This window comes from Enterococcus sp. AAFC-DPL-5182 (assembly GCF_058216605.1).
In genome coordinates this window covers 1441786-1499456 of the sequence record NZ_CM177101.1, presented here as the reverse complement: position 1 = coordinate 1499456, position 57671 = coordinate 1441786, and the positions used below count along the sequence as shown (strand labels likewise).

53 protein-coding genes and 1 tRNA gene (2 of these 54 only partly in view) are annotated in these 57671 nt (G+C 37.7%); 5 read left to right on the top strand and 49 right to left on the bottom strand.

Annotated features, from left to right (window positions below; translation table 11 throughout):
* The 10 genes from AC4BB7_RS06915 to AC4BB7_RS06870 all read right to left on the bottom strand — a co-directional run.
* Positions 1 to 23 carry the 5' end (the start) of a hypothetical protein gene (locus AC4BB7_RS06915; protein WP_490484850.1) on the bottom strand. Its footprint begins 697 nt before the window's first position, so the window shows 23 of its 720 coding nt (coding positions 1–23); it begins with the start codon at positions 21 to 23; the stop codon falls past the left edge of the window.
* Positions 23 to 2950, bottom strand: coding sequence for a hypothetical protein (locus AC4BB7_RS06910; protein WP_490484849.1), 2928 nt, complete (start codon positions 2948 to 2950; stop codon positions 23 to 25). Before AC4BB7_RS06910 ends, AC4BB7_RS06915 begins: the two co-directional genes overlap by 1 nt.
* Complete coding sequence (locus tag AC4BB7_RS06905) at positions 2950 to 3234, bottom strand: hypothetical protein (RefSeq protein WP_490484848.1); 285 nt, start codon at positions 3232 to 3234, stop codon at positions 2950 to 2952. The genes AC4BB7_RS06910 and AC4BB7_RS06905 overlap by 1 nt, the downstream gene beginning before the upstream one ends.
* Before the next feature lie 74 nt (positions 3235 to 3308).
* Positions 3309 to 3716: a tail assembly chaperone gene (locus AC4BB7_RS06900; protein WP_086312616.1), complete on the bottom strand. Its 408-nt coding sequence runs from the start codon at positions 3714 to 3716 to the stop codon at positions 3309 to 3311.
* A gap of 89 nt (positions 3717 to 3805) precedes the next feature.
* Entirely contained in the window at positions 3806 to 4363 is a 558-nt protein-coding gene (locus AC4BB7_RS06895; RefSeq protein WP_086312614.1) for a phage major tail protein, TP901-1 family, read from the bottom strand.
* Complete coding sequence (locus AC4BB7_RS06890; RefSeq protein ID WP_170922924.1) at positions 4341 to 4502, bottom strand: hypothetical protein; 162 nt, start codon at positions 4500 to 4502, stop codon at positions 4341 to 4343. Before AC4BB7_RS06890 ends, AC4BB7_RS06895 begins: the two co-directional genes overlap by 23 nt.
* Positions 4499 to 4822 (bottom strand): hypothetical protein, encoded by a 324-nt coding sequence (locus AC4BB7_RS06885; protein ID WP_086312612.1) that lies wholly within the window; start codon positions 4820 to 4822, stop codon positions 4499 to 4501. The genes AC4BB7_RS06890 and AC4BB7_RS06885 overlap by 4 nt, the downstream gene beginning before the upstream one ends.
* A gap of 202 nt (positions 4823 to 5024) precedes the next feature.
* Entirely contained in the window at positions 5025 to 5210 is a 186-nt protein-coding gene (locus tag AC4BB7_RS06880) for a hypothetical protein (protein ID WP_490484847.1), read from the bottom strand.
* Positions 5211 to 5385: 175 nt separating this feature from the next.
* The gene (locus tag AC4BB7_RS06875) at positions 5386 to 6846 is read right to left on the bottom strand and encodes a MucBP domain-containing protein (RefSeq protein WP_490484846.1); all 1461 of its coding nucleotides are present in this window, start codon (positions 6844 to 6846) and stop codon (positions 5386 to 5388) included.
* Positions 6847 to 7023: 177 nt separating this feature from the next.
* Positions 7024 to 7096 (bottom strand) — tRNA-Thr (locus AC4BB7_RS06870).
* A gap of 138 nt (positions 7097 to 7234) precedes the next feature.
* Here AC4BB7_RS06870 and AC4BB7_RS06865 point away from each other — a divergent pair.
* Positions 7235 to 7471, top strand: a complete 237-nt coding sequence (locus tag AC4BB7_RS06865; RefSeq protein ID WP_010763354.1) for a hypothetical protein — start codon at positions 7235 to 7237, stop codon at positions 7469 to 7471.
* A 94-nt stretch (positions 7472 to 7565) separates the two neighbouring features.
* Here AC4BB7_RS06865 and upp read toward each other — a convergent pair whose 3' ends face one another.
* The 7 genes from upp to AC4BB7_RS06830 form a co-directional block, all read right to left on the bottom strand.
* Positions 7566 to 8195 carry a uracil phosphoribosyltransferase gene (upp, locus tag AC4BB7_RS06860; protein ID WP_086312606.1) on the bottom strand — a complete coding sequence of 210 codons (630 nt, stop codon included), beginning with the start codon at positions 8193 to 8195 and terminating at the stop codon, positions 7566 to 7568.
* 79 nt (positions 8196 to 8274) lie between these two features.
* On the bottom strand, positions 8275 to 9513 hold the full coding sequence (glyA, locus tag AC4BB7_RS06855; RefSeq protein WP_086312604.1) for a serine hydroxymethyltransferase: 1239 nt from the start codon (positions 9511 to 9513) through the stop codon (positions 8275 to 8277).
* Between the two features lie 55 nt (positions 9514 to 9568).
* Entirely contained in the window at positions 9569 to 10606 is a 1038-nt protein-coding gene (locus AC4BB7_RS06850; protein WP_490484845.1) for an L-threonylcarbamoyladenylate synthase, read from the bottom strand.
* Between the two features lie 4 nt (positions 10607 to 10610).
* Positions 10611 to 11462, bottom strand: coding sequence for a peptide chain release factor N(5)-glutamine methyltransferase (gene prmC / locus AC4BB7_RS06845; RefSeq protein WP_490484844.1), 852 nt, complete (start codon positions 11460 to 11462; stop codon positions 10611 to 10613).
* Positions 11455 to 12528 (bottom strand): peptide chain release factor 1, encoded by a 1074-nt coding sequence (gene prfA, locus AC4BB7_RS06840; protein ID WP_086312598.1) that lies wholly within the window; start codon positions 12526 to 12528, stop codon positions 11455 to 11457. The genes prmC and prfA overlap by 8 nt, the downstream gene beginning before the upstream one ends.
* A gap of 58 nt (positions 12529 to 12586) precedes the next feature.
* Positions 12587 to 13180: a thymidine kinase gene (locus tag AC4BB7_RS06835; protein ID WP_086312596.1), complete on the bottom strand. Its 594-nt coding sequence runs from the start codon at positions 13178 to 13180 to the stop codon at positions 12587 to 12589.
* Positions 13181 to 13353: 173 nt separating this feature from the next.
* Positions 13354 to 14871 (bottom strand): flavocytochrome c, encoded by a 1518-nt coding sequence (locus tag AC4BB7_RS06830; RefSeq protein ID WP_490484843.1) that lies wholly within the window; start codon positions 14869 to 14871, stop codon positions 13354 to 13356.
* A 319-nt stretch (positions 14872 to 15190) separates the two neighbouring features.
* On the opposite strand from AC4BB7_RS06830, the gene AC4BB7_RS06825 reads away from it, so the two are divergent.
* Positions 15191 to 16591: a TrkH family potassium uptake protein gene (locus AC4BB7_RS06825; RefSeq protein ID WP_490484842.1), complete on the top strand. Its 1401-nt coding sequence runs from the start codon at positions 15191 to 15193 to the stop codon at positions 16589 to 16591.
* A gap of 47 nt (positions 16592 to 16638) precedes the next feature.
* Here the strand turns inward: AC4BB7_RS06825 and AC4BB7_RS06820 are convergent, their stop codons facing one another.
* From AC4BB7_RS06820 to ssnA, 29 genes are all read right to left on the bottom strand, one after another.
* The gene (locus tag AC4BB7_RS06820) at positions 16639 to 17913 is read right to left on the bottom strand and encodes an NCS2 family permease (protein ID WP_490484841.1); all 1275 of its coding nucleotides are present in this window, start codon (positions 17911 to 17913) and stop codon (positions 16639 to 16641) included.
* Positions 17914 to 18032: 119 nt separating this feature from the next.
* Complete coding sequence (locus AC4BB7_RS06815) at positions 18033 to 19226, bottom strand: NupC/NupG family nucleoside CNT transporter (RefSeq protein WP_490485127.1); 1194 nt, start codon at positions 19224 to 19226, stop codon at positions 18033 to 18035.
* A 21-nt stretch (positions 19227 to 19247) separates the two neighbouring features.
* Positions 19248 to 20297 (bottom strand): S-methyl-5-thioribose-1-phosphate isomerase, encoded by a 1050-nt coding sequence (gene mtnA, locus AC4BB7_RS06810; protein ID WP_086345114.1) that lies wholly within the window; start codon positions 20295 to 20297, stop codon positions 19248 to 19250.
* A 5-nt stretch (positions 20298 to 20302) separates the two neighbouring features.
* Entirely contained in the window at positions 20303 to 20932 is a 630-nt protein-coding gene (locus tag AC4BB7_RS06805) for a class II aldolase/adducin family protein (protein WP_086345115.1), read from the bottom strand.
* A gap of 18 nt (positions 20933 to 20950) precedes the next feature.
* A complete protein-coding gene (locus tag AC4BB7_RS06800; protein WP_490484840.1) occupies positions 20951 to 21685 on the bottom strand; it encodes a GntR family transcriptional regulator in 735 nt (244 codons plus the stop codon).
* A 67-nt stretch (positions 21686 to 21752) separates the two neighbouring features.
* Positions 21753 to 22478, bottom strand: a complete 726-nt coding sequence (locus tag AC4BB7_RS06795) for a nucleoside phosphorylase (protein WP_490484839.1) — start codon at positions 22476 to 22478, stop codon at positions 21753 to 21755.
* A gap of 226 nt (positions 22479 to 22704) precedes the next feature.
* Complete coding sequence (gene nifJ / locus AC4BB7_RS06790) at positions 22705 to 26244, bottom strand: pyruvate:ferredoxin (flavodoxin) oxidoreductase (RefSeq protein ID WP_490484838.1); 3540 nt, start codon at positions 26242 to 26244, stop codon at positions 22705 to 22707.
* 36 nt (positions 26245 to 26280) lie between these two features.
* Positions 26281 to 27693, bottom strand: a complete 1413-nt coding sequence (gltA, locus tag AC4BB7_RS06785; RefSeq protein WP_490484837.1) for an NADPH-dependent glutamate synthase — start codon at positions 27691 to 27693, stop codon at positions 26281 to 26283.
* Complete coding sequence (locus AC4BB7_RS06780; protein ID WP_086314279.1) at positions 27686 to 28525, bottom strand: sulfide/dihydroorotate dehydrogenase-like FAD/NAD-binding protein; 840 nt, start codon at positions 28523 to 28525, stop codon at positions 27686 to 27688. The genes gltA and AC4BB7_RS06780 overlap by 8 nt, the downstream gene beginning before the upstream one ends.
* 63 nt (positions 28526 to 28588) lie before the next feature.
* Positions 28589 to 29032 (bottom strand): flavodoxin, encoded by a 444-nt coding sequence (locus AC4BB7_RS06775; protein ID WP_086312584.1) that lies wholly within the window; start codon positions 29030 to 29032, stop codon positions 28589 to 28591.
* Between the two features lie 289 nt (positions 29033 to 29321).
* Complete coding sequence (yqeB, locus tag AC4BB7_RS06770) at positions 29322 to 30152, bottom strand: selenium-dependent molybdenum cofactor biosynthesis protein YqeB (protein WP_490484836.1); 831 nt, start codon at positions 30150 to 30152, stop codon at positions 29322 to 29324.
* The gene (yqeC, locus tag AC4BB7_RS06765) at positions 30140 to 30871 is read right to left on the bottom strand and encodes a selenium cofactor biosynthesis protein YqeC (RefSeq protein WP_490484835.1); all 732 of its coding nucleotides are present in this window, start codon (positions 30869 to 30871) and stop codon (positions 30140 to 30142) included. The genes yqeB and yqeC overlap by 13 nt, the downstream gene beginning before the upstream one ends.
* Positions 30859 to 31116, bottom strand: coding sequence for a putative Se/S carrier protein (locus AC4BB7_RS06760; RefSeq protein ID WP_490484834.1), 258 nt, complete (start codon positions 31114 to 31116; stop codon positions 30859 to 30861). The genes yqeC and AC4BB7_RS06760 overlap by 13 nt, the downstream gene beginning before the upstream one ends.
* Positions 31117 to 31131: 15 nt before the next feature.
* Positions 31132 to 31722, bottom strand: a complete 591-nt coding sequence (gene yedF / locus AC4BB7_RS06755) for a sulfurtransferase-like selenium metabolism protein YedF (RefSeq protein ID WP_490484833.1) — start codon at positions 31720 to 31722, stop codon at positions 31132 to 31134.
* Positions 31723 to 31738: 16 nt separating this feature from the next.
* A complete protein-coding gene (selD, locus tag AC4BB7_RS06750) occupies positions 31739 to 32761 on the bottom strand; it encodes a selenide, water dikinase SelD (protein ID WP_490484832.1) in 1023 nt (340 codons plus the stop codon).
* Positions 32762 to 32773: 12 nt separating this feature from the next.
* Positions 32774 to 33928, bottom strand: a complete 1155-nt coding sequence (sclA, locus tag AC4BB7_RS06745; protein WP_490484831.1) for a selenocysteine lyase SclA — start codon at positions 33926 to 33928, stop codon at positions 32774 to 32776.
* Entirely contained in the window at positions 33882 to 34529 is a 648-nt protein-coding gene (locus tag AC4BB7_RS06740; RefSeq protein WP_490484830.1) for an NTP transferase domain-containing protein, read from the bottom strand. The genes sclA and AC4BB7_RS06740 overlap by 47 nt, the downstream gene beginning before the upstream one ends.
* A gap of 123 nt (positions 34530 to 34652) precedes the next feature.
* Positions 34653 to 37229 carry a selenium-dependent xanthine dehydrogenase gene (xdh, locus tag AC4BB7_RS06735; RefSeq protein WP_490484829.1) on the bottom strand — a complete coding sequence of 859 codons (2577 nt, stop codon included), beginning with the start codon at positions 37227 to 37229 and terminating at the stop codon, positions 34653 to 34655.
* Positions 37230 to 37525: 296 nt separating this feature from the next.
* Positions 37526 to 38557 carry a xanthine dehydrogenase accessory protein XdhC gene (gene xdhC, locus AC4BB7_RS06730; protein WP_490484828.1) on the bottom strand — a complete coding sequence of 344 codons (1032 nt, stop codon included), beginning with the start codon at positions 38555 to 38557 and terminating at the stop codon, positions 37526 to 37528.
* On the bottom strand, positions 38554 to 38940 hold the full coding sequence (locus tag AC4BB7_RS06725) for a winged helix-turn-helix domain-containing protein (protein WP_086312566.1): 387 nt from the start codon (positions 38938 to 38940) through the stop codon (positions 38554 to 38556). The genes xdhC and AC4BB7_RS06725 overlap by 4 nt, the downstream gene beginning before the upstream one ends.
* 183 nt (positions 38941 to 39123) lie before the next feature.
* Positions 39124 to 40443, bottom strand: a complete 1320-nt coding sequence (locus tag AC4BB7_RS06720; RefSeq protein ID WP_086312564.1) for a nucleobase:cation symporter-2 family protein — start codon at positions 40441 to 40443, stop codon at positions 39124 to 39126.
* Between the two features lie 99 nt (positions 40444 to 40542).
* Positions 40543 to 40923 carry a Rid family detoxifying hydrolase gene (locus AC4BB7_RS06715; RefSeq protein WP_490484827.1) on the bottom strand — a complete coding sequence of 127 codons (381 nt, stop codon included), beginning with the start codon at positions 40921 to 40923 and terminating at the stop codon, positions 40543 to 40545.
* Positions 40924 to 40959: 36 nt separating this feature from the next.
* On the bottom strand, positions 40960 to 41898 hold the full coding sequence (arcC, locus tag AC4BB7_RS06710; RefSeq protein WP_490484826.1) for a carbamate kinase: 939 nt from the start codon (positions 41896 to 41898) through the stop codon (positions 40960 to 40962).
* A gap of 311 nt (positions 41899 to 42209) precedes the next feature.
* Positions 42210 to 43403, bottom strand: a complete 1194-nt coding sequence (ygeW, locus tag AC4BB7_RS06705) for a knotted carbamoyltransferase YgeW (RefSeq protein ID WP_490484825.1) — start codon at positions 43401 to 43403, stop codon at positions 42210 to 42212.
* Positions 43404 to 43518: 115 nt separating this feature from the next.
* Complete coding sequence (locus tag AC4BB7_RS06700; RefSeq protein WP_086312556.1) at positions 43519 to 44835, bottom strand: YgeY family selenium metabolism-linked hydrolase; 1317 nt, start codon at positions 44833 to 44835, stop codon at positions 43519 to 43521.
* A 5-nt stretch (positions 44836 to 44840) separates the two neighbouring features.
* Positions 44841 to 46034: a diaminopropionate ammonia-lyase gene (dpaL, locus tag AC4BB7_RS06695; protein WP_490484824.1), complete on the bottom strand. Its 1194-nt coding sequence runs from the start codon at positions 46032 to 46034 to the stop codon at positions 44841 to 44843.
* A 53-nt stretch (positions 46035 to 46087) separates the two neighbouring features.
* A complete protein-coding gene (hydA, locus tag AC4BB7_RS06690) occupies positions 46088 to 47470 on the bottom strand; it encodes a dihydropyrimidinase (RefSeq protein WP_490484823.1) in 1383 nt (460 codons plus the stop codon).
* A 49-nt stretch (positions 47471 to 47519) separates the two neighbouring features.
* Positions 47520 to 50531, bottom strand: a complete 3012-nt coding sequence (gene ygfK, locus AC4BB7_RS06685; protein WP_490484822.1) for a putative selenate reductase subunit YgfK — start codon at positions 50529 to 50531, stop codon at positions 47520 to 47522.
* A 37-nt stretch (positions 50532 to 50568) separates the two neighbouring features.
* Entirely contained in the window at positions 50569 to 51903 is a 1335-nt protein-coding gene (gene ssnA, locus AC4BB7_RS06680; RefSeq protein ID WP_490484821.1) for a putative aminohydrolase SsnA, read from the bottom strand.
* Between the two features lie 417 nt (positions 51904 to 52320).
* Here ssnA and AC4BB7_RS06675 point away from each other — a divergent pair, with 417 nt between their 5' ends.
* The 3 genes from AC4BB7_RS06675 (at position 52321) to AC4BB7_RS06665 (ending at position 55293) form a co-directional block, all read left to right on the top strand.
* Positions 52321 to 52959 (top strand): helix-turn-helix transcriptional regulator, encoded by a 639-nt coding sequence (locus AC4BB7_RS06675; protein ID WP_086312546.1) that lies wholly within the window; start codon positions 52321 to 52323, stop codon positions 52957 to 52959.
* Positions 52960 to 53177: 218 nt separating this feature from the next.
* Complete coding sequence (locus tag AC4BB7_RS06670; protein WP_490484820.1) at positions 53178 to 54515, top strand: MurT ligase domain-containing protein; 1338 nt, start codon at positions 53178 to 53180, stop codon at positions 54513 to 54515.
* Between the two features lie 82 nt (positions 54516 to 54597).
* Positions 54598 to 55293 carry a type 1 glutamine amidotransferase gene (locus AC4BB7_RS06665; RefSeq protein WP_490484819.1) on the top strand — a complete coding sequence of 232 codons (696 nt, stop codon included), beginning with the start codon at positions 54598 to 54600 and terminating at the stop codon, positions 55291 to 55293.
* 57 nt (positions 55294 to 55350) lie between these two features.
* Here AC4BB7_RS06665 and manA read toward each other — a convergent pair whose 3' ends face one another.
* The 3 genes in view from manA to AC4BB7_RS06650 are tightly spaced (at most 42 nt apart) and all read right to left on the bottom strand, a layout consistent with a single transcriptional unit that may run on beyond the window.
* Positions 55351 to 56325 carry a mannose-6-phosphate isomerase, class I gene (gene manA, locus AC4BB7_RS06660; protein ID WP_086312540.1) on the bottom strand — a complete coding sequence of 325 codons (975 nt, stop codon included), beginning with the start codon at positions 56323 to 56325 and terminating at the stop codon, positions 55351 to 55353.
* Between the two features lie 42 nt (positions 56326 to 56367).
* Complete coding sequence (locus AC4BB7_RS06655; RefSeq protein WP_086312538.1) at positions 56368 to 57405, bottom strand: serine hydrolase domain-containing protein; 1038 nt, start codon at positions 57403 to 57405, stop codon at positions 56368 to 56370.
* Positions 57406 to 57431: 26 nt separating this feature from the next.
* Positions 57432 to 57671: the 3' portion of a VOC family protein gene (locus tag AC4BB7_RS06650; protein WP_490484818.1), read on the bottom strand. The gene runs 597 nt beyond the window's last position; 240 of the gene's 837 nt are visible here — the last part of the coding sequence; its start codon lies beyond the right edge, outside the window; the stop codon is at positions 57432 to 57434.

The following is a 57671-nucleotide window of genomic DNA, read 5'->3' as shown; positions in this document are numbered from 1 at the left end:
TATTCATTTATTTCAATTGCCATTAACGATACCTCCCCGCAAAGCCTGCTTGATTTCCTAAAAAGCCGTCCATTTGATTACCAATTCCGCCAACCAAGGCACCACTTTCTAAGACGACTTTCATATTTTTGATGGTTTCGATCATTTCATGCATTTGATTGACCATACTATTTTGCACATCATGTTCTACTTTTACTGTTGCTGTAGGTGTATTAGCATTGGTATCTGATACAGCATTTTGAATTTCAGTGACCATATTTCTAGCGCTTGCAACTGCAACGTCTGTATCTTCTTCGATGCCGACTGCCACACCTTGTGCGATAAATTTACCCACAGTATCTCTAAAGAGTCTTGAAGGGGATTTGATTATGGCTTTTTTCTTTGCTTCTTCGTTTACTGCATTTACCAATTGACGCATTGCTTCAACAGCTGATTCTTTTCCTTCATTTATTCCCGCAGCAACCCCAGTTGCCATGTTTAAACCTACTGAATTAAAATCTACTGATTTTGCAGCATTGCTAGCAGCTAGTCCAATTTCGCGCCCAGCACTTCCTGCTTGATCTTTATGTTGTACAACCCCCACTGCATAGGCTCCTGTATTACTTCCACCTGCCGCATTAAATTGAGAATCTCTTTGTTTCAAAGTATCCGTGGCAGCTGTTGAAATTAATTTACTTCCGTTTTGCACGTCTCCTATTTTAGATGTCGAACCTGTATTCATAGAACCAATCAATAAAGCTCCGACCTCATTAGCATCTATCTCTCCAGCTTTCAATCCTTCAATCAGTTTATTCTTACCAACATCTCCTTGCGAGAACAATTCATCAGGCAAGCTACTGATTCCAGCAATTGCATTTTCACTTAATTGCGCCCCAATTTGCGTTAAATCTCCACTCTGTAACGCTGTTATAAGACTATCACTAGCATCCAGACCTCTGCTTTGTAAAATTCCAGCAAGTACTGTCATTTGATCGTTGACACTATTGTTTGATTCACCATATTTGCTTACAATATTGGCTAGCTCTTGCCCCGTCAATTCCCCCATGCCCTTTAGACCATCGGAAACTGTTTCAGCTTTTAGTTGTTCATTTTGCTGTAACATTGTTAACATGTCGGCACCCGCTTGAGTTTGTTGCTCTTTGGTTTGCTCGTTGTGTAAGGTGAGAGCTGTTAGTTGCTGATTTAGATTAGCTTTTTGGACTTCATCAGATGTTTCATTGATTTGTTGTTGTAAAGAGGCAATTTCTTCTTCGTTTGAGACCATCTGCTCTTTCCTATTTTGATATAGAGCTTGCGTCGCACTCACTGTTGCTTGTAATTCTGTGTCATTTAATTGTTGACCTAACGCTAGTTTTTCTTGACTCGCTTCTATGATCAATTGTTGTTGTTCCATCAACCCTTCACGAACAGCGTTGTTTTGGTCTTGTAATGTTTTCCGTTGTTCTTCGGATAGTTCTTGACCTTCAAGGGTTTTATTGTTTAGCAGCATTTCTTTGTTCGCATTTGCAATGGTCAACATTTCACTGGAGCCGACACTGGCTTGAGTGATCATCATTGAATAGGCATTACTTTGTGCCGCAATTTGTTTTTCACCTGACAGTTCATCCGCTTTTGCAAGTTCTTCGCCAACTTTTTCCTTAATTGATTTCATGCTATCTGCATGTCGACCCATGATTTGTTCTGCTGCTTCAAAACGAGCTGTTGATTGTTCCATTCCTTCGCCTGAAAATGCAGTGATTGCCGCTTGTCCGACTTCAGAATATTTGGATTTCAAGCTATCAATTCTAGTTCCAGCTTCATCTAAGCTGGCTTTATAGGCTTCGCCCATTTCTTTAACTTTATCACCTGTGATCGTGGCTTCTTTACCGAGTTCTTTGGTTGACTCAGTTAATACACCTTTAACAGCTGAATTCTCGCCTAAATTTTTGAAATCATCGACGATGCCACTTATACTATCTTTGACTTTACCAAATTCCTCATCAGCACCTTTGAAATCACCTGTTAAAAGTTTCCCAACACTTTTACCTAACGTTAACAACGTCATAAACCCATTCACAACAGACATAACAGATACCACTAAAAATCTGAACACATCCACTACTGCTGCTGCTGCAACGACTAGCGTCTCAATTAAAAAAGCGCCAACTGGTTTTAAAACAGACATTAACTGATTAAAAACGGGTGCTAAACTTGTAACTGATCCTTTGATAACACCAAATGCAGAAGATACGAATCCTTGGATATTATTAAAATTTGATTTCCAAGCCACAGTCATAGCTGCAACGGCTGCAACAATTAAAGCCAGACCAACGCCGATTGGATTTCCTATCAGAAAAGCGCCAAGTGCTTTAAATGCACCGGTTGCCCCAGTCACCATATTGGCAATTTGGTTTTGAAAAAAAGGGACAATTCCTCCTGCGTTTGCAATTGAAAGCTTAACGCCATTCATTCCGATCGTGGCTGATTGACTTAAATTTTTCATTGAAGCCGAGACAGAAGTCCCCATTCCACTAAATAATTCGTTTGTACTCGTTACCATTCCGCTGATTTTATCTTGAAAAAAAGGAGCGACCCCGCCAGATTCTTCAATAGCTGAGCGAAAGTTTGACATTGTTGTTTTAGCAGTTGATTCGATAGTAGAGAAAAATTCTGATATCATATTTCCTGTAGTTGAAATACTATTTAAAAAATCACCACCAAGGGTTTGATTCAACGTTACTAAATCATCTTTAACATTACTAAAAGTCTTGCTATATTCCCCATATTCTTTTAAAATATTCGATACTAATCCAGTTGAAGCACCTAGCAAATCCATGGATCCTGCAACCGTTCCTATATCATTACCTAACTGAATACTTACCTGACTAACCAATTCTGCTGTTGTCAAAAACGCTTCTAAAAATTGAGTTGTCTGTACAATCGAACTTTTTAATTCGTTTGTTTTTTCCATTATTTACCTCCTCCCTTGTTCTTTTTTGCCACTACTTCTTTTGCTCGTAAAAGACGTTTACGCATTTCATACAAATCTTCAGTATTCTCCTGTTTTTGAATACTTTTTTGTTTAAAATCCGCTAAAATCCTTTGCTCATTTTTCTCGTAATCATAAATACTTTTTACATCTTTTATAGCGTAACGTCCCTTTTTCTCCGCCTTAAATAAACGATTAGCAAAAGCGGTCGCATATACTCTTCGTTCTTTTTCATTTTCATTCAGTAAATGAGCTTTCGTTCTCAAAGAATATTCCCAAGGAGTCATTCGCTCGATTTCTTTTAATGTTATATCTGGAAAATAACGAAAACAGCTAAGAACTATTTCGTCATAGCTTGCTCCAAACCGGCTTTGGCTTGTGCTTCGACTGTTTTCATCATTTGTTCGATCGTGGCTTTGATCTTCATCGTTCGTTTTTTCAACAATGGCGCCGATGTTAAGAACTCGATAAAATTTTCAAAGAGTACTTCAACCTCATCTGACGTTTCTAAGTATTCAATGATGTCACGTTCGTCCAACTCGTCATACGTACTTAAACTTGCAATTAGAACTGATTTTAATGCGTTAGGATCACCATCGATCAATCCACCGATCAATAGTGTTAAATTATCTACTTGTTCCGATTCTTTTGGAAGTGCATTGATTTCATTTAAAAATTTGAATCCAAAAATCAAAGGATATTTTTTGTCTGCGATTGTTACTACTGCTTTCGTTGCTTTTTTAGCCATGGTTATTCCTCCAATAAGTTTTTTTAACAATGAGAGACAAAACTGATCGAGTCTTGTCTCTGCATCGTCATGTTTGATTAAATCAATGTTTATTCAGCTGGCGCTGTTGGTGTTGTTTGTGGTTCGTAAATAGCTTTTGGTTCTTCTGGTTTAGCATCTACCACAGTATCATAGAAGAATGCTTTCGCAAGCTCATCATTTTCAGCGTCCACTGTTGCTTCTCCATTTACTAACAAACCGTTTAGATTTAACATCGTTGAAACCGATGCATTACTTTCTGCTTCTGCAGCATCTGGGAAATTTCCTAAGATACCAGTACCGTATTGCGCTTTATACTTACGTTTTGCACCTTCTACTGGATTATCAAAGAAAATTCGCCATACTTCGATTTCTTCTCCATTTTCATAGGCATATTCCAGCATGCTGAAAACGTCTGTATTTGTTTTTAAGAATTCCATTTCGATGTTTGATTCGATACTACCACCTGTTGCCACACTGCCGTCTTTAGTAGCTTGTGTTTCTACGTTTGTTTCACGGTTATACGTATGACTCATTTCCAAAGCTAGTAACCCAGCTTTTTTGTGTGCGCGTTCCTTTAATAAACGAAACATTAATTTGACATTTTTACCATGAATTGCTTTTTCCATAATTGATTCTCTCCTCTTGATTGCTTATTTTTTGTTGCAGCTTAGCTGCTTTACCAGACCTTTTTACGTGGGTAAATGCTTGCACGTTTCCATTGCTTTTTATGTCATCAATGCTTGGACGATGGGTCTCTTCGATCACTCTTTTTCTTTCGTTATAGAAGAAACAAATTTTACGATTGCTTGCGCGTTTTTCTTAGTTACTTCCGTGCTCTCATTGACAACACACTCAATAACATCTAGATCGAAGGGTAGATTATGTTCTAAAAAAATAGCGGTCGCTTCGTTGTATGAAGAAGTTGGTTTCTTCTTCTGGTTTTTATAAGTATCTTTTGCTTTTCTCTTTTTTTGCCAGCGTTGATGCTTTTGTTTGACGATTCTATCTACATCAGCATCTGTATACTTATATTCTTGATTTCTCCCGATTTTAACTCTCTCCCTTTTGTACGTTTCTCTCGACAATTGCTATGAACTAATATTAATTTATTTTGCGGGAAACTACCGTTCACAAATCTCCCATTATTCTTTCACCTTTCTATTAGTGATCGTTATTCGTTGAAATAAAATCGACAAAAAAATAGGCGATACAAAACTAAATTCATTTTGTATCGCCTATTATTCATTTAAAAACTATTTTATATGGAACATTTTTACATGATCTTAATTATTTTACAATGTCCAAAACTTTTTCATAAGCTTCGATTTGAGCGTATAATCGTTGGACTTGCAATTCATTCTCAATATAATTGATGGAGTTTCCAAGGTGTTCTTGACGTTTATCTTCTAGACGTTCGACTTCTTTCTTTGCTTCATTCGCTAACTTATTGATTTGATCAACTTTTTCTGACATGACGCATTCCTCCTATATACTTAGTTATACGTTTAGTGTAGGCTCTTTTTTATAAATATACAAAGATAATGAATGAATTCTCCTAATGAATGGAAAATGGTTAAAAAAACTCAAAACCTTCAATGAGTATGGTTTTGAGTTTACACTTAATTTAGATAAGATCCTCTAAAGTATCTTATCCATGATTATTCATGTTTTTCACCTTCACTAATCCCATCCAAAATACAAGCACACCTATGGTTAGCACACTTCCAAGTATTATTAGTACTTTTGAATATCGATTGTTTTCACCTAAGGGCGGAAATAGTGTGGTTTTTTGCGCAGGTTTATCGTTTGATTGATCATTGGTCATTGTTTCTATTTTTCTTTCATAAATATACGTTACAACTTGAAGGTTATCTGTAAATGATCCTTTTGCTATTCCTCGAATCTCCTTAAATGTATAGCCGTCAAATACTTTTTGTTCAGTCGTATATGAATCACCAATTACTCCAGTTTTCACCACATCATCAATTAAATTATTCCCATCGGTGTCTTGATATTTGACTATTACATTCGATACCTTAGATGGCCTTTTTTCATAGATATAAATTACTGTTTGAGCTTCATCCATGAAGATCCCTGTAATATTTCCCTGAGCTTCTTTAAATGTATAACCATCAAACTCTTTTTGTTCTGTAGAATACAAATCGCCAATGTTTCCTGTCTTAATAACAGCATCTGCAAGTTCTTTTCCGTTTGTATCCTGATATTTTACTGTTACATCTGCTGCGGCAACGGGATCTTTACTATAGACATATTTGACGCTTTGTTTTTCAGCGGTAAAAAAGCCTGTAGCATTGGTTGGAAGTTTATTTTGATTTAAAGTATAACCTGGAATAACCAATTTATATTGATCTGTAGTAGCATCATACGTATCACCAATATTGCCCTTCAATAATTGAGGGTCATGAATTACGGCGCCATCTTCCTCTTCATAAACGACCTGAACATCTTCCCCGATTATTGGGATATTCGTAAAATGTACCCCTCTTCCAAATCTCCAATCAATATAGGTACCATAACCACCCGAATCATACCCGCCGCTAAAAGGGACAATATCTTTATTCAAGGCATTATTTTCAAGAATATAGTCTCTTTTGGGCGTCATTGTAAATGAAATAAGTAAATCCGGCTCTTGGTTGTTTCCATCATCTGGATGGACGATCGCTTGCGTAAGCTCCATCTTATAACCAACTAGATCATTTAAATCAGGTAGTATATCGCTATAATTTATTCCGTCTGTGGTATACGTCAGCTTAGCATTCCCTTTAGTGACTGTAGGATACGAGGCAAATTGAAACCAAGAATCTCCTGTACTGTCCTGGTTTGTAAATTTTGCTAAATACTTTGTCATCGTCCCGTTATTGACTGTTAATTCTTGTTGAAAATAGACCAACTTATTTGTGTTTAAATCTATTTCTGTTGGTTCGGAGAAAATATCATGAAAAGCCTTCCCCACAAGAACATAATCAGTCCCATCATCTGAAGTTTTCATTCCTGAACTAGATACATTTCCTTGTGCAAAAGCTGAAGAAGAATAAAGCATCAAAGCTCCTATTACTAGGAATCCTATACAGTGCAAAATTTTTTTCATCTGTAACCTCTCGCTTTTCTATTATTTTTGTCAAAAAAATCGTAACATAGTATTTTCTTCAAACCTGTTTTTTTATTTTAATAAAATGAAATAATAGAACACTTTGTTTTAGTTAACATAAAAGAAAACAGGCATACCGAAAGTTCAAAAACTTTGATATGCCTATTTTTCAATTAATGCCAGCTGCAGGGATCGAACCTGTGACCTATGCGTTACGAGTGCATTGCTCTACCAACTGAGCTAAGCTGGCAATACAATCAAAATTATAAAACTAAACCTACCTTTTGTAAAGACAGAAACTCGCCTTTTTTTAAAATAAAATTAGTTTTCTGAATTTTTTCTTAATTTATGGTATAATAGAGATAGTTAAGAAAGGAAGTTTTTTTGAATGTCTAATTTCGGTAACTTTAATCGTCCTGTTGAGCCTTCTGCAGAAGGGGATTTATTCACTGTTGATACTCAGGTCACTTTCTTGATGCATGGTCAGCCACAAACGGGGATTATTACGAAACAATTAAATAATTCAGCTGTTGTGGAAATTGATGAGAACTCTGATAACACTGATTTAATGGTCAAAAGTAATGGTGTCATCGTCATCAATTACAAAAAATTAAAAAAAGTATAGCTTCTTCCATCCATTATTATTGGATGGATTTTTTATTTAAAAAAATTCACATCTAGGCAACTTAAACACATTGCCTAGATGTGAATCGTTTTTTTTACTTAGTACCAAACAAACGGTCACCTGCATCGCCCAAACCTGGAACGATATAACCATCTTTATCTAAATACTCATCTAACGCTGCAGTATAGATATCAATATCTGGATGCGCTTCTTGTAATGCTTTTACACCTTCTGGCGCCGCAACTAAACAAACAAATTTAATATTGCTGCCGCCGCGTGCTTTCAACGCATCGATTGCCATGATGGCTGATCCGCCAGTTGCTAACATTGGATCAACTACGAATAACTGACGTGCGTCAATATCTTCTGGCATTTTCACAAAGTATTCTACTGGTTCTAATGATTCATGGTCACGGTACAAACCAATATGGCCAACTTTTGCTGCCGGAATCAATTCCATAATACCATCAACCATTCCAATACCTGCGCGTAAAATCGGTACGATTGCAACCTTTTTACCAGATAATGTTTTTTGTGTTGTTTCACAGATCGGTGTTTCGATCACAACATCTTCTAAAGGCATATCTCTTGAAACCTCGTATGCCATAAGCATTGCAATTTCATTCACGACTTCGCGAAAAACCTTTGTTCCACAATCCTTATCTCTAATGATTGTTAATTTGTGTTGGATCAGTGGATGATCAATAACTTGGAATTTTCCCATGCTCATTCTCCTTCAATAATTTATTCCTTCCTATTGTAAAACAAAATCGAGCGATTGACTAGTCAATCACTCGAAACTTTTACTTATAAAGTGGATATTTTTTTGTAAGCGCACTAACAGATGCACGAACTTCAGAAAGTGTTGCTTCATTTTCGTGATCATTTAAGACTTTGACGATCAATTTAGCCACTTCCACACAATCATCTTCTTTAAAGCCTCTCGTTGTGATCGCTGGTGTTCCAATACGAATACCACTTGTTTTAAATGGGCTAAGTTGTTCAAATGGAATCGAATTTTTATTCGCAGTGATATTTACGCTATCTAAAATCGCTTCTGCTTCTTTCCCGTTCAAACCAAAACCACTTACATCGATCAATAATAAATGATTATCTGTCGAGCCGCTCACTAAACGAGCTTCTGGTGTTTGGTTAAAGACTTTTGTCATTGCCTTAGCATTTTCAATGACTTGCTCACTATATTCTTTAAAGGTAATATCTAATGCTTCTTTAAAAGCAACTGCTTTACCAGCAATTACGTGCTCTAATGGTCCGCCCTGAATACCAGGGAATATATTGCTATTGATTTTTTTCGCTAAATCTTCATCATTGGTTAAAATAAGTCCGCCGCGTGGTCCACGTAATGTTTTATGCGTTGTTGAGGTTGTGATATCTGCATATGGTACTGGGTTAGGATGTAAGCCCGCTGCAACTAGTCCTGCAATATGCGCCATATCAACCATTAATTTTGCGCCAACTTCGTCAGCGATTTCACGGAATTTTTCAAAATCAATTGTACGAGAATAGGCACTAGCACCCGCTACGATCAATTTTGGTTGATGCTCGCGCGCTAAAATGCGCACAACATTATAATCGATCACTTCAGTCGTTGGATCAACACCATAACTTACAAAGTTATAAGTTTTTCCACTAAAGTTCACTGGTGAACCATGAGTTAAATGTCCTCCCGCAGACAAGTCCATACCTAAAACAGTATCTCCTGGTTCGATCAATGAAAGATAGGCCGCTGTATTTGCTTGTGAACCTGAGTGTGGTTGTACATTAGCAAATTTAGCTCCAAATAATTCTTTCGCACGGTCGATCGCCAAATCCTCAACGATATCGATAAACTCGCAACCACCATAATAACGTTTGCCAGGGTATCCTTCCGCATACTTATTTGTAAGAATACTTCCTTGTGCTGCCATAACTCCTTTAGAAACAACGTTCTCTGATGCAATCAGCTCCAAGTTGTTTTCTTGACGTTCATTCTCTTTGGCAATTGCGTCCCATAAATCCGGATCAAATGTTTTATAATCCATTAAACAAGCCTCCATTTCATTTGTTTGTACCGATTGTATCATACTTAAATGCTCTCTACTCGAAAATCGAATCAATTTTTATAATTTTTTGATTTGCAGCTTTTTTCAGGCGATTCATATAAGCAATTCCTAACCCAGATTCAGGGAAGGCTTGTGCAAAAATGACCTCTATATTTTGTTCATCGAGGCTTCTAAGTCCAGCAAATAATGATTTAGTTCCTTGTTCTACTGAATCTTCACCAAATGAATAGACAGCTCCTACATCATTTAAAAAAATGGATGTGATCTGATCATCTGCATACAAGCCAATTCGCTGCTTTTTACTTTTGGCCCATTCGATTGCTTTTTTAAACACTTGTTGATCGCCTTCTATGATCCAAACGGGAACATCAGGGGAATAATGTTTGTACTTCATGCCAGGTGCTTTAGGTGCTTCTTTTTCGCTAATTAAGTGCTGATCCACACACACATTACCTATAACTTGCTCCAAGCTTTCTTTCGTAATCGCTCCTGGTCTTAATATTACAGGGACTCCATTTTTTGCTGTTAAATCTAATACGGTTGATTCTACACCAATTTGAGTTGGCCCATCATCTAATATGCCAGCAATTTTTCCATGAAGATCATGATAGACATGTTGGGCAGTCGTTGGACTAGGTTTACCAGAGGTATTGGCACTTGGTCCCACCAAAGGAACGCCAGCCGTTTTGATCAAATCCAATGTTTTTTGATTATTAGGCATCCGAAAAGCAACTGTATTCAACCCACCCGTCACTGCAGCAGAAAAAGTATTTGGCTGTATATCAAAAATCAAGGTCAATGGTCCAGGCCAAAAAGAATCTACTAAAGCTTTTGTCTGTTCTGGGAAATCTTTGACGTATTGTTTGACCATTTCAAAATCGCTGACATGAACAATCAGCGGATTATCGCTTGGACGTCCTTTGACCTTATACACTTGCTTCACAGCCTTCTCATCTAATGCGTTTGCACCAAGTCCGTACACCGTTTCAGTTGGGAAGGCGATTAATTCACCGTGACGGATCAAATCTGCGGCTTGATCGATTTGATTTGCTGTAAATTGTTTTGTTTCCAAATTCTTATCCCTCCTCCTTTTTAGATGAAACGATTATCATTCGGTCATTTCCCGATAAATCTTGAGCAATGTGGACTTGTTTTTGCGGAAAGGTTTGCTGGAAAAGTTTTTTAACAGCTAAACCTTGCTGAAATCCGATTTCTAAATAAATTTTACCATCTGGTTTCAGTATCTCTTTAGCTTCTTTAGCTAATTGCTGATAAATAGCTAACCCATCACTTTCAGCAAATAACGCTGTTTTCGGTTCAAATGTCCGCACACTCTCATCCATCAATGCCCATTCAGTATTGCTGATATAAGGTGGATTTGAAATCAAGATATCGATTTTTGTATCCTTCATCGGTTTTAGTCCATCTCCATTGATGAACTGAACCTCCGCTTCTAATCGCTTGGCATTTTTTTCTGCAACCTCCAATGCTTCTTTAGAAATATCGATTGCGGTTACTTGCCAATTAGATCGAGATAATTTTAAACTAATGCCGATCACACCTGTACCAGTACCAACATCTACAACGGTTAACTGTTCATTTGGATTTTCTTTTAAACACTGCTCAACTAATTCTTCTGTTTCAGGCCGAGGAATCAAGGTATGCTGATTAACTAAAAAGCGCCGATCGTAAAAATCACTGTACCCTAATAAATATTGGGGTGGATAATTTTCCGCAAGTTTTTCTAAATCTTCATTGATTTGCCGCTCATCTTCTGGCGCTATTTCTTCTTTCAAATGAAGTAGCCAATCTGTTTTAGTCCAGCCCTTTCTTTCCAGAAAAACGAAAAGTATACTATAACCTTCTTTCCCTTGTTTTTCTAAAAAAGAAGAAGCCCGTTCAAGGACTTCAAAATAACGGTTACCCATTTTGCATCTCTTCTAATTTTGATGTTTGATCGTACAATACTAATGCATCCACGATTTCATCTAATTTCCCAGCTAAAATTTGGTCTAGTTTCTGGATTGTTAAACCGATACGATGATCCGTTACACGGTTTTGCGGGAAATTGTACGTACGGATTCGTTCAGAACGGTCTCCTGTACCTACTGCTGATTTACGGTTTGCATCGTATTCACTTTGTGCTTCTTGTTGCATTTGATCATAAACTCTAGCACGTAAAATTTTCATAGCTTTTTCACGGTTTTTGATTTGCGAACGTTCATCTTGCATCGCAACAGCGATCCCAGTTGGAATATGAGTCAAACGAACAGCCGAAGCCGTTTTATTGACGTGCTGACCACCAGCACCACTAGCATGATAGATATCTGTACGGATATCTTTGTCGGCAAGATCTAGTTCTACTTCTTCTGCTTCTGGTAACACCACAACGGTTGCAGTTGATGTATGGATACGCCCTTGTGATTCAGTCGAAGGAACACGTTGAACGCGGTGCGCGCCACTTTCATATTTAAGCTTAGAGAAGACATTGTCTCCTGAGATCATCATGATAACTTCTTTATACCCACCGATTCCAGTAATACTAGCTTCCATGACATCTGTTTTCCAGCCTTGGGATTCTGCATATTTTTGGTACATGCCGAATAAATCACCAGCAAATAATGCTGCTTCGTCGCCCCCTGCTGCGCCACGGATTTCCATGATAATATTCTTGTCATCATTAGGATCTGTTGGCAATAGTAAAATTTTGATACGCTCTTCCAAAACTTCTTTTTCTTTCTTCAATTCTGAAAGTTCTTCTTTTGCCATTTCAGCCATCTCAGCATCTAATTTTTCGCCTAGTAATTCTTCAGTATCACTGATTCCTTCGACAACTTGTTTGTAGCGGCGATATACCTCGACTGTTTCACGAGTATTGGCCTCTTCTTTTGATAATTGCATAAAACGTTTCGTATCACTAATGACTTCTGGATCACTTAGTAATTCGCCCAGCTCTTCATAGCGATCTTCGATTGATTGTAACTGATCGTACATAGTTAGTTGCTCCTTTTTCGTTAAGTAAGTGTCTTTTATTTTTCATTTTCTTAATCCATTAATTGGTTTCTACTTGTTCACCGTCGATCGGCGGATGAAAATAATGGTTACGGCAGACTGGATAGTAGGCTTCATTACCACCGATTTGGACTTGTGTCCCTTCGTAAACAGGCTGACCATCAATATAATGCAGATTCATCGTGGCTTTCTTGTGGCAGAACCAGCAGATTGTTTTTAGTTCTTCTAGTTTATCTGCATAGAGCATCAAGTATTTTGATCCTTCAAATAGTTCATTTCGAAAATCATTCTTCAAGCCAAATGCCATAACAGGTATATTCAGTTCATCTACGACCTTCGCAAATTCGATCACATGTTTTTTTCCTAAAAATTGTGATTCATCCACCAAAATGCAATAAGGCTTATAATCAAGTGCTTGAATCAACTCATATACATTTGTTTCTTTAAAAATCGGGATGGCTTCTCGTCTAAGTCCGATGCGGCTTGAAACGACACCAACGCCATCTCTAGTATCAAGTCCACTAGTCATAATCACAACTGGTTTGTCTTGTTCTTCATAATTATGAGCTACTTTTAAGATCTCGATCGTTTTACCACTGTTCATTGCGCCATATTTAAAAAATAATTGTGCCATTCCTTCGTCGTCACCTCTCGTTTAGTTCCTCTCGTATTTTACTATATTTTTGATAAAAAAGCAGTATTTTTGAAAAATTGCTTTCTTAGTTTTTAATGAACACTCGATTTTATGTAAAAAAGAACCAATAGACAAACGCGAACGTTTTATTCTATTAGTCCTTTTAAACTTATTTATTTTTGTGTTGAAGCAAAGTTCGCCGCTTCTGTTCCAGATTGGCGACCAAAGATGATAATATCTGCTACAGCATTTCCGCCGATACGGTTTGCACCATGCAAGCCACCAGTTACTTCACCTGCGGCATACAAGCCTTTGATTGGTGCACCGTCTTCTTTCAATACTTCTGTTTTGGTATTGATTTTTACACCACCCATTGTATGATGGATGCCTGGTGCGATTTTGATTGCATAGTAAGGACCTGTTGATAAATCATGATCCATCCCTGTTGCACGGTTATATTGAGTATCAGATTTTGATTTTACATCTTTGTTCCATAGATCGATGGTTTCTTTTAGTTTTGCTTCTGGCATATCGATTTTCTTCGCTAGTTCTTCAATCGTTTCGCCTTCTACAACAAAACCTTGTTCATCATAAAAATCAATGGCTTTAGCACGATCACGAACACCTTGATCAAAGACCAAATATGCTGATTTTTCTGGTAAAGCTGTGATTGCAGCAGAAACTTTATCACGTGTATCCATTTCATTTACAAAACGAGTTCCTTCTTGTGAAGCTAAAATAGCTCCTTCACCACGAACCACTTCACCGATCAAGAATGATTTGTCTTGTTGAACAGTTGGATGGATTTGAATTTCTTTCATATCTACTGTGGCACCACCAAGTTTTTCGATCATCTTGATACCATCACCAGTTGTTCCTTCTTGATTTGTGGTTACATAATCTTTTAGTTTTGGATCGTATTTTTCAAGCATTTCTTTATTCGCACCAAAACCGCCAGTTGTAACGATTACAGCATTTGATTTGATTTCTTTGGTTTCTTTATCGTTTAGTTTGACTTTGACACCGTTCACTTGACCGTCTTTTTCAGTAATTTCAGTTACGTTTGCATTCACAAAAAGTGGAATTTTTTCTTCTTTAACATTGCGAACAAGTCCGTCTACTAAGTAGCCACCGATTGCAGAGCCATCAGCTGGACGATGTGTACGTTTTTCGCTCATTCCACCTGTGATTGTTAAATTGCTAAGTTCAATCCCCTTAGTATCTAACCAATCGATTGCATCTGCTGAATGATCTACGAAAAAGCGTAATAGTTCTTTATCGTTCGTTCCTTTTCCACCCTTTAGTGTTTCTTCAAAGAATTTATCGTTGCTGTCAGTAATGCCTTCGGCTTTTTGGTATTTTGTTTCAGAAGCATTCATACCTGATGATGATTTGATCGTGTTTCCACCTGCAACAGGCATTTTTTCTAGAATAGCTGGATTCATTCCCGCTTCTTTGGCTTGTAAGGCCGCTGTCATTCCAGCACCACCTGCACCAATGATCACGATATCATATTGATCTTCTAACTCGCTTAAATCTGTATATCCATTGGCTGATGCCCCAGAAGTAACTTCTGTACTTTCTTTGGATTCTTTACTTTTCTTTGTTGTTTTGTCTTGGTCACTGCTACAACCTACCGCAAGTCCTGCAAACAAACTTAATGATAATAAACTCATGATGACTTTTTTCATTTTTTCCCCACCTCAGTAATTTTTAGTCCTACAACACTTATTTATTCAGCTTAAATTTGACACTACCTCTACCAAATGTGAAACAAATCACATTTATAAATAAAAAAATAAGTATTCAAATCCAATTCTTTTCCTTATATTTCAAAAAACAAACATAAGAATGTTACTCCTCTCACAATAAAATAACATTTTCTGCATGATTTGTGCTACATTCTCTTTTTTTTTAATCAATTTCTTATTTCTTCTAAGTGTTTATTCTTTGTTTGCCCATCATTTAATTTCTGCTATACTTATTTTAACGATGTTCAGGAGGTCCATTATGAATCGATTTCGGCTTTTATGGCTGGCTCAGCGCAAAGGAAGACGTTTTATTTCTACTCATTTTTCATCAATTCAAATTATTGTTTCTTACTATATAATTATGACAGTTATTTCTTATTTGTTATTTTGCCTCCCTTTTTTTAGGGAACCAGGATCTCAAGTTGGTTTTATTGATATGCTTTTTATGGCAATCAGTACCGTAAGTGTTACAGGTTTATCTACTTTTGATATCAATTCTGTTTTTAATGACCGCGGAGTGATTCTGTTGGAAATTCTTTTTCAAATTGGCGGTTTAGGGATCATGATGATTTCAACAGCATTTATTATTCTATCCAAACGAAGGATTTCGTTAAAACAGCGGCAATTGATCATGACGGATATGAATCAACCAAAATTAAGTGGTATCGTTCGCTTGATTCGAATCACTTTTACGATTATTTTATGGTTTCAAGTAATTTTCGGCACTTTTTTTTCAATCTATTTTTATTTTTCGGGTTATTACACAACTTGGCCAAAAGCGATTTTCTTTGGTTTTTACCAATCGATTTCAGCTGTTACTAACTCTGGTTTTGACGTTACTGGCGATTCAATTATCCCCTTTGCTACTGATTATCTTTTTTTGATCGTGATCATGTTTTTGATTTTTGTCGGCGGCATTGGGTTTCCAGTCTTGATGGAGTTTCGTGAATGGCTATTCTTTAAGAAGAAAAAACGAGGCCTGCCTTTTCGTTTTTCTTTGTTTAGTAAAATTGCCGTTTTAGCATTTGTGATTTTATTTGTCGGTGGAACGATTTTGATTTATTTATTGGAAAAAGATCATTTATTTGTAGGCATGGGTGAAGTACAGCGTTGGATCACCTCCATGTTCTATTCTATGACGACTCGAAATGCTGGTTTGCAGATCAACGATTTAGGCGATTTTCAAATTACAACGTTGATTGTATTTTCTCTTTTGATGTTTATTGGCTGTAGTCCTAGTTCTGTTGGTGGTGGTATTCGTACAACAACTGTTGCGATCATCGGTTTGTACTTATACTCTTTCTTAAAAAGCGAAGATAAAATCAATGTCTTCGGACGCCGAATCGATGATGACGATGTAAAAAAATCGATTGTCGTCTTTATGCTTTCGTTGATCATGTGTTTCTTTGCGGTTTTATTTTTGACCGCAACCGAAGATCATCCACTGATCGCCATTATTGTTGAAGTAGCCTCAGCTTTTGGTACGACAGGTTTATCATTAGGAATCACCTCTGATTTAACAACAGTTGGCAAGTTGATGATTGCTCTGTTGATGTTCATTGGTCGAATCGGCATGCTTTATACTTTGATGCTGTTTGTACCAAAAGAAACACGCGATATTGGCTATGAATACCCATCCGAAAAAATTATTATTGGCTAAAAAAACTTGCTCACTCTATTTTGAATAGAGGTAGCAAGTTTTTTATTTTAAATCAGTACATTGACGATCAAATATATCAAGAACAGTCCTGAAATCAGCCACATAGGTAACGATAGTTCTGATTTTTTTCCCGCAACCAACTTAGTCAATGGATACGCAACAAACCCAAAGGCCATTCCATCCGAAATATTCATCGTAAATGGAATCAAAACGATCATTAACATCGCAGGAAAGTAGTCACTGAAATCATCAAAATGCAACGTTTTGATTTGTTGAATCATTAGGAAACCTGTTATGATAATCGCTGGTGCTAGTGCTGAATCTGGGATATAAGATAGAAACGGCAATGCTAACAAAGCTAAGAAAAAACAGATCCCGCTTGTAATTGAAGTAAGCCCAGTTTTCCCGCCTTCTTCAATTCCTGTCGCACTTTCAGCTGCAGCCACAGTTGGGCTTGTACCAAAAATACCAGATAGTAATGTGATAAAACCAGTTACACGATACGCCCGTAAATATTTTTTTTCATCTGCTTCTGGCATTAAGCCCTTAAGTAAGCCCATTGATTCAAAAATCAAAATCATAGATAAAGCAAAGACTCCTAGCAAAAAGCTTTTAGAAAAAAAGGTACTAAAATCTAATTTTGAAAAAATTTGCGGATAATTTTTTAATCCACTCAAAGAAAAATGCTCTGTAGCACTTACCAAGCCCATCACATTAGCAATGATCGTTACAACAACTATTCCGATGAAAAAACTCCCTTGCACGCCTTTTAAAAAAAGACACACAGTTAAAATCAATGAAAATAAGGTCAATAAGGTCAAACTATCACTTAATGGTGCTAATTGAGTAAAAGTATGTTCTCCTCGTATGATGAGATGTCCTTTTTCTAAACCAATCAGTACAAGAAAAAAACCGATTCCTACAGTAATCCCAGTTTTTAATGTTTCAGGAACAACTTCTGCAAATAATTTGCTTAACTTCGTAAACGCAACCAGTAAATAAATAATACCTGCACAAAAACTAACAGCCAGTGCTTGTTGCCAGGTTAATCCCAAAGAAAGGACCAAGGTATAAGTAAAAAACGAATTCACACCCATTCCCGTCGTCAAAACGATTGGCGCATCGGCAACAAGCCCCATCAAAATCGATCCAATGATCGAGATAAAGATCGTGCCAAAGATTGTAAGCTCTTTTGGCATCCCGGCTTCAGCTAAAATCATTGTATTCACCATTATGATATAAGAAATAGCGAAAAATGAAGTTGTTCCGGCTAAAATTTCACGTTTTAGCTCTGCTTTACTAAGTTTTTTCCATCGAAACATATAAACTCTCCTCGTATAAAAGTGTAGGTATTAATCCATGAAACCAGATAACTTTTTAATATGCACGTGCAAGTAAGATTTTGATCTTTCAACATTATTTTCCTTATCAACACAAATTTTTACCAAATAAACAAACCAACCATGCCTGCACTTAATAATGACACTAACACTCCTGATAATAACATATAAGGAACATTTTTTGAGACTTCATCTGAAATCTCTTTCTTCAAAATACCATTTAAACACCCTAAAATCATACCTATTGTAGAAAAATTTGCAAAAGAAACTAAAAATGTGCTTAACACTGCAGCCATATGTTGACTTAATGAAGCAAGTTGCGGGTTCAATTCACCCATCGCCACAAATTCATTTGTCACCAGCTTGGTTCCCATATATTGAGCAGCTTCAAATGCTTCATTTAAAGGTAAACCTAAGGCAAAAGCAAACGGTGTCATAAACACGCCTAATATTTTACTTAAAGACAAACCGCCAGGAAACAGCGCTAAAATTTTATCGATCAAGGCCGCTAGTGCCACAAAGGAAATAATCATCGCTGTAATAATCAAGATCAACTTTCCTGCTTCTATAATAGAGTTTCCTAGGAAAGAGAAAAATGGTTCACGATCTGTTTTTTCAATTTTATAAATCGTATCTTCTTCTTCAGTAATCGTCACAGGATTCAATACGCTTGTTACGATCATCGCATTGATAATATTTAGTGGAATGGCTGTCAAGACAAATTGTGCAGGCAACATTTGAAGATACACACCGATCATCGCTGCAGAAACACAACTCATCGACATCATTGAAATCGTCAAAATCCGCGCACTTCGTAATCTTTTTAATTGTCCACTAGATACGGCTAATGCTTCTGTATTCCCTAGAAACATCATTTCAACAGCAAAGAAAGATTCAAATTTTGGTTGCCCTGTCAATTTAGATAGTCCTTTTCCCAACCATTTAATGATAAAAGGCAATACACCAACATACGTTAAAATATCAAAGAGCGGCACTACCAGTAAAATCGGCATCAACGCACTCACAACAACATCCATATTTTTAACATTTACCATACTAGAAAAGGCAAAACCAATACCTGAAAATGATGTTTCAATCAACCAGTTAAAACCGTCAGCTATTTTTTCAATCGCAAAGCGTCCAGCTGAAAATGATGTTAGAAACCATGCCAGAAAAATATTTAGTAACACCAAAACAACAATTGAGCGCCAATGAATATTTTTGCGATCTTTCGAAAACAAACAAGCGATTCCCACAAATAATAACACACCAAGTATATTAATCAATAAATATATCGTCATCATTTATAACTCCTTTTATTCACCAAACATTGCCTGCATCTTAACTTCGTTAGGTCGTTCAATGACCCCTTTTTCAGTAATGATCGCTGTAATCAGTTCGTGAGGCGTCACATCGAATGCCGGATTGTACACTTTTACATTATCAGGCGCTGTTTGTTTACCAAAACCGTTTGTGATCTCAGCCGCTCCACGTTCTTCGATTGGAATGTCTAAACCTGTTTTGGTCTCCATATCAATTGTTGATGTTGGACCAGCAACATAAAATGGAATCCCGTGTTTTTCAGCTAACACAGCAACGCCGTAAGTTCCAATCTTATTGGCAGCATCACCATTTGCAGCAATTCGATCACATCCAACAATAACTGCGTCTATTTTTCCTTGTTGCATGACCATAGCCGCCATATTATCGGTAATCAAGGTCACATCGATACCAGCTTTCATCAATTCCCACGTAGTTAAACGCGCCCCTTGAAGCAATGGACGTGTTTCATCTGCATACACGCGTAGTGTCATCCCACGTTCTTTCGCTAAATAGATTGGTGATAAAGCGGTTCCATATTGTGCCGTTGCAATGGCTCCGGCGTTACAATGGGTCAAAACTGTCTGTCCATCTTCTAACAAGGTCAAAGCATGCTCCCCAATTTGCTTACACATTTGGGCATCTTCGATTTTAATTAAATTGGCTTCTTGAATCAACAGTTCTTTTAATTCATTTACATTTCTTTGTGGATTTTCTTTGACAACCTGTTCCATTCGATTCAACGCCCAGAATAAATTAACAGCTGTTGGTCTTGAGCTGGCTAGATAAGTCGATATTGCTTGATATTCTTCTTTGAAGTCATCATAAGTTGTGACATCAAACGTCTGTGCACTCATAGCTGCACCATAAGCTGCTGCTATTCCAATTGCAGGCGCACCACGAACTTGTAACTTAACGATGGCTTCCCAAAGTGCTTCCACCGTTGAAATGGTGATATACTCTTCTTGGGTTGGTAATAAGGTTTGATCCAATAGGATAATTTGGTTTTCTTCTTTTACATAACGGACTGATTCTACTTGCAACATGCTCTTTACCCCTTTATATTAGCCAACATTTGCTGAATGGCTGTTTCTTTCACGATTTTTGGCTGCCCTACAGCTCGTGCATAATGATAAATTTTCGCAACATCTTCTAAATAAACAGCATTTGTATACGCTTGAGTCATTGTCTCGCCGATTGCCAATGCGCCATGATTTTCTAATAAACAAGCATTTACTGTATATTTGTTCAATGTTTCTGCTACCGATATACCTAATTCAACGGAACCAGGCATAGCAAAAGGAGCAACTGGTATTTCTCCTCCTAATAATGCCATTTCAATCAAAACAGTTGGAATAGACTCATTTAATACTGCAAACGATGTTGCAAAGGGAGAATGTGTGTGTGCAATTGCTCCTGTTTTTTTTGACGTTCGATAGATTTCTAAATGCATCTGCCATTCTGAAGACGGTTTCATTCCTGAAATCAGTAACCCGTTCAAGTCAATGACGCTCATTTCGTCTTCATGTAACTCGGTATAAGGGACACTGCTCGGTGTGATCACCATCACTCCAGATTCTCGATCAATAGCGCTGAAATTTCCGCTAGTACCAGCCATTAATCCATTCTTATATGCTGCTAGAGCTGTTTCTAAAACATTTTTTTTTAGTGGTAGTTTCATTGATAATCCTTTCTAAAATTATCGGTTACGCACAAAATTAAACTGTAAAATAGAATTCGAAACGGTCGTCTTACAATAAAAAATCGGTTGATTCAGTGTATTGAAAAATGTTTGCTCCATCATTTGAACTGCTTGATTTTCCTTTAATTTCAACTGTTTTGCTGTTTTACTATCGGCATTTTCTGCATAAATCAAACAATCAGATTTTTTGATTTTATGTTGCAGAACATGATCAAAATACTCTAACATAGATTCTTTTGATTGGACTTCCAGTAATTGCTCATCGATATATTTCTCTGGAATATAGACATCGTCAATTGAAAATGCCACACCATCTGCTGTGCGTACACGCTGAAAATAAAACAATCGTTGATCAGGCTCTAATAATAAAGCAGAAGAAATTTTTTTGTTTTGGATAGCTTTCAATGTTTCTGTTATGTTCGTACCGATTTGATAATCACGTTCTGTCACAAATTCAGTAATACTATCTAGTTTTTCTAATCCTGAACGTAAATTTGGCTTGCTGTCTAATACAAAAGTTCCTACACCATGTTTTCTTATAATGTATCCTTCCGTTTCTAATCGCAATAAAGCTTCTCTTAAAATGGGTCTGCTTACCTCCAATAGTTTAGACAGTTTTAGCTCTGAGGAAAGTTTTTCTCCCTCCGATAATTCTTTGGTTTCTATTAGTGTTTTTAATTTTTGATAAGTCGCTTGCGCTAATGTTTGTTTTTCTATTTTAAAATTTGTCATTACGTCCTCCTGAATGATTGTCTATAAAATTATAGCATATTCAGAAAAAATAATGATTTGAATTTAATTATTCCCCACACAATGCTTCTAAAGCAATTTCAATTTCTGCCTTAACAGCTTGTCCAACAACTTCAGTATGGGGATCGTACTCATTCATGTCGGCAAACGCATATCCGTCCAAAGCAAAGATACCAGCTGCAGCTATGCCTCGCATTCTGGCAATGATGTACAGTGAAGCCAACTCCATCTCCGCCCCCAAGGCTCCTGCTGCTTTATATTCCATATGAGGAAATGTCACAGCACCTGAATAAAAAACATCCAACGTGACAATGGTTCCTCGTTTATAGCGAATATCTTTTGTTGCAGTCCTTCTCTCTACTTTCTGTACTAATGAAAGGTCTCCAACAGCCGGCATTCCTTTGGGGACCAATTGGTAGGTCAAGCCATCTTCACGAACAGCTGAATCAGCCACAATTAGGCTTCCTGGTGGTAATTCCTCAACGTATGAACCTGCTGTTCCCACACGAATGATTTCCTTCGCTCCAGCTTTGATCAGCTCTTCAAAGCAAACGGCTGCACCTGGGCAACCAACGCCATGACTTGCAATTGTAACCTTCGTTCCGTGATAAACACCATTAAAAATACGATACTCTCTTGCAAACGAAATTTCTTGTGCGTCATCTAATAACTCTGCAATTTGTTTGGCACGACCTGGGTCTCCACAAACAATGACTTTACTGGAAATATCTCCAGCATAAACTTTGATATTTGGCAAAAATACTTTTTCTTCCATGATTTTATCTCCTCCCTCTAAGAGGTCAGACCTCTTTACATATTATAATACCAAAAATGATAGCGTTGTCAACCAGAAAAATAGGTTAACTATTGGCTTTTTTTATCCAGACAATTTTTTGTATTTTCTATAGGTTTGATTTAAATACATTCCTTCATTTACTTTACATAAAAAGAACTACGATGAAATTACTCTACTATTTCATCGTAGTTCTTTAGCTAAATATTTATTTTTTGATCTGACTCACTAACTTAACATAATTATCTGATCGATCTTCTGCATCATCTTTAGTCTTTGTTAAAAGATGTTCGACCACTTCTTGGTTGTCTTTAATCGTATGAAGCGCAGAGAAGCGCGTTTGTTTTTCAAGGAAATCACGCATCTTAGAAAAATCAGCTTTTTTGTAATCAATAATCATTGGATCTTTGCCTTTTTCAATAAGTTGTGGATTATAGCGATACAACTGCCAATAACCAGATTCAACTGCTTCTTTCGCTAAAGACAAGGTTTCGATCATTCCCCCTTTGACCCCATGATTAATACAAGGCGTATAGCCAATGATCAAAGATGGTCCAGGATAACGTTCCGCTTCATCGATTGCTTTAATGGTTTGCATTGAATTAGCTCCTAAAGCAATTTGAGCCACATAGACGTTACCATATGTCATCGCCATCATGCCTAAATCTTTTTTGGATGTTTGTTTTCCGCCTGCTGAGAATTTGGCGATAGCTGCTGCCGGAGTTGCTTTAGATGTTTGTCCGCCAGTATTCGCGTAAACCTCATTATCCATGACAAAAATATTCACATCGGCTCCACTTGCCAATACATGATCAATTCCGCTAAAGCCAATATCATATGCCCAACCGTCACCACCGACGATCCATTGGCTTGTTTTAACAAGTAAATCACTTTGTTTATAGATTTGTTCTAAAAGTGGATCTGTCTGGTATTCTCCACTCAAGGCCGCAGCCAGTTTAGTTGCTCGTTGTTGCGTACCTTCACCTTCTAAATAGTGTGCTAACCAATCTTTCATTAACGCTTGAAGATCATCCGATCCTAACCTATTATCAATAGCTGCTTTTACTTGATCCGCTAAATATTGACGTTTTGTCCTATTGGCCACATACATTCCATAACCATATTCAGCATTATCTTCAAATAGTGAATTACTCCAAGCAGGTCCTTGTCCGCATTCATTGGTCGTGTATGGCGTCACAGGAGATGAGCCACCCCAAATAGACGAGCAACCCGTTGCATTTGCCATCATCATTCGGTCACCAAATAACTGTGTTAACAATTTGATGTAAGGCGTTTCTCCGCATCCTTCACATGCACCTGAAAATTCCATTAATGGTTGGTTGAATTGAGAACCTTTTACAGATAATTTTCTAACTGGGTTTTCTTTTTGCTGTAAAGTCATCGCAAAAGCCCAATTGATTGCTTGTTCTTTTTGTTCTTCGTAAGGTTTCATTAAAATAGCTTTTTCTTTAACTGGACAAGCTTGAACACAAAGACCGCAACCCGTACAATCTTCCAGAGAAACTTGAATACGATACATCAAACCATCTGCTCCCCGCATTTCTCTGGCTACAAACCCTGCAGGCGCTTCTTCCATTTCTTCTTCATTCGCTAAAAACGGCCGAATTGCCGCATGAGGGCAGACAAAAGCGCATTCGTTACACATTGTACATTTATCCATTTGCCACTCTGGAACTTCTAAGGCAATCCCACGCTTCTCAAAAGCCGCGGTCCCCATCGGCATTTCTCCTGTTTTCATACCATTATCAATTAAATCTCTAACAGTCAACTCATTACCTTCTTGGCGATTGATTGGTTGAAGAATATTTGTAACATATTTTGGCAATGACTCGTCTTTGGTTTCAGGCTCAATAACAATCGTTGCCCATTCAGATGGGACATCGATTTTTTGAAGAGAGTCAAACGTTCTGTCGATTGCTTGGAAGTTCTTTTCAACGATTTCCATTGATTTTTTACCATATGTTTTTTTGACTTCGGCTTTTAATAAAGGCATATATTCATCTCTGGTCATAATATTTGTTACTTCAAAGAATGCTGTGGACATCACTGTATTGATTCTACGCCCCAAACCAATTTCACGAGCCAACTCTACCGCGTTGATAATATAAAATTGAATGTTGTGTTCCGCTATATATTTTTTTAATTTTGTCGGAAGTAAACGATAGACTTTTTCTTTGTCCCAAATGGTATTTAATAAGAACGTTCCGCCATCTTTCAATCCTTTTAATAAATCATAATTATGAATGTATGAAGCATTATGGCACGCAATAAAATCAGCTTGTTCAACTAAATAAGTTGACGTGATCGGTTCTTCACCAAAACGCAAATGAGAAAGAGTCAACCCGCCTGATTTTTTAGAGTCATAGCTAAAGTAGGCTTGTGCATATAAATCAGTATTGTCACCGATGATTTTAATCGCTTGTTTGTTTGCGCCAACTGTTCCATCTGAACCAAATCCCCAAAATTTTGCTTGAAACGTTGAATTAGGAGTTAAATCTAAGAGTTCTCCTTGCGGTAATGAACGATACGTCACATCGTCCACAATCCCGATCGTAAAGCGTTGTTTTAATTCATTCAAAGGCAACAATAGGTGATCATAAACTGCTTTGATCTGATTCGGTGTCACATCTTTTGACCCCAATCCGTAACGTCCGCCAATCACGATCGGTCGATTTTCATGTTGATATAACGCACTTTGCACATCCAATAGCAATGGTTCGCCATCAGCTCCTGCTTCTTTTGTTCGATCTAAGACAGCTACTTTTTCAACTGTTTTTGGTAATTTTTCTAGTAGATTCTCAGTTGGAAATGGACGATACAAATGAATATTGATTAGACCGACTTTGCGTCCTTGCTGATTTAAATAATCCACCGTTTGTTGAATAACGGGTGATGCTGATCCCATAGAAATGATGACTTCTGTTGCATCATCTACTCCATAATAATCTGTTAAATCATAATTAGTACCGCGTAATTCATTGATTTGTTTCATATATTTTTGAACGATTGTAGGCATTGCTTCATAATTGGCATTAACCGTTTCTCTTTGTTGAAAATGAATATCTGGATTTTGAGCTGTTCCTGAAACTGTTGGATGATTTGGGTTCATTCCTCTGTTTCTAAATCGTTCTACTGCATCTTGATCCAGCATTTCTTTTAAGTCTGTGTAGTCAAGCACTTCAATTTTTTGCAGTTCATGACTTGTTCTGAATCCATCAAAAAAGTTAACGAATGGTAAACTGCCTTCAATACTGGCTAAGTGTGCCACAGCCGAAAGATCCATAACCTCTTGCACACTTGATTCAGCTAGCATACAAAAACCCGTTTGACGAGTAGCCATAACATCTCCATGGTCGCCAAAGATACTTAATGCACTTGTTGTGATTGCTCTAGCTGCTACATGAAACACTGCGGGCAGTAGCTCTCCTGCTATCTTATACATATTTGGAATCATCAACAACAAACCTTGTGAAGCAGTATATGTAGTTGTTAATGCACCTGTTTTTAATGAACCATGAACAACACCAGCAGCTCCCGCCTCTGATTGCATTTCAATGACTTGAACCTTTTGCCCATAGATATTTTTTAATCCATTTTCAGCCCACTCATCTACTAATTCCGCCATTGTAGAACTGGGTGTGATTGGATAGATCGCAGCTACCTCTGTAAACGCATAGGATATATATGCTGCAGCTGTATTTCCATCCATTGTCTTTGTTGTTTTCATTTTTCTCACCTTTTATCTTTCCTCAGACTTTTGTTGTTACGGGCGTATTCTTTTTTCTCGTACGTACTTGTCGATTTCTACAGCGGCAACTTTTCCGGCACCCATAGCCAAAATCACTGTTGCTGCACCTGTAACGATATCTCCGCCGGCATAGATGCCGGGAATCGATGTTGCTCCCGTTTTTGGATCCGCCTCAATGTAACCCCATTTTGTTAATTTAAGTTCTGGGAAAGTGGATAACAACACTTTATTGGACCCTTGACCGATTGCTTCGATCACTGTGTCAGCTTCGATAATAAATTCACTATTCTTGATTGGTACAGGACGTCTGCGCTCTGATTCATCAGGCTCATCAAGCAGCATTTTGATACACTTAACACCGCTTAAATCACCATTACCATTATTTAGATATTCGATTGGATTTGATAACCAGTAATAATGAATATCTTCTTCAATAGAATGATGGTATTCCTCAATACGTGCTGGTAATTCTTCTACTGATCTACGATAAACGATGCTTACATGATCTGCTCCCAATCGTTTAGCTGATCGTGCTGCATCCATTGCTACATTACCTCCACCGATTACAACAACGTTCTTTGAAGCTTTGATCGGTGTATCGTATTTTGGAAATTCATAACTATGCATCAAATTGATTCGTGTCAAATATTCACTAGATGAATACACACCGTTTAGTGCTGCTCCTGGGATTCCCATGAAATTGGGCGCCCCTGCTCCTACAGAAATATAGCAAGCATCAAACTCATCCATTATCTCATCCATTGTAATTGTCTTGCCTACTACAACATTGGTTTCGATTGTCACACCTAATGCTTCAATACTTTCAATTTCTTTTTTTACGATTCTCTTGGGCAATCGAAATTCTGGAATACCATAAGTTAAAACACCACCAGGATCATGAAGTGCTTCATAAACGATAACTTCGTAGTTTAATTTTGCTAAATCGCCAGCAACGGTCAATCCAGATGGGCCAGACCCGATGACAGCAATTTTACCGATTTTGGCTTGATTTTTTGGGATAAGTTTAGAGAAATCTTGATTTTCTAAAGCCCAATCGGCAACTAAGCGTTCTAGTTTCCCGATTGCAACAGGTTCAAAATTTTTGGCCATCCCTAGTTTACAAACTTGTTCACATTGCTTTTCCTGCGGGCACACTCTTCCGCAAATTGCCGGCAGATTTGTATATTTCCCTAAAACGTCTGCTGCTTTTTGCATGTCCCCTTCTTTTATCGCTAATATAAATCCAGGAATGTCGATCATTACAGGACAACTTGTAATACAAGGTGCATCTTTACATTGAAGACAGCGAATCGCTTCCGTTTGTCCTTCTTCAATCGTATAGCCTAAACAAACTTCGGCAAAATTTGCTTTGCGAATAGCGGGATCTTGTTCTGCAATAGCTGTTTTAGTTCTACTTCTTCTAGCCATGATGGATCACCTGCGCTTTTTGATAATCTGTTAAGCTTGCTTCTTCTTCATCTGTGTATTGCTTCATTCGACTGATAAACTCGTCCCAATTGACTTGTGTTCCTTTAAATTCAGGACCATCAACACAAGCAAATTTGATACTGCCATCTATCGTCACACGACAACCGCCGCACATGCCTGTCCCATCGATCATGATCGGATTTAGCGAAACATAGATCGGTAATTTATGATTTTCCGCAGTCATTGTGCAAAATTTCATCATCATACTAGGACCGATCGCCCAACTGCAGTCTATAGACTCTTTTGCTATGACTTGTTCCATAGCCTCTGTTACGAGCCCTTTCATCCCAAGACTTCCATCATCTGTTGTAATGATCAGTTCATCCGAGTACTGCTGACATTCTTTTTGTAGGATCACTAGTTCAGATGTTTTAGCTCCAAGAATTGTGATGACCCGATTACCAGCTTGTTTCAAGCCTTTGATAATGGGGAAGATCGCTGCGATACCGACGCCACCGCCAACGATCATCACTGTACCGTAATTCTTTATTTCTGTCGGCGTACCAAGTGGTCCTGTTAAATCTAAAATCGAATCATTTGCACAAAGGCTGGAAAGTTCAGCAGTTGTTTTGCCAATCACTTGAAAGATCAGACGAATCAAACCGCTAGAGGGATCAGCATCCGCAATGGTTAGTGGGATTCGTTCGCCAATCTCATTGATTCGTAAAATGACAAACTGTCCCGGCTGCGCTTTCGTTGCGATCCGAGGTGCTTCAATCCAAAAATCATATTCATTTTTAGAAAGCTGCTCATTTTTAACTATCTTATACATATGATCACCGTAATGAATGGTTTCATTCATTTTTTCCTTCTTTCATATGACTTTAGCTTTTAATTACAAATCAGCTGTTAATTCTTGAACAAATTTTTTCAATGCCTCAATGTCTTCTTCCTCTGCATTGTTTTCGATTTCAACCGTTTCGGCAACCTTTTTAGCACCTGATTTTTCCAAAGAAGCAACAAAGTCATGCGCTGATTTGCAGAATAAATCGCCATATTCGCGATCACCTGATCCAACTACACCAAAAATTTTTCCTGCTAAATCTTTTTCTTCCAATTCATCATAGAAGTCCTCAAATTCAAATGGCAATTCTCCATCACCATAAGTGTAAGTGGCGATAACACATGCATCTGCATCATCAAAAAAATCAACGTCTACTTCTGAACACTCTTCTCGCTCTACATCAAAACCAGCTTCTTGAATAGTACTTTCTAAAATTTCTGAAATCTCCTCAGTGTTTCCTGTCATGCTTGCGTAAACAATTTTTACTAGTGCCATATTTACTCATCCTCTCATCTTTTTTTCAAAATATTTTAAAGTACAAAAAGCTCGATTGTAACCCCTTCCATTCTTCTCATACTTAATAGCTATAAAACTATTAGGTGTGTGTCCTCTTAATAAAATTTATTCAAATTACATTTTTCACATGTTCAAAAATAAATAAAACGCTTTCTTTTTTTGTTAGGTCAAAATCGTGTGACGTTTTCATTTATACTATACCATAAACCTACCTTTCAAAACAATATTTTTTAGGTAAAAAAAATAATTTTTAGATTCGCTTTTTAAGTTAGAATAAATCTTTTTCACGACCTAACCAAAGAACTGCTTCTAAAACAGCGCCGCCTAATGCTCGTGCTTTATCAGAAATTGTATAACAGTCTACTTGATCGATTGAACGAGGATCCACATCACCACACTTCAATCCTTTTTGACAGTATACTTTCTCTGAAATCAAACCTCTTAAAACACCATCCAACGGAGAATGTACAGCAACTTGATCAATATAGAAAAGTACTTCCCCTCTTTTTACAACGTCTCCGATTTTTTTTACATGTTTGACTTTTCCTGATGCGGGAGAATGAATGACACGTTCAGAACTTTTTCCACCAATTTCTCCTGGAATGCCGGTATTAGGCATAGCTTCACCTTGGAAATACAATCTGCCTAACTGATGTCCTCTCATTGTTTCAATCACAACATTGACATCTTCTGGTGCACAAAATCCCGGTCCTAATGCAATTGTAATTGGTGCCATATTTTTATTCGTCCCTATATTTTTTTTAGCTAATATGGCATCTACCAAAATAGTTGGTTTCAGTTCTGTTACTAATTCAGCTTGTTCGTCGATCATGATCGGGATCTGTTGGTTACTCCAAACTTCGTGACATTCTGGTAGCGTAGAAACCAAGGTTGCGTTAAGATCTTCTACTTGGTGCTCTCCTTGGAAAATGGCTGTACATAATGCTACAGTTCGACGAATGGCTAATGGTTTAGCCGTTTCAAAAATAACCACTTTAAATCCTGCGTGAACTAATTTTTGGATCACTCCAGTAGCTAAATCGCCGCCACCACGAACTGCCACAATCGTTTCAGCAATCGGTCGTTTTACTTTTCCCATAAGACGCTTCCTTCCCCTGACTGAATATTACACGCAATTACTTTACTTAAACGTTTCAATAACATGTGTGGTAGTAAGGATAACACTTTTTTGGCTTGAATCAATTGCTCTTCGGTTTCTACTTGGTTAATACACAAGATTCGTTGTCCTTGGCTTTTTGACCATAAACCGGTGGGGCTAGCAATGATTTCAGCGAGGGTTTCTTCTTTGATTTGCGCTCCTTGAATAGCCCCTGTCGCCCGTAAAAAAAGAGGTAGACGATGAACAGTTTTTTGATTGATACATTTTCCTAAAACAGAAATCGGAATCAAGCCAATCGTTATCGTCGTTTCCGCTAAAATAACAGGCTCAAACGTTTCCCACCCTTTTAATGGTAACTGTTTAGACCCATCAGCTTCTAAAAAAACCTTGTCAAAATAGTGGAGTGATTCTTGAAAAACAGTCGCTGGCAGTGCACTTAATTTATAGCCACCAGATGTATGATTTCCAGCTAATGTGATACCTTTACCATCTTTGCCAAGTTTTGAAAAATTTTCACTATAGAAAAAATCATAGGGTCGATTCACAGGATAGCCAATTTTAGTTGTCGTACTGACCAAAACATTTTGTTTACGGTAATGATCCGCAAGATACCACATCAAGCTTGTCTTACCACCGCTGCCGATCAATGAGACCACCTGGTGCCCCTGAAGATTGAAACAGTCTATCAAGGCCTCCATGGTATATACCTCTTTCCACTGTTATTCTCTTCAATTTTAAACATTGCTTCGATTGGTATCTTTGCTTCGTTTAAATACCTTTGCCCAGCTAAGAAATCTTGAATCGCCACCCTTAAACAAATCCCACAAAAATCACCTAGACTTGTTGGCAGTGCCATAACGGCTACTGAAATCTTTTTTTCACTTAATATTTTCTCACTATGAATGGCATAGTGGGTATTTTGAAACGTTAAGAGATAGTCCATTTTCTCACCTCGTTTTTAGAAATTGATCACTTTTTTTGCTTGTGCCATCACCTGTGCGATTCCATACATATTTGTGATTTCACCAATCGCTAAACTTTCTTTCATTTGATAAAAATCTAAACACGCACCACAAGTACTTATCTGTGTGCCTCTCTCTAATAAAATGTGTAAATCTTTTAAAGCATTCGAGGCTTGATTCGTCAAAAACGCACCGCTATTAAAAAACAAAAGATGTTCAGGTGGTGTATCTAACTCTGTCAAAGAATAAATATAACTTTTTAATAACATTGCTCCTAAATCTGGATCGCCATCCCCCATCGTTTTTCTGCCGAAAGCAATGACTAACTCACTATTTTGCGCTGTGGAATCGATTTGCTCTTGATTTTTAGGTACAACAATTTCAACAGTATATTCATCACTATTTAATTTTTGACTTGTTGCTTTTAATCCCAGTCCAGATGCCATTTTCCGCAGGTTCTCAACGGATACTTCGTTATCGACTGCTATCTCTACTATTCCTCCAGAGTTTTTTATTTCTCGGACCGCTTTTTTTGCTTCGATCACTGGAATTGGACATGGTTTACCTATTGCATTGATTTTACTCATTGATGTTCCTTCTTTCTCATAAAATGACAATCGATCGATCAAACTCTTTTTCGCAAACTTCACCAATAATTGCAGCAACCGGATCATCTTTTTGAATAGCTGCAAGACATTCTACAGCTTTTTCTGGTCCAACACTCAGCAATAATCCACCTGAGGTTTGCGGATCAAATAAGATTTCTTGAAAAGCAGGAGAAATGAAGCTCAAATCAATATTTTGCTCTGCAAATTGACGATTTCTTTGTCCAGCAGCTGTAGCCAAAAATTCTTCTGCATAGTGATATGCTTCTGGCAAGAGCGGTAATTGTTCCGTATCAATGACAAGCGTAACAGTATCTCCAGCCATCTCAAGCGCATGGACCAATAAGCCAAACCCTGTCACATCCGTACAAGCATGAACAGGAAAATCCCGCATTTTTTCAGCAGCATACTTATTTAATCGTTCCATAGAGTGAATTGCTGCTGCTTCCGCAATTTTTGAAGCTAGACCACCTCTTGCTGCAGACTGAATTAGACCCACACCTAATGCCTTAGTAAGAATCAAAACATCTCCTATTTTTGGTGTATTATTATGAATGATTTTTTGTGGATCAACTTGTCCGGTCACCGCCAATCCATATTTAGGTTCATGATCATAAATCGAATGTCCACCTGCCAGAGAAGCCTGAGCTTCTTGAATTTTTTCTGCCCCACCGATCAGTATTTCTGAAAGCTTTTGCTTCTCCATTTTTTCTGGAAAACAAACTAAATTCAATGCATACAGTACGTTGCCTCCCATTGCATAAACATCACTCATCGCATTCGCTGCAGCGATTCTACCAAAAGTACGCGGATCTTCCACCATAGGAGAGAAAAAATCTACCGTTGAAATCAGTGCTAAAGTGTCAGATAGTTGGTACACTGCCGCATCGTCAGACGCATTAAAATCTACTAAAAGATTTTCATCTGTAGATTTAGGTAGATTTCTCAAAAATCCACTTAACTCATGTGGTCCGATTTTCGCCCCACATCCACCAGATGTACATTGTGATAAAAAATCCATCGCGTTTCTCCTTTATGGTTTCAATAAAATTTGTTTTAACGCTTCTAGTGCATAATCAATTTCGTCTTTGGTCGTGTTCCAACCAAAACTAAAGCGGACAGCACCGCTATTTATCGTGCCTGCTGTTTGATGTGCAAGCGGAGAACAATGTAAGCCTGATCGAGTTATAACTTGATGCTGTTCAAACAGCCTTTGAGAAAGGTCACCAGCATCGATATGTGGTGCTGTAATCGAAACAACAGGCACCTTTTGCATTGGATCTACACTTCCTAAAATAGTAACAGGCAATGAATCCAAACCGGTTAAAAATCGTGCTGTCAATGCTCGTTCGTGAGCTGCTATTTTGTCTAATCCAAGTTCTACAATTTTTCCAAGTGAACTTTTAAGGCTTAAAATTCCCAAGGTATTTAAGGTGCCTGGTTCAAATTTATCAGGTAAAAATTTAGGTTGTGCCAAAGATAGTGATGCACTTCCAGTTCCACCGCTCATCCATGGATCGATCAATGTTTCCAAATCTTGTGCTAAAGCAAATCCGCCGATCCCAGAAAGCCCCATCAAACTTTTGTGTCCAGTAAATACTAAAACATCGATCAACATTTCTTCCATATCGATTGGTAAGAATCCTGCCGTTTGCGCACTGTCTAAAATTGTGATGATTCCATGCGCTTTTGCGAGTTTAAAACATTCTTTCACAGGTAAAATCGTGCTTAATACGTTTGATGCATGTGTCATTACCATAATTTTTGTTTCCGGGCGGATCAGCGATTCAATTTGCTTAGGATCAAGCTGACCATTTTGATCACAGGTTAAATGCGTTACTGAAATATGCTGTTTCGTTTCTAGCAAATATAAAGGACGAGCCACTGCATTATGCTCAACTGAAGTTGTCAATACATGATCTCCTGATTTTAATATACCGTTTAAAACTATATTCAGCGAAGTCGTTGCATTCGCTGTGAAAATTATATGTCCTGGATCAGGTGCATGAAAAAAATTTGCTAAAGCCTGACGTGTGTTAAATATCAATTCAAGCTCACCAATGTTTTGAAAACTACGATTGTTACTTAAATTATTATTTGTCGCCAAGTATTGACATAGTTCTTTGATCGTTTCTTCAAATTTATGGTTTGATGTAGCGGCATGATTCAGATAAACTGGCTGCTCCATTTTTCTTTCCTCTCTTACTCCCAAATTGGTCTTGATCGATTAATCTTTGGTATTCTTCTGGTGTATCGATATCTATCAAACGGCTTGGCGTATTCACTTTGATCTTACGCCATGCTTCTGGATGATTGTTTCGGACAACACGTCCTCCCGATTTTCCTTTTACCTCAAGTAACTCTGAACGAAATTTTTCACCAAAAAAAATTGGGCTAGATGGGTTTTCCTTTTGATCGACTGGGAACACAATTGTTTCTTTTGAATACATCAAAAAAAGTGATTCTAGTAATTTTTGATCTAATAATGGTTGATCGATTGGAAGATAAAGATACCCTTCCCCAGATGCTGCTTGTGTACCTAGACGGACACTTGCGCTCTGACCGCTTTTAGCTTCAAGATTTTGAACAACTTTTAAATCATTGGAAAACCGTAACCCTTGTAAATTTTCAGGAGAAATAACTAAGATTCGTTCATAAAAAGCCACTTCATTTGAAAGGTTTACTATACGTTGTAAAAAAGTTTCCCCATGATAATCAAGAAATAATTTATTACGCCCCATCCTTAAAGAAGAACCTGAAGCCATGATAATCGCACTGACTTTCAGCATTCGTAACGCTCCTTTAGCTTTATTTGATCATAGAAAACAAAAAACACACCCAAGTCGAATTATCGGATGCGTTTTTGCGCCTTTTGTGTATCGCTTTTTAAGCACATCACAGAAATCATTTATTTATTTTTTCTTCTTTTGATAAAAAGTATCTTCCATCGGTAATGTTGGTCTTAACTTTCCGTCCAGTGCATAATAAGCACCTGCTAAAGCTGGTGCCGTCGGAATCGTTGCTAATTCTCCTACACCTTTGATCCCGTATGCTAACCCATCATGAATATTTTTTGCTTGAACTAATATTGTTTCGATTGGTGGTACTTGAGCCGCATTTAGTAGACCCAGGGTAGCATATTTTGCTTTAACATACCCATCTTCCATAACAAATTTTTCTGTTAGTGCGTACCCCATTCCCATCACGATACCACCTTCGATTTGCCCTTGCGCAGCTTTTGGATTAACGACCTGTCCCATATCATATGCAGCAACAAATTTTTCGACTTTGCCTTTTTCATCCAATATCGCCACCTCAGATGCATATCCGTAACCTGCATGACTGACGGGACTTTTTTTATCGTTGATCAATGGATCAGTCTTAGCTGAATATTCTCCATAAAATTCTTGTCCTTCTAAATCTGATAATGCACGCCCCATATCAAGTTCATAACGCAACTGCATCGCAGCTCTTCTCGTTGCTTCACCAGTAAATAAAGACTGACGGGAAGCAGTTGTCGTACCAGAATCTGGCGTTCTGTGTGTATCTGGCGCTTCTGCGATGATCATTTCCGGCGGCAGGTCTAAAGTTTCACATGCAATTTGGGTCGTGACGGTCGCCATCCCTTGACCAATACAAGCTGCACTGGTTCTTACATGGACTTTGCCCTCTTCTACTGAAACAATACAACGACCAATGTCAGACAAACCAACTCCGATTCCACTATTTTTGAAGAAACAGGAGATACCTGCAACTTCGGCCGTTTCATATGCTTCCTTAACAGCCAATAATGTTTCTTTTAATGCAGCATTTTTTGAAACCAACTGACCATTCGGCAAAGAATCACCTGGTTCAACAGCATTCATATATCGGATAGCCCATTGAGAAATTCCAACTTTTTCTGCTAACAGATTAAGATTACTTTCAATTGCAAAGGCTGTTTGACAAACACCGAACCCTCTAAAGGCTCCAGCAGGAGGATTGTTCGTGTAAACAGCAAATCCTTCTACATCAATATTCTGATATTTATACGGACCGGCTGCATGAGTACACGCACGCTGAAGAACTGGCCCGCCTAACGAAGCATACGCACCTGTATCAGCATAGATCACAGCTTTCATAGCAGTCAGATTTCCCTTGGCATCACATCCTGTAGTAAAGTCCATCTCCATACCATGCCGTTTAGGATGAACCATCAAACTTTCTTGACGACTAAGAAGAACTTTAACTGGTTTTTTCAAACACCAAGCAGCTAAAGATGCATGATGCTGCACACTCATATCTTCTTTTCCACCAAAACCACCCCCAACTAATTTGGACTGGACATGGATCTGATCTTTTTCAACGCCTAACATACGAGCAACTTCTCGTTGTTCATCATAAATACTTTGCCCAGCACTATAAAGTAAAATACCAGATTCCCCTTCTGGCATTGCAATGGCACATTCTGGTTCCATAAAGGCATGCTCATTGATCGGTACAGAATAATGTTGTGTCACTACATACTTTGATTGCGCCAACTGTTCATCAGCATTTCCACGAACAAGATGTTCATGAGATAAAATATTCCCTTTTTCATGGATCAATGGAGCATTTTCCGCCAAGGCTTCCTCGTAAGTAGTTATAGGGGGCATTTCTTCGTACGCAACTTCTACTAATTCTTTGATTTCTTCCAATGATTCTTTCTTTTTTGAAACAACTAAAGCTACCGCATCCCCAACATAACGAGTGATCTCACCTTCTGGTATCATAACATCCCAATCAGAAATAAACTCTAAATGACCGATTTTATTATTTCCGGGAACATCTTTCGCCGTTAAAACAGCCTCACAATCCGGGTGCTGTAAAGCCTTAGCCGAATCAATATTCAGAATTTTTGCTCGCGGATATTCACTTCGGACTGCAGAAGCATGCAACATTCCTTCAACTATGATATCGTCAACATACAATCCTGTTCCCAACGTTTTTTCAACTGCGTCAACTCTTTTGAAGTCCTCACCTAATTTTCCGTTTGAGTATTCCTCTGGAATGCTCAATTCTTCACGAAACAGCTTAGCCGCTAACTGAATTGCTTCCACAATCTTTACATAACCTGTACAACGACAGATATTTCCACGAATCGCTTTTCTTATCTCTTCATCACTAGGTTCTGCTTTTTTATTCAGTAAGCCTTGCGCTGAGATAACGATCCCAGGAATACAGTACCCACATTGAACCGCACCAGTTTTAGCAAAGGCATAGGCATAAACATCTTTTTGACGTTGTTCAAGCCCTTCAATCGTGACAATTTCCTTTCCTTCTAGCTTTTCTAAGTTAAATAAACATGCTTTGGAAACCCTTCCATTTATCAACACAGAACAAGCGCCGCAGGAACCTTGGTTACAGCCATCTTTTGTACCAGTCAACTTTAAATCTTCCCGAAGATAGTCCATCAACTTCTTATTTGTCTCGCAGGTCTCCGTTTTACCATTTACTACTAATGAATACATTTCTCTTTACACCTCAATTTCTGTTATAAGTATAGCTTTTAATCACTATGATTATACCATAAAACTTCGGACTAAAAATTATTTTTTAGCAAAAAAAGTTTTTTTGTTTCATTTTAATGAAAACGGACTAATACAGTTCTAGTTACCGACTGGATTGAGCCTGTTTCCAAACGTAGTATAGACCCTTAAACTAGCTATTTTTATCATGCATTAGTTAATATAGCTTGAATTTTTTTGCTTGGTTCAACACGATAAAATAATTCATAATTATTTTTTGTCTCTCAATGAGCTCACTCCTATTTTGACGGACTTTTCCTTGCAGTTTCTGCTCTTTTTTCAATTAATTCTCCCGCAACACTGATTGCCAGTTCGGCTGGAGTTTCTGCTTTGATTTTCAATCCAATCGGCATATTGATCCGTTCAATCTCTTCCATCGAAAAACCGCTTTCCTTTAGTCGTCTGATTTGAATAGCAATTTTCTGCTTACTGCCCATCACTCCAATATAATGCGCTTTGGTTGCCAACAATTGCTTTGTCAGCAGAAAATCAAATTGATGCCCGCGTGTCATCACAATTGCATAGTCAGCTTCTGTCAGTTGAATCGACTGTTCAATATTCTCCATATCGATCACCATTCTCTGATCAGCATCTGGAAAAAATGTTTCGGTTACCAATTGTTCGCGATCATCTAAAATAACACAGTAAAATGCTAATGTTTTTAAGATTGGAACCACCGCTTGTGCGACATGACCTGCACCAAATACAAATACCTTGCCTGCTTGGAGTAATGACTCAATCAAATAAATGTGCTTATCGACTTTTATTTCTGATAACCCTAGTTTGAATGTTTCACTATCAAATTCAGCTGTCACATTTCCAATAATTCCAATGTTCGAACTATACAAACCAAAATCATTCGCTCCTTCAGCATTTATTCCAGTAATCAACCAGCATTGCTGATTAGATTCGAAATGTCTTATAATTTCCGTACAAACCCTAGAAACAGCTGGGTCACGGTAAGAAAGATAGTGAAAAAACAATGTGACATTCCCACCACAAATCATGCCAAGATCTGCACTATCATTCGGTGCTAAAATAAATTTTTCAGCTTTAGATACCTTATCTCTCAAGACTTCTTTCGCTATTTTTTCTGCACGAAACTCGATTGCACCACCGCCAACCGTACCAACTAAACGTCCAGACGTTCCAACTAACATTCGAGCTCCGGCTCTTCTTGGTGTTGAACCTGAACTTGCAGTAATCGTGACTAAAACTGTTTCTTCTTTTTGTATGATTGCTTTATTTAACCGCAGAAAAAGCTCCTTCATGTTCTTTCCTCCAACTCAACTGATTCTGATTTTATTTCATCACCGAATATCTCCGCAAAATATTGATTGGTGATTTGATACGTTTTTTTTTGAAAAAGCAGAAATTTTTCGGTCAACTGTTTACCTTGAATCGTAACCGTCGAACCTCCTCCATTACTGCCACCTATACTTTTATCGATTAGCGGATAACCTAGCTCCTCTTCGGCTTTTTTGATCATCCGCCAAGCTTTGTTATAAGACATTCTCATTTGCTTTGCTGCTGTATTCAATGAACCAGTCTGGGTAATCCGTTGGAGTAGTTCAACCACACCAGGGCCAAAAAAAATTCGATTCGTCCGTAATTTCAAATTAAGCGTATAATTAAATGACTCTTGATCCTTCATCTCAAAACCTCCTTTCGTTATACTTTAAAAAGATAACGACAATTAAAAAAATATACCTAAAAAATCAAGCAGTTTCCTTTCCTGTGCTGATAATTTTCTTTCCTTCTTCATAAAAACAATGCAAAAGACAAATCAATTTTTTATTTATCTTTTGCATCTTTTTTAAGGAGACAACCTTTGTTTTTACTCGATTGCTACTTGTTTTTCCTCTTTAAGTAAAACATTTAAGATAACTGCAACGATGGTGGTTAAAATCACTTCTGAATTCCCAAAAATAGTTGTTACCCAAGGTGGAAATCCACTTAAGCAGCCAACTGATAACGTAACGCCAATTCCAAACGCCAAAGAGATTCCTACAACTCCAGTATTTCTTGGTGTCAATTCTTGAGATGAAATCATCCGAACGCCAGTCATTGAGATCGATGCAAAAACAGAAATTGTTGCACCGCCTATTACTGCATAAGGAATCGTCGTCAAGATCGACGCAACTTTTGGGACAAAACCTGCTACTAACAAAATAACTGAAGCAAAAACCATGACATATTTATTGATCACTCTCGTTACGGTCACCAATCCTACATTTTGACCAAAAGTTGCAACGGGAACTGACCCAAAAAAGCTGCCAATAAAGTTTGAGAAACCGCTCCCCATAATACCACCAGAAAGTTCCTTATCTGTCGGTTCCCGATCCATTGCGCCAACAGTCGTTGCAGTAAACTGTCCGATTGCTTGAACTGCGTCCACAATGAACATCACAACTAATGTCAAAATCGGAACGATTTGAAAATCTAAGCCAAAATAAAGTGGCGTGATCACTTGAAAAAATGATGCTTCTTTGACAGGCGTGAAATTGACCATACCTAACGCTAAAGACAGGATATAACCAATGATCATTCCGTTTAAAATAGATGATAATTTAAGAAAGCCTTTTGAAAAATAGTTAAAGTAAAACACTACAGCAAATGTCAGTAATGCCACCAACCAATTTTTGGCTGACCCAAAATCGGGGCTCCCAGCGCCTCCAGCCATATACTTGATTGCAACAGGAAAAAGAGATAAACCAATACTCAAAATAACGGTACCTGTCACAAGCGGTGGAAACAATATCCGAATTTTTTTTATCGACAAACCGACTAAAATAACTAAAATACTGCCAACTAACTGAGCACCAAAAATTGCCCCGATTCCAAAATCGCCTCCGATTGCCATTAAGATCGGTACATAAGCAAAACTTGCACCCATCATCACTGGTAACCTCGATCCAACTTTTCCAAAAATAGGGAATAGCTGAATGAAGGTTGCCACCGCTGAAAAAATCAATGATGTTTGAATCATGATCGTCGTGTCTCCTGAACTTAGATTACAAACCTTCGCAATCATGATTCCTGGTGTGACGATTCCAACTACTGCTGCTACGACATGCTGTAAGCCCATTGGAACAGCTTCTTTGATCGATAACTTAGCATCGTAATCAAACAATGCTTTTTCTTGTCTTTCACTCATAGGCAAGTTTCCTTCTTCACTTTTTATTTTAAAAAGGACTGCACTTATCCGAGTCTTAAAATCCGCAACCCTTTTCTTTGATCAGGAATTGTTCAAAAATTACGATTTGACTGCGATCGCTTCTACTTCAAAAAGTCCACTCTTCGGTAATTCTGCTACTTCTACACAAGAACGTGCAGGGAGGTTTTTTGAGAAGTATTTTCCATAAATGTCGTTGATTTTAGCAAAATCTGACATGTGTTTTAAAAATACTGTTGTTTTGACAACATTGTCATATGTCATATCTGTTTCATCTAAAATCGCCCCTAAATTGATCAAGGCTTGCTCTGCTTGTTGTTCCACTGTTTCTTTCATCTCTCCACTAACTGGATCTAAACCCAATTGACCAGAGATATACTGCGTTTGACCAGCTAAAACTGAATGAGAATACGGTCCAACAGCAGCTGGTGCACTTGGTGAATTGACCATTTTGTTTGTCATCGACTTCACTCCTATTCTTCACTAATTCGTGCGTTTTTATTGTTCAATGATCGTTCCCGTTTTGCCCACGATTCCATCTTTGGCTTTTTCTAGTAATGTGATCAAGGTCTTGCGTCCTGGTTTTGACTCAGCAAATTGGATCGCTGCTTCGACTTTCGGCAACATTGAACCTGGCGCAAATTGTCCGTCTGCTGCATGTTTTTTCATTTCACTTGTTGACACTTGGCTTAATTCTTTTTGGGTCGGCTTTCCAAAATCGACACAGACTTTCTCCACTGCCGTCAAAATGATCAGTAAATCTGCATCCACCATTTCAGCTAATAGTTCACTACAGAAATCTTTATCGATCACTGCAGCGATTCCACTTAAATGATTGGCTTCTTTGACTACTGGAATCCCTCCTCCACCGCAAGCAATCACGGTCTGACCTGAATCGATCAGGGATGTAATTGTTTGAATTTCGATAATTTCTTTAGGTTTTGGAGATGCCACGACTTGACGATACCCACGACCAGAATCTTCAACGACGGTTACTTGTTTTTCCTTTACAAGTTCGTCTGCTTCTTCTTTCGACATAAAACGGCCGATCGGTTTCGCTGGATGAGCAAATGCTGGATCTTTAGGATCAACAGCTACTTGCGTGATCACTGTTCCAACTGGTTGTTTTACGTTACGACTCAATAATTCTTCACGTAGAGCATTTTGTAGATCATAGCCGATGTAACTTTGACTCATCGCCACACAAACAGACAGTGGAATCGTCGGATACTTATTCGGATCACTTAATGACAATTCTTCCATTGCTAGTTGAATCATCCCAACTTGAGGACCATTTCCATGCGACAAGATAACTTCATATCCTGCTTCAATCAAATCCGCAATAGCTTTGGATGTTTCTTTGACCGCAGTCATTTGTTCTGTTAAATTATCACCTAGAGCGTTTCCTCCAAGAGCAACTACTACTCGTTTTACCATGCAGCTATTCACCTCATTTTCAATTTTATATTTATTGGTATCAATCTTTTTATTTTAAAAGCAAGATACTTTCTCCCTCAATAAATCACGTTGATGACTGTTAAGTAAAAGCGAACCTCTGCATGAAGTATCAGAATCTGTGGACAGCAGATTCTTTTTAAGTTAGCTTCCTTCTTAACGGATAGTTTTTAGATATGGACTTGGAAAGGTCTTATTATTTCTAGTTTTTAAAAAGAGAATTAACTAATTTTCATATGGCTATCATCATCACTTGAGAAAGCATCTCACTTCATGCCTAGTTCAATATAACCTTACTTCACTTCTCTTGGGGTTGCTTTCTTTTCAAGATCTTTTAATGTTGCTTGCGGGCTTTTCACTTTGCTTAAGAAAATCATTGCCGCAATAATGTACGGTTTGTAGCTTGCTTCTTTATAAAGCTCCACACGGTAACGGTCAAAGACAGATGCTTCAACTTCCCCTTCTTTACAGCTTACGCCTGTAATATCAGCAGGTAAGCAATGCATGTACAAAGCTTTACCATCTTTTGTTGTCTTCATTAATTCTTCTGTACATTCCCAATCTTTATGGTTTGTATTTTGAGCTAACAGCTCTTTTTCTAATTTATCGATTCCAGCTTGATCACCTTCACCGTATAATTGCGTCCGTTTTTCCATTGCGGCAAAAGGTGCCCAACTCTTAGGATAAACAACATCAGCATCTTTGAAGGCTTCTGCCATACTATTCGTTTTAGTGAATGAACCACCAGCTTCCGCTGCATTTTTCTTGGCAACTTCTTCCACTTCCGGCATGATTTCATAGCCTTCTGGATGTGCTAAAACAACATCCATCCCAAGGCGCGTCATTAATCCAACAATTCCTTGAGGAACTGACAACGGCTTACCATAAGATGGTGAATAAGCCCACGTCATCGCTACTTTTTTCCCTTTTAAGTTTTCAACACCGCCAAATTCATGGATCAAATGTAGAGCATCTGCCATTGATTGCGTTGGATGATCGATATCACATTGTAAATTGACTAAAGTTGGACGTTGTTCTAATACACCATCTTTATGTCCTTCTTGCACAGATTCTGATACTTCACGCATGTACGTATTTCCTTTACCGATGTACATGTCATCACGAATCCCGATAATATCTGCCATAAATGAGATCATGTTCGCTGTTTCACGAACAGTTTCCCCATGTGATATTTGGCTTTTTCCCTCATCTAAATCTTGAACTTCTAATCCCAATAGGTTACAAGCAGAAGCAAAACTAAAACGAGTTCTCGTTGAGTTATCACGGAATAAAGATATTCCTAAACCACTATCAAAAATTTTAGTTGAAATGTTATTTTCTCTTAAATAACGTAATGTATCTGCTACAGTAAAGACTGCTTCTAATTCGTCACGAGTTTTTTCCCATGTTAAGAAAAAGTCGTTTTCATACATTTTATCAAATTCTAATTTGTCCAATTTTGCAATATAATCATTAAAAGTTTCCATGTCATTTCTCCTCTATATGAATAATACGATAGCCGATATTCTAACGCCCTTTACTCATTAGAATATCGGTTCGTTTTTCCCTTATTTTATTTAGCTGAATACTCTATTGCACTGTTTAGTTGTTTTCACAATAAACAGTCGGTAATGCCGCGTAGACAGCGGCACAACGTACTAAATCATCTTTCCACGTTTTTTCGTTTGGTGCGTGAGCTTGGGCTTCTGCTCCTGGTCCAAAACCAATACAAGGAATTCCATTACGTCCCATGATCGATACGCCATTTGTTGAGAATGTCCATTTGTCTAATAGTGGACGTGCTTTACGCATATCGATTGTTTCTTTTGATCCTTCACGTTCTTCTCCATAAAGATTTCTGTGTGTTTCCATCAATGCTTTTGTTACACCATGTTCTTCTGGAATCACCCATGTTGGGAAGTAACATTCGATTGGATACGTTAACCCTGTATATGATGGACGATCATAGTCATACATTGATACAACTACATCTTCTCCATATTTTTTAACTGCAGGTAAATTACGAATTTCATCTAGACAGCTTTCCCAAGTTTCTCCAGCAGTCATTCGACGGTCTAATGAAACAGTACAACCATCTGCTACTGCACAACGACTTGGAGATGAATGGAAGATTTGTGAGGCTGTCACAGTACCTTTACCTAAGAAACGAGCCTCTTTCCATTCTGGATTGTATTTTTCATCAAGCATTCGAACTAACCCTCTAATAACAGTACTTTCAGTATCACCATTATTATTTAACGCACGGACATCTTGTAAGATATCGGCCATTTTATAAATAGCATTATCTCCACGTTCTGGCGCAGAGCCGTGGCAAGAAACACCTTTGACCTCTACCTTGATTTCCATCCGACCACGCTGACCACGGTAAATACCGCCATCTGTTGGTTCCGTTGACACTACAAACTCCGGACGAATCTTATCTTCTTGAATAATATATTGCCAGCACAGTCCATCACAATCTTCTTCTTGAACAGTAACTGTTACTAAAGCTGTATATTTTTCATTCAGTAATCCTAAATCTTTCATGATTTTAGCACCATAAATTGCTGAAACGATTCCACCTTCTTGGTCAGAAGTACCGCGCCCGCCAATTTCTGTATCTGTTTCATACCCATCATATGGATCAAATTCCCAGTTGCTCATTTCTCCGATACCAACTGTATCCATATGACCATCAAAGGCGATCAATTTTTTTCCAGTCCCCATATATCCAAGTAAATTCCCTTGCGGATCTACTTCGATTTTGTCAAAACCTAATTTAGTCATTTCAGCTTTAGCACGATCCATTTTTGCGCCTTCTTCAGCACTTTCTCCTGGGATTTTGACTAAATCACGTAAGAACTTGATCATATCCTCTCTATATCCTTCTGCTGCTTTGTTAATTGCTTTGAAATCCATTTATATTACCTCCATAAGATTTTTTTATAGTTATCTGGATCTGTGTCCCCTTCTGTTGAAAACATTAAAACAGTTGAATTTTCATCTAGTTCCAACGTCTCACGTAACTCTTGATATTCAGGATCTTGCATTGCTGTCGCAACAAGTCCCATCGCAACAGCTCCCGATTCCCCTGACACGACCTGAGGATCGCCTTTTAATGGCGCACCAAGCATTCTCATTCCTTTTTCTGAAACCCAATCTGGTGCCGAAACAAAAACTGACGTATGATTTTCTAAAATATCAAATGAAATCGTATTTGGTTCACCACATGCAAGACCCGCCATGATCGTTTGTAAATCCCCTTCTACAAAACGAATCTCACCATCTTTTTCGATTGCTGATTTATACAAGCAATCTGCCGCTTGCGCTTCAACTACAATCATTTTCGGTGGATTATCTGGATAAAGATTGGCAAAATAACCAACGACAGCTCCAGCTAAACTGCCGACACCCGCTTGAACAAAAACATGTGTAGGGCGTTCTTTGCCTGCTTCTTTCAATTGTTTTGATGCTTCTAATGCCATCGTTCCATAACCTTGCATGATCCATGTCGGGATTTTCTCATAGCCATCCCAAGCCGTATCCTGAACCATGACACCGTTTTCAGTTTCTTCAGCCATTTTGTTTGCCATTCGAACACATTCATCATAATTGACTTCTTCAATGGTAACTTTTGCGCCCTCTTTTTCGATATTTTCTTTTCGGGTTTGCGTTGAACCTTTCGGCATTAAAACAACTGATTTTTGTCCCAACTTATTCGCTGCCCAAGCAACTCCCCGTCCATGATTGCCATCGGTAGCTGTGAAAAATGTTGCTTGCCCAAATTCATCTCTAAGTTTCTCAGAAGTTAAAATATCATATGTTAAATCTGCAACATCTTTTCCGAGTTTTTCTGCAATATAATTTGCCATAGCAAATGAGCCGCCAAGTACTTTAAATGCATTTAAACCAAAACGATACGATTCATCTTTAACAAAAAAGTCTTTTAAACCTAAAAACTCAGCCATATTTTTTAATTCAGCTAATGGTGTCTGATTGTATTGCGGGAAACTACGATGAAAAGCTAAGGCTTTTTCAATTGCTTCCTTTGACATCAGTGTTAAATACTGATCATTTGTTTTAGGCATTTCATTTGCCGTCCATTTTATTTTTTCCAAAAAATTTTCCCCTCCGTATATTTATTTAAATCAACTCAAGTTGATTGATTCTATTAGTCAATGGGTGTAATCTCACTAAATACAAACTTCCCTTGTTTTTCTAAGATAACTCGACCTGATTCAGCGACTTTCTGCCCTCTTAGATAAACTGATTTTGCTTGTCCTCTCGTTTGCATGCCATCATATGGTGTATAATCCACATTTTGTAGTTGGGTTGCAGCTGAAATGACACCCGTTTTTTTTGGATCCCAAATCACGATATCTGCATCACTGCCTGCTTGGATAATGCCTTTTTGCGGATACAAAGAAAACTGCTTGGCAATATCTTCTGAAAGTAAGGCCACCATGCGCTCCAAACTGATTTTTCCAGTTGTCACACCATAGGTATAAATCAATTCCGGACGAGTCTCCACCCCTGGCATGCCATTTGGGATTTTACTGAAATCATCTTTACCAGTTGTTTTTTGCCCTTCAAAATTAAAACTACAATGATCCGTTGAAATCGTATTGACCTGACCGTCCATTATTCCATCCCATAGCGCATGTTGATCATTTATACTGCGTAAGGGGGGGGAACAAACATATTTAGCTCCTTCAAAATCAGGTCCATCGTATAAATGATCATCTAACACTAAATATTGGGGACAGGTTTCTACATAGACCTTTTGTTTGCGACTTCTCGCTCTTTTTACAGCTTCTAATGCTCTCTTTGTGCTTAGATGAACAATGTTAACCGGCAAATCAGCTAATTTTGCAATCATTAAGTAGCGTTCCACTGCTTCCGCTTCGACTGAATCGGGTCTAGTCAAAGGATGATAATGTGGTGACAGTTTTCCTTCTGCTACAAATTTTGCAATCATCTCATTCACTAGATCTCCATTTTCACAATGAATCCCCAACATACCTTGGTACTTTCGAATTTCTCTCATTGCCTCAAAAATTTCAGCATCTGTTGTTCTTAAATTGTCATAAGCCATATACATCTTAAACGAGGTAATTCCATCATCGATCATTTCTTTGATTTCTTTTTTTATACTAGGATTCCACTCAATGATCGACATATGATACGTATAATCACAAGAACTATTTCCAGAAGCAAGCTGATTCCAAGTAGCTAGGCAGTCTTTTAATGAACTGCCTTTACTTGGTGTAGCCATATCAATCACAGCAGTCGTTCCTTTAGCAACGGCCGCTTTGCTGCCAGTGTAAAAATTATCTGCAGTACTCATAGAACCCTTACCATTATTTAACTCTAAGTGGGTATGAGCGTCGATAAATCCTGGTAGTAAAAAACAACCCGAAACATCCTCAATGGTAGAATCCTCTGCTTTTAAATTTGTGCTTACCTCAACAATTTTTTCGCCATCGATTCTCACATCTACTTGACGGCGACCATGAGCGGATACCACGATTCCGCCTTTTAAAAGAATAGGCATTTTTTTAACCTCCATCATTCAGAAGTTGTTTTGCGCAACTCATGTCTTGTTACATTTGCATACAGTATTCATACTCTTCAATCATCGTATCCATTAAATCGATGATATCTTTTGGAATCGCTGCTCCTTGTTCATCTAAACGAATCGTTGATACATTGCCCCATAAACGAACAAGGCATATTTTTTTGCTTGGATCGATTACATAGAATCCAGAATTCGTACTATTTTCAAAATCAGCTTCTGTATTGAATAAAGTGAATTTATCTTTATACGGAGCACTTGCGTAAGGACAGAACGTTTCGCAGTTACCACATTCATTACACATTCGATCTACATGAACAATTTGCGGTTGTGGCTGTCCTTTGACATTTACAACAATATTCGCTCTATTTGGGCAAACATCCATACACGATTCACAAATCGTTGAACATTCTAGACAATTACTAGCTTGCCCACATAATGCTTCTTTTGTTTCTAATACGCCTCGTTTATTACGCACTGATGCCACATCACCATTAAGATTAGTTTGTTCACAATGATGATTATGAATTTCACAAATGGCACCAGCAGCCTTCGTTGCATCAGCAATAGCTTCAACAATTGTGGCTGGTCCTAAATTCGCATCACCAATTACGTAAACATTTTTTAGGTTTGTTTCTAGCGTTTCTTGATTTGATACAACTTTTCCATACTGATCTGTTGTGATGCCAATTGACTGATAGAAATCAGTATCCACTTTTTCACCAACTGCGGCAATTATTGTATCCGCTGGTACTTCTGTAAATTCTCCTGTTGCTACAGGTTTACGACGTCCAGTGTTATCACGATCACCTAAGCGCATTTTTTCACAAGTAAGTAACCCATCTACCAATTTGATTGGCGATAATAACTCTAAAAATTCTACACCATCTTCTAAAGCAAGATACAATTCTTCCTCATCCGCTGGCATATTTCGTTTATCCCTGCGGTAAACAACTGAAACTTTATTTACTCCTGGTAATGTAGTTGCAGCTCTAGCACAGTCCATCGCTGTATTTCCACCACCGACAACTACGATTTGTTCACCATAAGGATTAACTTTGGGATTTTCACGATTTGCTTTTAAAAATTCTAATGAATTTAGTGTTTCTCCTGCTTCTAAGCTTAATTTCCCATGTTTCCATGCGCCAATCGCATAAATAACATTAGTGTATCCTTGTTCCCGCAAGGCTTCAATACTCGGTGCGGCTTGCCCTGTCTTAAATTCAGCACCCATAAATTTCGCCATTTCTACATCGTTTTGAACAGATTTCATTGAAATTCGAAATTCTGGAACGATTTGGCTGCAAACACCACCAATTGTATCTGCTTTTTCAAATACAGTAACAGGCATTCCTTCACGGGCAAGTAAATACCCTGCAGAAATTCCGGCCGGACCTCCGCCAACAACAGCTGTTTTAGGAGCATTTTCTTTGCGAACTGGTTTTTTCAGCGTTGCCATTAGCTCATCGTAAGCATGTTCAGCAGCTTCCAATTTTGCCTCGCGAATTTTGATCGCTCCTTCATAAAACTGGCGCGTACATTTGGTCATACAGGGATGGGCACAAATTGTTCCTGTAATAAATGGCAACGGATTTTTATCTACGATTACCTTTAATGCCTCTAAATAATTGCCTTCACTTACATAGCGAAGGTATGCAGGAATATCCTGATTGATTGGACAGCCTCCGTCACTGCGGCAAGGTGCTGTGTAGCAGTTAGTCAGAGGAACAGTTGTCCGAAGTTTGGGACTCTCTTGTAATTTAATCGATTTTTTATATCGTGCTTGTGACTTCGCCTTTTCAACAATCGTAGTAAGTTTCTCTAAATCAACTTGAACCTGTGTTGGATAAGCTGAATCTCCGAGAAGATTAGCCACTTGGTTCATCCTCTGATAGCCACCTGGTTTTAATAAAGTCGTTACCATTGTAATCGGCCAAATACCCGCATCAAAAATATCTTTGATATTAAAAATATCTGCTCCACCTGAATAAGAAATTTGTAGTTTTCCGTCAAAAGCATCTGATAATTTTTTAGCCAAAGAAATACTCAATGGGAATAATGAGCGCCCTGACATATACATTTCATCTCCAGGTAGTTCCTCTTCAGCAATTTCCACAGGAAACGTATTGGTGATTTTTACACCAAAGTTCAGCCCTTTAGTATCAGCCAAATTTTGAAGTCGTTTCAACATTGGGACCGCATCTTCAAATTGTAAATCTTCTACAAAATGATGATCATCAAAGACCATATAATCAAAGCCCAATTCATCCATCGTTTGACGTGTGTATGTGTAACCTAGCATTGTTGGATTACATTTAATAAATGAATTCAACCCTTTCGTCTCTAACAAATACGTAGTGATTCGCTCTATTTCGTCTGATGGACAGCCGTGTAGTGTGGAAAGAGTGATCGAGTGACAAACTCTTGAACTGATGCCATCAATATATTCTCGGTCGATTTTTTTAAATTGGGCTAAATATTTATAAGCGGCTTCTTTACACTCTTGCCAAATCGGTGTGCCTTCAGCATCTTGCATATCTGTAATGTACTTATCAACCTTTGGCGACTGAATTCCAGCTAAATCATAGCCAACACTCATATTAAAGATGAAACCATTTGGATCACCTAAATCAAATTCTTTACTAAGTAGCTTTAAAACAAACCACCCTTTAACATACTCATCATAAGCTTGGGGAACTCGCAGTTCAGTCGACCATTCCACGTTATAGCACTCATCTGCTGCAGTAATACATGGTTTACTCACTGGTAAATCTTCCCCGTCGATGATTTGAACGGTCTTGACTTCAAAAAAACGTGAACCAGTTAAATAGGATGCTATAATATTTTGAGATAATTGTGTATGTGGTCCTGCAGCTGGGCCACAAGGTGTTTCCATTTTTTCGCCAAATAAAGTCATAGTCTTATTGGGATCTGCTTGGAAAAACTTCCTTATACCAAAAATAGTTGATTCATTTTTGTACTCATTTAAAATCCAGTTCAATAACCCATCGATCGAAATCGGGTGCATGATATCACTCATGTTCGTCACTCCTTTTTATTTTTATAGTCAAAAATCACTAGCTATTAATTCTCGTCCAAAGCGATTGAGCTTGTGTTTGGGCATCCTGCCAGATTTTTTCTTCATCAACACCTTGCACTTCACGATTCCTCATACGAATTTCTCCATTGATGATCGTATCGGTGACCGCAGAACCATTCATACCAAATAAGATATGAGCGTTATAGTTATCTTTAGTCATTGGTGTTGGTCCTTTGTAATCTAACACGATCACATCTGCTGCTGCATCAGTCTCTATGACACCTAATTTCTTTTCAAAATAGCGATTTGCCATTTGAGGGTTGTTTTGAAATAGCATTTGCGGAATTTCTGTCCACGCGGCATTAGGATCTGCTAAATGATGTTTATGGATTACATTCCCAACTTTGTATGATTCGGTTACATCGTTTGTGTATCCGTCAGTACCTAGCCCCATTAAAATGCCGTACTCATTAAGCATACGCATCGCAGGTGGGCAACCAACAGCATTTCCCATATTAGATTCTGGGTTTGTTACCACCATTGTATTTGTATCTCGCAGTAACTCCATCTCATGAGGTCCGATATGAATACAGTGTCCTGCCATCGTTTGCTTACCTAAAATCCCCAGATCATACAATCGATTTACAATCGGTTTTCCATATTTTGTTAATGAGTCATATACATCTGCAATGTCTTCTGCGATATGAATATGATAGCCTACCCCTTCTGGCGTATGTGCGGCACAATATTCTAGCGATTGATCTGACAATGTAAACGCTGCGTGCATGCCCATCATAGCTTTTTGCATGTCATCTGTACGACTTCCACTTACCTTAATAAAATCAGCATTTTCTTTGACTGCTGCTTTCATCTGTTTTTCACCTTCTCTATCAGAGACTTCATAGCATAAACAGGTCCGAACACCTAATTCATCCGCAGCATTAGAAAGTTGTGTTAAACTGCCTTCAATCGATCCATAACTAGCATGATGATCGAAAACAGTCGTGACTCCATTTTTAATACTATCTAAATAAGCAATTTTTGCGCTATGATATGAGTCTTCCAAATTCAATGTTCGATCGATCCGCCACCACTGACCTTCCAAAATATCCATAAAATTTTTGGGATGGTAGCCATTGATACTTAGTCCTCTAGCAAATGTACTATAAATATGATTATGCATATTGATGAACCCAGGCATGATCACTCCACCTTTTGCATCAATAAATTCAGCTACTGGAAACTCTTTCCGTAAATTTGCTGTCGTTCCCACTGCATTGATTTTCTGACCTTCGATTGCGACACAACCATCACCAATGAATGTACCTTCCCCGTCTCTGGTGATCAGTCTTCCATTTCCTATTAGTAACATCATTGCCCTCCTATAGTTTCATATTATTTTTGACTAAAACAGAAAACGCTTACAACAATATTGTTAATTTATTCACTATCTAGTCGATATAAGCACCTACAATTTCACTCTCACTCGACTCCGAAAAAGCGCTTGCAAACCCATTTACTGCAAACTATTTCTCTTAACTCGAATAAATTATACCACTTAACCTAAAAAAAAACAATGCTACCTAAAAAATATTTTTTAGTGCAGTGTGCCCATTGTCTTGTATTATGATTTACCGCATGATATCATTACACACAAAGCTAGTTACAGATGTTGATTTTTTCTATTGATATACTGTAATTTAGCTGTTCTTTCCTATATAACATTGAAAGAACACGTATAGCACCTACCCAATATTTGACATAACTTCCTATAGAAAGGAGTGAAACCATGCTCTCAGATGAAAAATTAAACTTTCTGACTCAAGTCGCAAAGGCTTTAGCTGGTCAGTTCGGTGAGAATTGTGAAATCGTCATCCATAAGATCAACGAAAACAATGTAAACAATACGATTGTATCTATCGAAAACGGTCACGTTTCTTCTCGCCAACTTGGAGATGGACCTTCTCAAGTAGTTTTGGAAGCATTAAAAAAAGATCCAGCTGATTTGATTGACCATGTCAATTATTTAACCCGAACACATGATGGAAGAATTTTAAAATCAAGTACCGTATATTTTAAAGATAAATCAGGTAGTCTAGATGGAATTTTTGCGATCAATTATGATATTACTGCTCTGATTGCTGCTGAATCAACTCTAAAATCCCTTGTATCGATTGACGAACAAGAAAATGATAAAGAACCTGACTATATTCCTCAGGATATCAATGAACTTTTAGATGATTTAATTGAAGAATCAGTGAAATTAGTTGGAAAACCTGTTCCTTTGATGACAAAAGACGATAAAATAAAATGTATCCAGTTTTTAAACAGCAAGGGCGCTTTTCTCGTGACGAAATCAGGCGATAAAGTCGCTGGATATTTCAATATCTCAAAGTATACTCTATATAGTTACATTGATGCTAAATAATAGTCATACCCTTAATAGACAGTCGTGCTCTCTTTGAGCATCACTGTCTATTTTTTGTTTTTATTATTTCTTCACTTTTCTAAATAGAGTAGCGGATAAAATCATAATATAGTAAGAAAGAGTAAAAGGAATTAATTTTTTTTTTTAATTGTGGTATTATAGATTGAGTTTATTGTTGAATTCAACAACGATAGTGGATATAAATTGGAGGGCACTTTATGGGAATCAGAAGTCACGTAGCGATAGCCGCTGGAAAAACTTCTCAATGGGTACTGCAAACTTTTTTTAAAGGCGGTAGCAGCTACCCTGGAAAATTAGCACTAAAAATCGATCCAAAAATTTTGGATACCTTAGCAAAAGATTATGAAATCGTCGTTGTGACTGGTACAAATGGAAAAACATTGACGACCGCTTTAACGGTAAATATTTTAAGACAAGAATTCGATCATGTACTGACTAATCCAACTGGAGCGAATATGGAGCAAGGAATCGTTTCGACATTTTTGTCTGCTAAAAATAAAGGGGCAAAGAAAAAATTTGCTGTTCTAGAAATTGATGAAGCCAGTCTAAGTCGTGTCACAAAATATATTGAACCAAAATTATTTTTATTTACAAATATTTTCCGAGATCAAATGGATCGTTATGGTGAAATTTATACTACGTATAAACTAATAGTTGATGGAGCTGCTGCAGCGCCGAATGCACCGATTCTTTGTAATGGTGATTCACCGATCTTCAATTCAGTGGAAACAGTTAATCCAAGAAAATATTATGGTTTTAATCATAAGGCGGATGAAGAGCAAATGGCCCATTACAACACAGATGGATTGCTTTGTCCAAAATGTCATCATATTTTACACTATAAAATGATCACCTATGCTAACCTCGGTAAATATTATTGTCCAAACTGTGGTTTCCATCGACCAGAGCTTGACGTGCAATTAACCGAAATAGTTAAAATGGACAATACTTCTGCGGATTTTGTGATCGACGGTGCTGAATATAGTATCGCAGTTGGTGGCATGTACAATGTGTATAATGCTTTGGCCGCTACTGCAGTTGCTGAACATTACGGCGTCTCATCAGAGAAAATCAAGGCAGGTTTAAGCTATGATGAAAAAGTCTTTGGTCGTCAAGAAACAATCAATATCAATGGTAAACTATGTACCTTAATTCTGGTCAAAAATCCTGTTGGTTTGAATCAAGTCATTGATATGATGGCTCTTGCTCCATATTCTTTCTCTCTTGTCTCTTTATTGAACGCAAATTACGCAGATGGTATTGATATTAGTTGGATCTGGGATGGTGATCATGAAGCCTTAGCTAAAATGAATATTCCAGAAGTAATTGCTGGTGGTGATCGCCATTCAGATATGGCCTTACGTTTAAAAGTGGCGGGAATCCCTGAAGATAATTTGAAAGAAATTCCTGATTTAGACAACGTGATTACAGCAATCAAAGAATTGCCAACAGAACATGTTTATATTTTAGCCACATATACAGCTGTTCTTCAGTTAAGAAAATCACTAACTGCACAAGGTTACCTAAAAAACTAACTGCATCGTACTTTTCTATGATTTCAATAAATTTCAAAAAAAACTGTTGTTAACCATCTATTTATACAAGGAGGAATGATTAGTGCCAAAAGAATTAATTGTCTGTCACTTATACGGAAATTTATTGAATACTTACGGTGATAATGGCAACATACTTATGTTAAAATACCTTTCCGAAAAAATGAATGTGAGCTTCCGCTCTGAAATCATCAGTATTTATGAGCCTTTTGATCCAAATAAATATGATTTAGTTTTTGTTGGCGGAGGTCAAGATTTTGAACAGCTGATTATTTCAGAAGATATCCAAACAAAAAAAGAAACCTTGACTGAATATATCGAAAATGACGGTGTAATGCTGGCAATTTGCGGTGGGTTCCAATTGTTAGGTCACTATTATATGGGGGCTAAAGGGGAAAAAATCCACGGAATAGCAGCTTTAGATCATTATACATTAAGTCAAGATAATAACCGCTATATTGGAGATATCGTGATCCATAACGAAGAATTTAATGAAACCTATTATGGATTTGAAAATCATAATGGTCGAACATTTTTAGGAAAAGGAGAACGTCCATTAGGGAAAGTAATCCAGGGAAAAGGAAACAACAGCGAAGACGGCTCCGAGGGCGTGATTTATAAAAATGTCTTCGGTTCCTACTTCCACGGACCAATCCTAGCTCGTAATGAAAATCTAGCCATTCGGTTGATCAAAACAGCTCTAGAAAAAAAATACAACGAGCCATTTAATGTACCTAAAGACATGATAATCGTTGAGTAACTGATTTTGTCTAAAACAAAAAAGTGTTAGGAAAATTTTCCTAACACTTTTTTTGCTTTATGCATCTACTCCAGGTTCTGAAGCAATAATCGTCAAATCACCTTCAACACGCCATTTAGCAATGTCATTCGGTAAAATAAAGCTTGTTCCTTTGGTCAATTCATAACTGTCACTGTTAACTGTATCTACATCTTCAATAATCAAACGACCGATACCTTCAATAACTGTAGCTAGTGTATAAGGTGCATTTTTCTTTAAATTCAGCACCCCTCTAACTTGCCATTCATAGACATTGAAAAAAGATGTTTTCAAATACGTAATAATGCTAGATTGTCCTTGGTTCTGTTGTTGGATCGACAATTGCGCATCTTTTGCAGGAACAGTAGTTACATCAACTGATTGCTGTACATGTAATTCTCTGGCTTGTCCATGATCGTCTTTTCTATCGTAGTCATATACACGATATGTCGTATCACTACTTTGCTGTGTTTCTAAAATCATGATTCCTTTACCGATTGCATGGATCGTTCCACTAGGTACGTAGAAAAAGTCTCCTTTTTTAACAGGAACTTTTTTTAATAAGTCATCCCAGCGTTCTTCCTTGATCATCGCTTCAAGTTCTTCACGGCTCTTGGCATTATGTCCATAAATGATGGTTGCTCCAGGTTCAGCGTCGATAATATACCAACACTCTGTTTTTCCAAGTTCACCTTCATGCGCTAATCCATAAGTATCATCTGGGTGCACTTGTACAGATAAATCATCTTCAGCATCCAAAATCTTCGTCAATAAAGGAAACACATCTCCTTTGGCATTACCGAATAACTCACGATGATTTGTCCAAAGTTCATCTAGTTTTTGACCAGAAAAATCACCATTTTCCACTGTACTTACACCATGAGGATGAGCACTAATAGCCCAATCTTCCCCAATCTTGTCACTTGGTAGATCAAAACCGAATACAGTGTGTAAACGATCTCCACCCCAAATTTTTTCTTGAAACACTGGTTTTAAAAATAAAGGTTGCTGCATAGTTTAGAGACTCCCTTCCATTTATACTCGTCAATTATACCACTAAAAAGAAAGCGATTCATCTTTGTTTGTTATTTTTTCTTTTAAATAAATTTCAATTAGTTCATCTCTTTTTTCAATGTACTCTGCTCTCTTATCTACTGGATGAACGCGATTAGAAAGGAAGATAAACCCTTCTTGCTCTTCAGGATCGATCAATAAGAAAGTACCTGTATAGCCAGTATGAAACAATACCCCTCGCCCCGTCAAGTCGTCTTTTAAATCCCAACCTAATGAGCGATTTCCACAATTGTCAGGTGTTTGGTTGACTAACAATGAATCAATTGTATTTTTTTCAAGAACTCTCTTTTCATTATATTGCCCTTTATTCAAATACATTGTTGTAAATTTTTTTAGATCTGTCAAATTCGTGAATAGTCCCGCATTTCCAGCATGTTCGGCTAAAATAAATGCTTTTGGATCGTGTGTTGTTCCACGTATCAATCCTCTAACAACATGATTTTCAGTTGGTACGACTTTAGATGCATCCGTCGGTAAAAAAGTACTTGCAGTCATCTCTAATGGCTGTAAAACACGCTCTTTAAAAATCGTAATGACCTCTTTACCGATTATTTCTTCTAACATAAACCCAAGTAAAATTGTGCCAGTGTCTGTATAAGCAACTTTTTTACCTAACTTCTCACCTGATTGCACTTGATTGTAAGCTGCTCGCAATTCATCTTTTGTTAAAAGATCTCGATTTTCAATGTAACTTTTAATATCAGAAGTATGGGTCAGCAAATGACGAATCGTTATTTTTTCATCTTCAAATGCTGAGTAGTACTTTTTAAATGGTGCATCAATGTTGATTACTCCTGCTTCTTTTAGTTGTAAGACTACCGTTGTGGTACAAACGACTTTGGTCAAAGATGCTACATCAAAAAGTAACGAACGATTCAGCGGTTCGATTGTGGGTAATAGTTGAGCATTTCCAAAAGTATGGTCTTCTGTTTTTCCGTCCTTTATAAACGAAAAACTAACACCTGGAAAAACCCCTTGATCCATTAATTCTTCGATTTTTTCCTTAGTTTTTTCATACATCACTTATTTACCTCATTTGTATTTCCTTAATTTCTAACAAACCACCATTCAATTTCACTTGGATCATAAATGGTCAAAATCGTTAATTTTTTATCCACAAAAAATTCTTGTTTCTGATCTTCTAAATGCTGTTTTAATTTCTTCATCTCATCTACATGAGTTAACGTTAGAACGAAAAAATCCAATCCTAGAGTCTCTTTAGAGTCCTTTTTTGGCTCAGTTTGCTTGATTGGATCATCTAAATGAACCCAAAAATTCTGATTATT

What these genes read in the sequence shown, in the direction of transcription:
- AC4BB7_RS06760 (WP_490484834.1), bottom strand. Translation starts at nt 31,116, where the DNA reads ATGGACTATCTCTTAACGTTTCAAAATACCCACTATGCCATTCATAGT.
- arcC (WP_490484826.1), bottom strand. Translation starts at nt 41,898, where the DNA reads ATGGTAAAACGAGTAGTAGTTGCTCTTGGAGGAAACGCTCTAGGTGAT.
- AC4BB7_RS06865 (WP_010763354.1), top strand. Translation starts at nt 7,235, where the DNA reads ATGTCTAATTTCGGTAACTTTAATCGTCCTGTTGAGCCTTCTGCAGAA.
- AC4BB7_RS06830 (WP_490484843.1), bottom strand. Translation starts at nt 14,871, where the DNA reads ATGAAAAAAGTCATCATGAGTTTATTATCATTAAGTTTGTTTGCAGGA.
- yedF (WP_490484833.1), bottom strand. Translation starts at nt 31,722, where the DNA reads ATGAGTAAAATCAATGCAATAGGTAAACCATGTCCAATTCCAGTGATC.
- ygfK (WP_490484822.1), bottom strand. Translation starts at nt 50,531, where the DNA reads ATGAGTGATATCATGCACCCGATTTCGATCGATGGGTTATTGAACTGG.
- xdhC (WP_490484828.1), bottom strand. Translation starts at nt 38,557, where the DNA reads ATGAAGGAGCTTTTTCTGCGGTTAAATAAAGCAATCATACAAAAAGAA.
- AC4BB7_RS06805 (WP_086345115.1), bottom strand. Translation starts at nt 20,932, where the DNA reads ATGAAACTACCACTAAAAAAAAATGTTTTAGAAACAGCTCTAGCAGCA.
- AC4BB7_RS06740 (WP_490484830.1), bottom strand. Translation starts at nt 34,529, where the DNA reads ATGCTGAAAGTCAGTGCGATTATCATGGCTTCAGGTTCTTCTTTAAGG.
- xdh (WP_490484829.1), bottom strand. Translation starts at nt 37,229, where the DNA reads ATGTATTCATTAGTAGTAAATGGTAAAACGGAGACCTGCGAGACAAAT.
- sclA (WP_490484831.1), bottom strand. Translation starts at nt 33,928, where the DNA reads ATGGAGCAGCCAGTTTATCTGAATCATGCCGCTACATCAAACCATAAA.
- AC4BB7_RS06895 (WP_086312614.1), bottom strand. Translation starts at nt 4,363, where the DNA reads ATGGAAAAAGCAATTCATGGTAAAAATGTCAAATTAATGTTTCGTTTA.
- selD (WP_490484832.1), bottom strand. Translation starts at nt 32,761, where the DNA reads ATGGATTTTTTATCACAATGTACATCTGGTGGATGTGGGGCGAAAATC.
- upp (WP_086312606.1), bottom strand. Translation starts at nt 8,195, where the DNA reads ATGGGAAAATTCCAAGTTATTGATCATCCACTGATCCAACACAAATTA.
- glyA (WP_086312604.1), bottom strand. Translation starts at nt 9,513, where the DNA reads ATGGATTATAAAACATTTGATCCGGATTTATGGGACGCAATTGCCAAA.
- AC4BB7_RS06700 (WP_086312556.1), bottom strand. Translation starts at nt 44,835, where the DNA reads ATGGATTTCAAAGCAATTAACAAAGCAGCAGAAGGATATAGAGAGGAT.
- AC4BB7_RS06820 (WP_490484841.1), bottom strand. Translation starts at nt 17,913, where the DNA reads ATGTTTCGATGGAAAAAACTTAGTAAAGCAGAGCTAAAACGTGAAATT.
- AC4BB7_RS06910 (WP_490484849.1), bottom strand. Translation starts at nt 2,950, where the DNA reads ATGGAAAAAACAAACGAATTAAAAAGTTCGATTGTACAGACAACTCAA.
- AC4BB7_RS06880 (WP_490484847.1), bottom strand. Translation starts at nt 5,210, where the DNA reads ATGTCAGAAAAAGTTGATCAAATCAATAAGTTAGCGAATGAAGCAAAG.
- ygeW (WP_490484825.1), bottom strand. Translation starts at nt 43,403, where the DNA reads ATGGAAACTTTTAATGATTATATTGCAAAATTGGACAAATTAGAATTT.
- AC4BB7_RS06655 (WP_086312538.1), bottom strand. Translation starts at nt 57,405, where the DNA reads ATGTATGAAAAAACTAAGGAAAAAATCGAAGAATTAATGGATCAAGGG.
- yqeB (WP_490484836.1), bottom strand. Translation starts at nt 30,152, where the DNA reads ATGGGAAAAGTAAAACGACCGATTGCTGAAACGATTGTGGCAGTTCGT.
- AC4BB7_RS06780 (WP_086314279.1), bottom strand. Translation starts at nt 28,525, where the DNA reads ATGTATAAGATAGTTAAAAATGAGCAGCTTTCTAAAAATGAATATGAT.
- AC4BB7_RS06775 (WP_086312584.1), bottom strand. Translation starts at nt 29,032, where the DNA reads ATGGCACTAGTAAAAATTGTTTACGCAAGCATGACAGGAAACACTGAG.
- nifJ (WP_490484838.1), bottom strand. Translation starts at nt 26,244, where the DNA reads ATGAAAACAACAAAGACAATGGATGGAAATACAGCTGCAGCATATATA.
- AC4BB7_RS06875 (WP_490484846.1), bottom strand. Translation starts at nt 6,846, where the DNA reads ATGAAAAAAATTTTGCACTGTATAGGATTCCTAGTAATAGGAGCTTTG.
- AC4BB7_RS06715 (WP_490484827.1), bottom strand. Translation starts at nt 40,923, where the DNA reads ATGACAAACAAAATGGTCAATTCACCAAGTGCACCAGCTGCTGTTGGA.
- mtnA (WP_086345114.1), bottom strand. Translation starts at nt 20,297, where the DNA reads ATGTTGCAAGTAGAATCAGTCCGTTATGTAAAAGAAGAAAACCAAATT.
- AC4BB7_RS06720 (WP_086312564.1), bottom strand. Translation starts at nt 40,443, where the DNA reads ATGAGTGAAAGACAAGAAAAAGCATTGTTTGATTACGATGCTAAGTTA.
- hydA (WP_490484823.1), bottom strand. Translation starts at nt 47,470, where the DNA reads ATGCCTATTCTTTTAAAAGGCGGAATCGTGGTATCCGCTCATGGTCGC.
- AC4BB7_RS06675 (WP_086312546.1), top strand. Translation starts at nt 52,321, where the DNA reads ATGCTCTCAGATGAAAAATTAAACTTTCTGACTCAAGTCGCAAAGGCT.
- AC4BB7_RS06670 (WP_490484820.1), top strand. Translation starts at nt 53,178, where the DNA reads ATGGGAATCAGAAGTCACGTAGCGATAGCCGCTGGAAAAACTTCTCAA.
- ssnA (WP_490484821.1), bottom strand. Translation starts at nt 51,903, where the DNA reads ATGTTACTAATAGGAAATGGAAGACTGATCACCAGAGACGGGGAAGGT.
- AC4BB7_RS06825 (WP_490484842.1), top strand. Translation starts at nt 15,191, where the DNA reads ATGAATCGATTTCGGCTTTTATGGCTGGCTCAGCGCAAAGGAAGACGT.
- prfA (WP_086312598.1), bottom strand. Translation starts at nt 12,528, where the DNA reads ATGTACGATCAGTTACAATCAATCGAAGATCGCTATGAAGAGCTGGGC.
- AC4BB7_RS06835 (WP_086312596.1), bottom strand. Translation starts at nt 13,180, where the DNA reads ATGGCACAATTATTTTTTAAATATGGCGCAATGAACAGTGGTAAAACG.
- AC4BB7_RS06900 (WP_086312616.1), bottom strand. Translation starts at nt 3,716, where the DNA reads ATGGCTAAAAAAGCAACGAAAGCAGTAGTAACAATCGCAGACAAAAAA.
- AC4BB7_RS06800 (WP_490484840.1), bottom strand. Translation starts at nt 21,685, where the DNA reads ATGACAAATTTTAAAATAGAAAAACAAACATTAGCGCAAGCGACTTAT.
- yqeC (WP_490484835.1), bottom strand. Translation starts at nt 30,871, where the DNA reads ATGGAGGCCTTGATAGACTGTTTCAATCTTCAGGGGCACCAGGTGGTC.
- AC4BB7_RS06795 (WP_490484839.1), bottom strand. Translation starts at nt 22,478, where the DNA reads ATGGAAGAAAAAGTATTTTTGCCAAATATCAAAGTTTATGCTGGAGAT.
- prmC (WP_490484844.1), bottom strand. Translation starts at nt 11,462, where the DNA reads ATGGGTAACCGTTATTTTGAAGTCCTTGAACGGGCTTCTTCTTTTTTA.
- gltA (WP_490484837.1), bottom strand. Translation starts at nt 27,693, where the DNA reads ATGGCTAGAAGAAGTAGAACTAAAACAGCTATTGCAGAACAAGATCCC.
- manA (WP_086312540.1), bottom strand. Translation starts at nt 56,325, where the DNA reads ATGCAGCAACCTTTATTTTTAAAACCAGTGTTTCAAGAAAAAATTTGG.
- AC4BB7_RS06725 (WP_086312566.1), bottom strand. Translation starts at nt 38,940, where the DNA reads ATGAAGGATCAAGAGTCATTTAATTATACGCTTAATTTGAAATTACGG.